Origin of the sequence: Pedobacter sp. B4-66, from assembly GCF_018492665.1 — a bacterium.
Classification (GTDB): Bacteria; Bacteroidota; Bacteroidia; order Sphingobacteriales; family Sphingobacteriaceae; genus Pedobacter.
The window spans coordinates 230,687-288,357 of the sequence record NZ_JAFVME010000005.1 but is presented as its reverse complement, the minus strand read 5'-3'; the positions used below and the strand labels follow the sequence as shown (position 1 = coordinate 288,357).

The following is a 57,671-nucleotide window of genomic DNA, read 5'->3' as shown; positions in this document are numbered from 1 at the left end:
TATGGGCTTTCAATCATTGTTATTTATGTTGCTTTTGGGTTGCTAATTACCGTAATATTTGGCTCTGCTGGTTTAAATGCGTTAAGTAGCAGCGGGTTGTTTAACTTCTTCTTCTTTATATTACTAGTGGTTTTTGCAATCTCCTTTTTTGGAGCTTTCGAGATCACATTACCAAGTTCTTTTGTTAATAAAATTGACAATAAGGCTGATAACAGCAAGGGTTTAGGGGGCATATTTTTTATGGCCGCTTCTCTGGCTTTAGTTTCATTTTCATGTACAGGGCCTATTATAGGAACATTACTTGTAGATGCGAGTTCAAAAGGGGAGCTACTTGCTCCGGCAGTTGGGATGTTTGGCTTTTCGTTAGCTTTAGCACTTCCATTTACATTGTCGGCAATATTCCCTGGCTTTTTAAGCAGCATGCCTAAATCAGGCGGATGGTTAAATAGTGTGAAAGTTTGTCTTGGTTTTCTTGAGCTTGCTTTAGCATTGAAGTTTCTTTCTGCTGCAGATTTAGTTTGGCATTGGGAATGGTTCGATCGCGAGGTGTTCCTTGTATTGTGGATCGTGATCTTCTTTTTAATGGGGCTTTATTTATTAGGAAAGCTTAAGTTTTCGCATGACAGTGATTTGCCATACGTTTCGGTACCAAGGTTGTTTCTTGCTATATTTTCATTTTCATTTGCCGTTTATATGGTGCCTGGTTTATGGGGTGCGCCGGTAAGTGTTTTAAGTGGTTTGGCACCACCAATGAATACTCAGGATTTTATTCTTAGTGGCAATGGATCGTCGGAAACAAAGGTGGATAATGAGTTTCCTTCTAAAGTGAAATATGATAATGTATTTAAAAAGCCAATAGGTTTTAATCCATTTTTCGATTTAGAAGAGGGATTGGCGTATGCTAAGAAGGTAAATAAACCGGTAATGATCGATTTTACGGGTTGGTCGTGTGTTAACTGCCGTAAAATGGAAGATAATGTATGGATAAACGCTGAGGTAAAACGTATAATTAATGAATACGTGTTGATACAGCTTTATGTAGATGAACGCAAAATTAAAATGCCTAAGGAAAAAGTTCACTATTCAGAAATTCTGAGAACAACTACAGATGATCTGGGTAAATGGAACGGTGATTTCCAGGCTACAAAATATGGATCTAACTCTCAGCCTTTCTATGTATTGGCGGGATATGATTTAAATCCCCTGGTTAAACCACAGGGAGCAATTTTTGATGCAAAAGAATATGCTGCATATTTACAAAGTGGTTTAGATAAATTCAAACAAGCTGAAAAACCAAATGAATAAGATTAAAAACATAGGTGTATTAACATCTGGAGGCGATGCTCCCGGAATGAACGCTGCAATAAGAGCAGTAGTAAGGGCAGCAGTTTACTACGATTTACAGGTTACTGGTATTTTAAGAGGCTACGAAGGACTGGTGAATGGTGACTTTATTGAGATGGACCGTAAGTCGGTAGCAAATATCATTCAACGTGGCGGAACTATTTTAAAGACGGCAAGGAGTGATTCATTCAGAACCAAGGAAGGAAGAGAGCAGGCTTACGACCAATTAAAGAAAAATAACATTGATGCATTAATTGTTATTGGTGGTGATGGTACTTTTACAGGAGCAGATTTGTTTACTCACGAATTTGATTTCCCTGTTATTGGTTTGCCTGGAACTATTGACAATGATCTTGAAGGAACCGATTTTACAATTGGTTATGATACTGCAATTAATACGGTTATTAATGCTGTAGATAAAATTAGAGATACAGCAGAGTCACATGACCGTTTATTTATTGTTGAAGTTATGGGCCGTGATTCTGGCCTTATTGCTTTAAGAAGTGGTATCGGTGTAGGCGCTGAGGCGATTATGATTCCTGAGGCAAATATGGGTATTGATGGTTTGATTACCAGACTTGAAACTGGCCGTAAGGATAAAGCTTCGAAAATAATTATTGTTGCTGAGGGTGATGAAATTGGTGGTGGTTTTAATGTTGGCGAGGCATTGAAAAAGAAATTCCCTACTTATGATATCAGAGTTTCTGTATTAGGCCATATTCAGCGTGGTGGTAAACCAAGTTGTATGGATAGGGTTTTGGCTAGCCGTTTAGGTGTGGTTGCTGTAGAGGGGCTCATAGCGGGCCAGACAGGTGTAATGGTTGGACAAAAGAATAAGGAAATTGTTTTTACTCCATTTAATCACGCCATAAAGCACATTGATGCAAAAGAGATTAGTCCTGCCTGGTTAAAACTGGTAGAGATATTATCATTATAACAAAGCAAAGGCCCTAAATTTTTAGGGCCTTTGCTTTGTTATTCTATTATTACTGCGGTTCCTGTTGCAGCTACCATTAGCATGCTGCCCCCACTACCCACTGTTTCATAATCTAAATCTACTCCAATAATTGCATTTGCGCCCATTGCGGCTGCATATTGCTGCATCTCATTGATTGCAGTATTTTTGCCTTCTCTTAATACTTGTTCATACGATCCTGATCTGCCTCCAACGATGTCTCGTATTCCGGCAAATAGATCTTTAAAAATATTGGCACCGATAATGGTTTCGCCACTTACAAGGCCTATGTATTTAACTACTTTTTTGCCTTCTACTGAATTGGTTGTTGTAATTAGCATTTTTTAATTGTTTTTTAGGTTTGATGATGACTTTATGAATTTGTTACAATAATTTTTCCAGTACCTGTTGCCATGTATCTACACGCTCATAGTCTGTTAACAATAAATTGTGTGGAGAGGAGAATAATAGTTTTCTGCCTTTAAAGCCAATAAAGTTTTTAGCTCTATCGTCAATCATTACATCTACATCAACAATTTTATCTCCGCAGAACATGATATTCCTCCAGGTAATAAAGGGGAAATGGTCTGAAAGCCAGTCAAGTTTGTCTTCGAGAGAGTTTCTGAATTCAGTTGCTGCAGAAACAATGTAAACATCATGATGCTCTTGGAGTTTCTTTACGGCTTCTACACTGCCTTCTATTAGTGGGAGGTCTCTGAAAAAACCTTTTTCATTAATATAGTCGAACCATTTTTGGTTGATGTGTTCGGGCATGTGGTGGTAAATTTCATTTCCTGGCTCGATAACTAAATCAAGTGGGATTCCGTGGTCGCGGTTATAAAGGTGTATAAATTTGTGTATTGGATCGGCTAAAACCTCGTCCATGTCTATGGCTATTCTCATTGTATGTCGTTTGTCCCAAATATCTTTAATTGGGGAGATAGTTATGTTAAATGAATTTAAAATTATTGCATCTTGTTAATCATTAGTATTTTACTTACTTTTGCAGCCCCGCAAGCATGAAGCTCCGGGAACTATGTTGAATACATAAACTTAAAGAGAAATGGCAACTAAAATCAGATTGCAAAGATTCGGTAAAAAAGGTAAACCTTTTTTCCACGTTGTGGTAGCGGATTCCCGTTCACCAAGAGATGGTAAATTCATTGAGCGTTTAGGTTCATACAACCCAAACACCAATCCAGCTACTATCGAGATTAACTTTGACAAAACTTTAGACTGGGTAAACAAAGGTGCTGAGCCTACGGATACTTGTCGTGCTATCCTTTCTTACAAAGGTGTTTTATACAAAAAACACTTAGAAGGTGGTGTTAAAAAAGGTGCGTTAACAGCAGAACAAGCAGAAGTTAAATTTGCTGAGTGGTTAAGCGCTAAAGACGGTAGAATTGAAGGTAAAAAAGATGGCTTAACTAAATCGAAAGATGAAGTTAGAAAAGCGGCTTTAGCTGCTGAAGCTAAGAAAAATGCTGACCGTGCTGCTGCCCTTGCAATTAAAAATGCACCGGTAGAAGAAGTTGTAGAAGAAGAAGTTGTTGAAGAGGCTCCAGTAGCTGAAGCTGCAACTGAAGAAGCTCCTGCTGCAGAAGGTACAGAAGAAAACAAAGAAGAAGCATAGTATTTTTGTTATTCTGAATAATAGCGAAGAATCTTTTAAATGATTTCTTCGCTATTTTTTTTATTTGGACTTTTGAGGTGGAAGTCTGTTCTCGTCATCCTGAGCGTTTGAGAGAACGTTTAATTAATATACCAATGAAAATAGAAGAAGCATTTTATATAGGATACATCACCAAAACAAAAGGATTGAAGGGTGAAGTTCAGTTATTTTTTGAATATGATGAGCCGGATCTGCTTGATCTAGATGTAGTTTTTGCAGATATAAATGGCAAAATGGTACCTTTCTTTGTATCTACCTATAAGCTTCAGACAAACAATACGGGTAATTTCTATTTTGACGATATTGATCATATTGATAAAGCCCAACCTCTTTTAAGAAAGAAAATCTATCTGCCTTTAACTAAGATGCCTGATCGTTCTGATGAAGATTTTCATTATAATGATTTAAAAGGTTTCGTTGTTTTTGATGAGACACATGGTGAGCTTGGTGAAATCATTGAAGTAAATGAGTACCCTCAGCAATTTGTTGCAACAGTATCTTATCAGAGTAAAGAGATCTTGTTTCCTTTAAATGATGACATGATTGTTGAGATTGATGAGGATGAAGGTACTATGCTTGTTGATTTGCCTGAGGGTTTATTGGACATATATATCAATGCTTAATTTTATCTTTGCATCATGCGTTTCGACATTATAACCGTTTTACCTGGGCTTTTAGATAGTCCTTTTGCTCATTCTATTTTGCAACGTGCTCAGAAGAAGGGGATTGCTGAAATAGTGGTGCATAACCTTAGGGACTATGCTACAAACAAGCAAAAAAGTGTAGATGATTATCCTTATGGTGGGGGCAGCGGAATGGTGATGTCTATTGAGCCTTTTGCCAGGTGCATTGAAGGGCTAAAAGCGGAACGCGATTACGATGAGGTAATTTTTATGAGTCCGGATGGTGTGACTTTTAACCAGACGATAGCGAATGAATTATCCGGAATGGGTAACATAATGATTCTGTGTGGTCACTATAAAGGTATAGATCAGCGTATACGCGATTTATTTGTTACACGCGAGATTTCTATCGGGGATTACGTTTTGTCTGGTGGAGAGCTCCCTGCGGCTGTTTTGGTTGATGCAATTGTAAGGCTTATTCCTGGGGTTCTGAATGATGAGACATCGGCATTGTCTGATAGCTTTCAGGGGGAGTTATTAGATGCTCCAGTTTATACCCGCCCGGCTGACTGGAATGGTTATAAGGTTCCGGATGTTCTGTTAAGCGGACATGAGGCCAAAATCAATGAATGGCGTCATGACCAGGCGCTTGCCAGAACGCAACAACGGCGCCCTGATTTGCTTGAAGATTAGTCTTCTTTACTTAGAAGCGAAATCATCTTATCTTTATATTTGATCTTTTAGCGTTGTAGGCATCTCTTTGCAAATTTTTAGGGTGTTCTTTAGATCAAAATATTCTCCTTTTTGGTTGCCCATGAGCCTTTGTGGTGTTTTATGTAGTTACTCCCGTTTGAAAGAAGGTGGTTGGATGCACTTCAAACTTTTTGAGTAGCTCGTCGACTATACTCTTTAGTGCCATAAAAAATTACCTATAAATTTGGCTATCACTTAAAAAATTATTGCGCGGAGCTTGCAATTGCTTCAGATACTTTTAATAATTACAGGAAGCTAAAAGTGACTGATAAGGCAGATATTCCTTACGAAATGGTGAGAAAACTTGAGGTTATGTTTAATATGGAGATAGGCGCATTGATAAATCAGGAAACTTATTTTGAAGATTTAAAGAATTTGATGATTAACATCATAACGCTGAGTGGATGTTATCGTTTAGTTATATAGGGCGCTTTAAAGCCGATTTCAGGGGCTTTGTTGGCAGCAGGTTGGCTTTTGATAATGTGGAAATAATAAAGAATGTGGAAAAAAATAAAAATCGCTTTTATTTTTAAAATAAAATTCCTAATATTGCAGTCCGATTTTAAACAACAAAAAATCGGCTTAATAGCTTAAAATCATGGATTTAGTAAAATTTGTTGAAGAGCAGGTAATCGCAAAAAATGAGTTTCCTGCATTCAAATCAGGAGATACAGTGAGTGTTCACTATAAAATTCGCGAAGGTAATAAAGAACGTATTCAAATTTACCAAGGCGTAGTATTACAACGTAATAGCGTTGGCGCTAACGAAACGTTTACCGTTCGTAAAATGTCTAATGGTGTTGGTGTGGAACGTATCTTCCCGATAAATTCTCCAAACATCGCTAAAGTTGAAGTTAACAGTCACGGTAAAGTTCGTAGATCGAAATTATTCTATCTACGTGAATTAACCGGTAAAGCAGCTCGTATCAAATCTAAAAGAGTTTAATTCTTTTAGGAAAAGCATAATGACCTTCCCGATTATATCGGGGAGGTTTTTTTGTTTGCGCTGGCACCACGCTTGGTTGTGTTAATTGATTCTTGTTTGTCGTTATTTTAAAACAATTGGTAAAATCTATGGATATTAATTTTTTCGATCAGGTATTTTGGGGTAATACAATAAAGCAATATTGCCTTTTTGTAGGATTCATATTGTTGGGCCTCATTTTTAAAAGACTAGTGTCTCGTTTGTTTAGCCTTTTAATTTTTACTGCATTTAAAAAATTTGCGGAAGATATTAAAGACAACACCTTTGTGGCTTTACTTTTAAAACCGATCGAATCTTTCATTACCTTTTGCACGCTTTATCTCGCCGTAAATCAATTAAAATATCCTCTTGATGTCATTATGTGGCATAGGTCGAAATCTAAGCTTGAGGTGAGTATAGGCGACTGTGTTGACAAGATTTTTTTATTCCTTATCATCCTTTCAATATTCTGGATCATTTTAAGAATTATTGACTTTATAGCTCACGTCTTAAAGTATAAGGCATCATTAACCAATAATAAGGCCGATGATCAGTTAATCCCATTCTTAAAAGAGCTAACGAAGACTTTAATTTGCTTTTTAGGATTCTTTGTGCTGCTTGGTTTTGTTTTCGAGGTTAATGTGTTGACGCTAATTACTGGTTTAGGTATTGGAGGTATAGCTATTGCTCTGGCAGCAAAAGAGAGTTTAGAGAACTTAATTGGGTCTTTCACTATATTTTTAGACAAGCCTTTTACCGTTGGTGACGTAGTTAAGGTTGATGGAATTGAAGGAACCATTCAGAAGGTTGGTTTTCGGAGCACCTGGCTAATAAGTCCGGACAAGACGACTATTGTTATCCCAAACAGGGCAATGATTGATGGGGTGCTGGAAAATGTTACTTTGAGGGATTACAGAAGAGTAAACTTTCAGATAGGGTTAACCTACGAAACAAAGAGTGAGGATGTAAAGAAAATAGTAGAAGCTATTAATGAATATCTAAAAAATAATATAAATACCAGAGATGGTTATGCCACCTTTGATAATTTTGGTGATTTTGCATTGCACGTGCAGGTTGTGTATCTGGTAATAAGTATGGAGCACAGCAAGTATGTTAAGGTAAAGGAAGATATTAATTTTAAGCTTATTGAAATCGTGGAAACCTATAAGTCTGAGTTTGCTTATCCAACGCAACGGTCGGTAAGTGATGCCCCGTCCGGAGAAAAACTGGCATAAAAAAGAGGCCTGATCATCATGTGATGATCAGGCCTCTTTTTGTGTGGAGAAAGTCCTCTAAGAAAGTTCGGCTAGAACAGTAATTCCTCCTTTTACAACTTGATCAAGTTCAAGGTTAACCTTTGTACCGATTGGTAAAAAGATATCTACTCTTGATCCAAATTTAATAAAGCCAAATTGTTCAGTTTGAGCAACATTATCACCTTCTTTAACATACCAAACAATACGTCTTGCAAGAGCTCCTGCAATTTGTCTGAATAATACCGGTGTGCCATTTTTATGTTCAACCACAACGGTGGTACGTTCGTTTTCTGTTGATGACTTTGGATTCCATGCAGCCAGATATTTACCTGGATGATATTTAAAGAACTTAACCACTCCGGAGATTGGGTTTCTATTGATGTGCACATTTACAGGTGACATAAATATAGATACCTGTAATCTTTTATCTTTAAAGTACTCGCCTTCCTCAGTTTCTTCTATAACAACAACTTTTCCATCAGCAGGGCAAATTACCAGGTTCTCGCCTGTAGTAAATGTGCGACTTGGGTTTCTGAAGAACTGTAGTACGATAACAAACAGTGCAAAAGAGAAAATATATATAAACCACCTTAACCAGGTAAGGTCTGCAAATTTATAGTCAACAACGGCATTAATAATAAATATGAAGAGCAATGATACTGCTATAGTGGTGTATCCTTCTTTGTGTATGGTCATTCTGTTTAGTAATATGTGTAGTGCAAAATTGGGAAAAAAATATCGGATTACGGTAAAAGAGGGGCAACAGATTTGGCTCTATAGATATCATTTAGGTTTCTTCCTAAGCCATTATAGTCTAATCCGTAGCCTACCACAAATTCATTAGCGATTTCAAAGCCTACATATTCTAACTCGTCTATTGGGATTTTTAGGGCTGTGGGTTTTAACAATAGGGAGCAAACTTTAACGGATGCTGGGTTCTGTTTGTATACTTCTGAAAGGATATAGCTTAAGGTAAATCCGGTGTCGACGATATCTTCTACAAGAATAACATCTCTATCCTTTAGGTCATTAGGCAAGCCAAGGGTTTCTCTAATGTTGCCGCTGCTTTCGGTGCCTTGATAAGAAGATACTTTGATGAACCCGATTTCACAGGAAATGTTGATCTCCTTTAATAGGTCAGCCATAAATAGAAAGCTGCCATTTAGTACCCCTATGAATATTGGGCAACGATCTTCATAATCTACATTTATTTGGATGCCGATTAAGCGGGTGCGTTTTGCAATGTTGTCATTTTGAATTAGGATTTCAAACTCTTTATCTTCTATCTGAATTTTATTCATATTTATGAGATTAACCAAGGACGGAGAGGCTATTGGTTTTCTTTTTTCTGCTTTTCAAGTTCGTTTTCTAGCTCTTTCTCTTTTCTGCGCTGTTCTCTCTTTTCTTCCCTTAGTTCTTTCCTGCTTTTCTTAACAGTATCAACCGGGATAGTAGGTTTTGAAATAGAATCTTTCTTCGCTTCTCCACCAAATAAACGATCAAAAAGGTTCTTTGATTCATCGTGGGTTTCAATGGCAGGCAGAGGGTCATCGCTGTCAAAAGCATTCGTGTCAATTGTAGTGGTGTCAGGTAATAGATATTGTCTTAATCCCTCTCTAAGACGTACGTTGTAAAAGCCATATCCGCTGGTATCAGGAGGAGTAAGGCCTCTTTTGGCCATAATATTGCCGATGTATTTAAAGTACGGATACATGTAGTCTTTAAGTCCGCCATCACCTCGGAATTTGTAGAGTGCTATTTTAGGACGAGGAACTATGTTTGCAAGAAATATACCTTCTCCAATATTTAAATCTGAGGGTTTTTTGCCGAAGTAGTGTCTTGTTGCTTCACCAATACCATAAACGTTTTGTCCCATTTCGATAATGTTAAAATAGACTTCAAGCATTCTGTTCTTGGTGGTAAGGTGGTTGTTTTCTATCAGCCACACAATTAATATTTCCTCTGCTTTGCGGGCAAGGGTTTTTTGTCGACTTAAGAAAACATTTTTAACCAATTGCATTGAAATTGTACTTCCTCCACGAACAAACTTTTTCTCTTTAAAATTTATGGCAAATGATTTACGAATTGATTCCTGAACAAAACCTTTGTGGGTAAAGAAGGAAGGATCTTCAGAGGTTAATATTGCGTTTTTAAAGTTACTTGAGACCTCTGAAAGCGGAGTGAAATTTGGATTGGAAGGTCCTATAAGGATATCTCGCATAGGTTTTCCATTCTCATAAGGAGTGTATATAAAGTCTTTATTGATTTTTTGCAGGTTGGTTTTACCCCATTTTAGTATTTTAAAGTTTGAAGGGGTTAAGCCTGATGAAAATTTAACACTATCAGGCAATGAGGAGTCAAGGTAAAAATCCAGATCATATTTGAGTTTTCCGCTAACTTTTAAGCCTTCCAGCGATTCGAATAGTCCCTGAGGAAAAGAATTGAAAAGGCCTTGTGCATCCTGTTCTGGAGCACGAACTTTCACCTCGTAGATTTTGCTCGGAGAAAGCGTATATTTTAAATATGGGTGTATTGAGGCATTTTTTAGAAATACGGTTGATGAGCTGTCCAGCGTAACGTAGTTTGGCCCAATAAGCATGTTGGCATCAATTTTAGCGTCGGGTACAATTACGTCGTTAGAAGCAATTTTAGGATGATTGATAAGTAGATTCTTTACGGACCAGGAGCCTTCAATTTTAAAATCATCACCACTATATTCCGCATTCTTCATCTCGGTTCGAACGGTGTCAAAACTTAATTTTGCTTGTAATTTCTTGTTAAGATATAGAAGTTGAACGGGGCCATTTTCAGCAAAAAGCATTACATCCAATTGTTTTTTGCCGGGTTTTAACTTTCCATTTATATGCCAGGTTGCATCTTTATCATTTACAAGTACGGTGGATGTTAAATCGCCATCGTCTATTGTTGCAGTAGTGGTTAAAAAGGATAAACGTGCAGTATCATTGTCATTAACCGCTAACATTAGGTTTTTAATCTCCATGTTATCCGGAATCTTATAAAGAAATTGATTCAATAGATTGTGCGCTAAATCACTCAGGTCTACTTTAGATTTTTTCTCTGTGGTATCTTTCTTTTTGCGTTTTAAAATGAAATCAAGATTACTTAGCAAATCTTTAAATACAATATTTATTTTGCCTGTATTAAGGATAACCTCAGATAGTTTTACATCACCAACAATTAGCGGGAATAACTTAACACCTACAGTTAGATCGTTTATGGTGGTTAATGTGTCTCTGTCTTTTGGTACAACAGAGATGTTGGTCATGTGAACAGTACTTAACCCACTAAAACCTGCTGATCCGATTTTAATATCCAGATTAAAGTCTTTATCCGCTTTGGCTATTGCTTTAGCCATTATTTTCTTTAATAAAGCTTCCCTTTTATTGTAAGCTATAGCACCTAGCGTAACACAAACCACAAGAAAACTACCTAAAACCCACGCGCCTATCTTTATGTATTTTTTAGGGATATTAATTTTTGGAAGATGCATGCTGTAGAATAAAATATTTATTGCTAAACGTTAAATACTAATGTTTATTTCGCGTTAAAATTACACTAAAAACCCAATATTGAATAGAATGGGCTAAAAATATTCACCCATTTGCAATAATGTAAAGAAGGGTCATGAATGCTTGGGGAGTTTTAGTTAAATTTGTAACAATGATTATTAGCCCAGAACAAGTCCTAGCAGCCTTGAGAAATGTTGAAGATCCTGATCTTAAAAAAGATCTGGTGACTTTGAACATGATCAAAGATTTAAAAATAGAAGATAAAAACGTAAGTTTTACTTTAGAGTTGACTACTCCTGCATGCCCTATGAAGGATATGCTTAAGAACGCTTGTCTTAATGCAGTAAAGCATTTTGTTAGTCAGGAAGCGGAGGTGAGTATCAATATTACCTCAAGAGTAACCAAGCCTATGGATACCACCCAGTTAAAAGATATCAGAAATATTATTTTGGTTTCATCTGGTAAAGGGGGGGTTGGAAAATCGACTGTTGCAAGTAATCTGGCCGTATCTTTAGCCGCTGATGGGGCAAAGGTTGGGTTAATAGATGCGGATATTTATGGACCCTCTGTGCCTACCATGTTTGATTTGGTGGGGGCAAAGCCTAGCGCAAGAGAAACAGAAGATGGTAAGACACTCATTTTACCGATTGAAAAATACGGCATAAAATTATTGTCACTGGGTTTCTTTGCTGATCCAGATCAGCCTGTGCCGTGGCGTGGACCAATGGCTTCAAATGCCGTTAAGCAATTATTTAATGATGCAGACTGGGGCGAACTTGATTATCTGATTGTGGACCTTCCTCCGGGTACCGGAGATATTCACATCACCATTACGCAGAGCTTCCCAATTACCGGAGCTGTTATTGTTACAACACCTCAACAGGTTGCTTTAGCAGATACCCGTAAAGGTTTGGCAATGTTTAAAATGCCGGGGATTAATATTCCGGTTCTAGGAGTTATCGAAAATATGGCTTATTTTACACCTGAAGAGTTGCCTGAGAATAAGTATTATATCTTTGGAAAAGACGGAGGAAAAGGGCTGGCACAATCTTTTGATGTTCCGTTTTTAGGTGAAATTCCAATTGTACAAAGCATTTCAGAAGCAGGAGATAATGGTGCGCCTATAGCCTTAAATACCGAAAGTAAGATTTCAGGGGCTTTTGCTGAAATTGCAGGGAAGGTTGCTCAGCAAGTGGCGATAAGCAATGCGCAAACTGTTAATTGCTAAAAATTTACTATTTTTATACTTTAATAAAATATAACCAATGAATTTAACAGAACAAGTAGAGCAGGCATTAGAGACCATTCGTCCGTATTTAATCGCGGATGGTGGAGATGTTGCTATTGAAGAGATTACGCCGGAGAATGTAGTTAAATTAAAATTATTAGGTAACTGCGGATCCTGCAAAATGAGCTTTATGACTATGAAAGCAGGCATTGAGCAAGCAATTATGAAGGCAGTACCTCAAATTACCTCAGTAGTCGCTATAAACTTAGCTGAGCCCGTATAAACGATTTAACACTATTTAACTAGCCGTTTTATTAAATACAGCTAATTTTGTAACATGAAGTATTCATTCACCTTAATCTTGCTTCTTTTCGTTTCTTCGGTATTTGCACAGCAAACTACTGCAGATAAGAAATTGATCCAATTTTCCGGAATTATAACCGATGTGGATAGCAATACTGTTGTGCCTTATGTAACTGTTACAAACTTATCAGACAAAGAGCAGCGATATGCGGCTAATTATAAGGGATTCTTCTCTTTTATAGCCCATCCTGGAGATACAATTTTGTATACTGCAGTTGGTTATAGGGACTTATTGTTACCTGTTCCAGCTGTAATTAATGATACGAAGTATACGGCAATGATTAAATTGAAGGCTGAGATCATTAATCTTCCTACTGTTAGGGTTTATCCCTGGGCAACAGTAGAGGAGTTCACCAGAGACTTTATGTCAATGAAAATAGCTGATGATGATTATGCTATAGCCTATAAAAACCTATCACAAGAAAGCCTGTCGGGATTAATGCAAACCCTTCCAAGGGATGGCGGTGAAATCCAAAGTTCGAATTTCAGAACAAATCACGACAGGTCTTTAAATAAGAATATGGTTCAGACTAATCCCCTGCTTAATCCATTTGCATGGGGTAAACTAATGCAGTCTATCTTTAAGGGGGATAAGAGCCGAAGCTCTGATAACTAGTGCCTTTTACCTTTACTTTGGTGAGGGAAGCGCATTTTATAATCCGCCTTTATATTACCTTTAGAAATCGCATCAAGCTTACTTTGAAGCATTCTTTTGCGTAATAATCCTAATTTATCAGTAAATAAAGTGCCTTCTATGTGATCATATTCGTGTTGAATAACACGTGCAGGCATGCCTGTGAATTCTTCTGTATGAAGCTCCCAGTTCTCATCGTAATACTCGATAAGGACATTAGGTTTACGCATTACATCCTCTCTAATGTCAGGAATACTTAAGCACCCTTCATTAAAAGCCCAGGCTTCTCCTGTTTCTTCAAGTATTTCAGCATTGATGAATACCTTTTTAAAACGGGTTTTATCTTTTTCATCAGCGCCTGTATCAACAATAAACAGACGTATTGGTAGTCCGATTTGAGGGGCTGCCAAGCCAACACCGCTTGCATTATACATGGTGTCGAACATATTGGTGATTAGCTGTGCCAGGTCCGGGTACGTCTCGTCAATTGGAGCGCATACTTTTTTCAAAACCGGATCTCCGTATGCTACAATGGGTAACTTCATGCTGCAAAAATACAAATATTACCCTAAAGGATAAAAAGTTAGGGCACTAAGATTACTTTCATCTAATATTTCATTGGTAATATTACCAATATCTGTTGTTGAGACGGCCTGTATTTTATTGAAAACAGTTTGCAGGTCATCTATTTTGTCATAATCAATAAGGCTTTTTGCCATTGAAATAATGAGTCCGATTCGATTTTCTTCACCAAGGGCTATCTGTCCGATGAATTTATTTTTAGCTTTTTGGAGTTGTACTTCGCTAAATGGGTTGTCACGGAGCTTTTTAAGCTCTTTAAAAATAAGAGAGCTGGCTTTGTTTACTTTTTCCTTATCAGTGCCAAAATAAAGCGTAAAAATGCCCGTATCACTTAAAGGGCTGTAGCCAGATTCAATGGTATAAGCAATTCCATACTTCTCTCTGATTTGTAGGTTTAATATAGAGCTCATTCCATTACCGCCCAGTAGATTATTTAGTAACAACAGGCCTGTTTTATAAGGATGGTGTAAGGAGTATGCCTGACTACCCAGCATTGTGTGAGCCTGCTGAATAGGCTTATTAAATGTTTTGCTAACCACAGGAGATTTTAAAGGAGCTTCTCTGGTTGATCTATATAGGTTTTCGGGAATATCTGAATAGTGTTTTGACCCAATTTTTACCACCTTATTTAGAGAATAATTGCCCAACACAGCAATCACCATTTTATCCGTATGGTAGTTTTCTTTTATAAACTGATGAATGTCTTTTTGAGTGATCTTGCTTACGCTGTCCGTTGTTCCAAGTATGTTGCGGCCAAGAGGATGTCCAGAAAATACGAGGTCCTCAAAATCATCATAAATGGCTTCTTCCGGTTGATCCAGGTAGGATGCAATCTCATCCAGTACGACGCTCTTTTCTTTATCCATTTCATCTTCAGGAAATGTAGAGTGAAAAACGATATCGTTAAAAAGCTCTAGGGTTCTGTCCAGATAAGGGTTTAAAAAAGAAGCATGAATGCAGGTGTATTCTTTAGTCGTATAAGCATTTAGGTCTGCGCCAACACTTTCAAGCCTGTTTAAAATCTGGTTTGTACTGCGCTTCTCTGTACGCTTAAAGATCAGGTGCTCAATAAAGTGAGCCAGACCTGCATTTTCGTCGCTCTCATCTCTCGATCCACTATTTATAATAATGCAGGCATGAGATATTGCAGATGCTGATGGGACATGAAGTATGCGGATGCCATTGGGCAAGGTGTGAACGTTGTATTCCATTAATCCTGCAAAGATACAGAGAAATATATCATGCGATTATAATTTTTCTGTATCAGGATAGCTCAAGTTCAACTCATCAATGATAGTCTGTTTTTTGGGCCTTATTGCCAATAAAAAAATAAAGAAAATCAGGCTTGCAATGAGAAAAATGATATTGCCGCTTACCAGAAAACCTACGATGTTTAATAGTGAAGGTAGCTCAAAAAGCGCTGTACGAATTATAAATGCGACTTGGTATTTATTGATTTTATCCTCTGCAGATAGATCCTGAAGATTTGATATTTGTTGTTTGTACAGGAATTGTCCGGCTATTAGGGAAACGATTCCAATTATTGGAAATAGGGGAAAGAACATCTCTGGTTGATTTAAACTTGTATCAATAGAAAGACGATCTTTAACTGTTAAGTACGATGTTGCGGCCATCGCAATTATGGCCAGACAGAATGCAAGATGTATAGTCTGCATTGCTTTTAATTTGGAAGAATTCATTATTAAGAGATTAAGTTAACTCAATATAATGAATTCTTTTAAAAATTACCACTGGCGCCACCGCCACCAAAATCGCCGCCACCAAATCTGGTCTGGTCATTTTGGGCTTGAGTGCCCGAGAATGTTTCTGAAACAATAAGTGATTCAACTTTTAGTTTATCCATTAAATTGTCTTCATTAAGGTCCTCATAAGTAAATCCATGTTTTGGTGTTTTTAAGTATTTGATTACGCTGTAAGAAATTCCTAAAAGTATAGCTCCGATAATGCAAAGCGCACCTTCTATTGGCATCACATTGTAATAGGTTCTAAAGGTAAATACTGCGATTGCAATTAGTAATAATCCGGATCTAAGCAAGATTACATCCTTCTTTCTTAGTCCTAAATACATATATACAAAAGGAATTGCAATGGTCCAGATCCAGAAAAAAGCGGCAAAGGGAACTTTTCCTTCCGTAGGCTCTCCCCAACCATAAGAGCCACCATAGGCCTCTGTAGTGCTAAGTGATTGAACAATAAGGTAATTTCCGGCGAAATATAATAGCAGTAGACTTATAATTTGTACGACACTCAAACAATTGGTGTAATAGATGGTAAGCTTTTTTCCGACGAGCCCTTTGGATAAAAGATAGAGGCCTGAACAAACTATCATTATCAGAAAAGGCATTGTTGACATTCCCCATGAAGAAAGGCCTTTCCAGACTGAAAATATCGTTGCAATAAGCGCAAGTAAACTTACTGCGGTCATTAGCATATCTGTAAAGCGCAGCGCATAATACAGGGCTAACAGAAATATAAAAAAGGAAATGCGAGAATAGGAGATTTCATTAGTTGTATTGAATTGTATTATCATGAATGCAGCTACAAATAAGCCTCCAGAAATCCACATCAGGGCATCATCGACACCTGATTTATAATGATTGTTACTCCGTACAATTAGTTCTAGGGCGATATATGTAATGACACCAAGAAATAAAGAATAACCCCAGGTATCAACAATATGCATATCGCTCACCATAAGGGTAATTAATCCACCTGAAAATAATACAATTATGCAGGTGAGGATAAAGAGACCCACCCTAATAAAAATATTAGGGGTATAAAAACCAACAGAGTATTTATCTTCTATTTTCTTTTGCTCATCGATGCTTATCGCATCAGCTTTACAGGCTTTTTCTGCTTCTTCCCTGATTAATAAATTAGCAAGCCAAAGGTTATTATAAATGATCATGCCGATTTAATTTTTTTGTTGAGGTTAATTAACAGAAAGATAATGCCTATTGCCGAGCCAATAAAATACATGAATGAAAGCGTGATTGAGGAGTCATCTCTCATTGAGAAAAGGCCTCTTAATACCAGGCTACTAAGTGCGATGTATGTATAAAGAACAACCAATAATAAGAAGTAAAAGGAGTTGTATTTAAATGAGTCAGTGTAAATGTAGTAGGCTAAAGCAAATAGCGTTAGCATAAACAAAAATGATACACCTGAGTCATAATAAAAGAAATAGCCGGCAAGTAGAGAGATAAAGGACAGATGTACTCCAAAATGCTGATAGGTAAATCTAAAGTGCTTCTTAAAACTAATGCGCGTGCTTAAGTACGCTGCCAGTAGGAGTAATAGTCCTAAAAAAATGTAAGTAAAAATAACAGTCTGACTATTAAAATCAGTGTTTAAAAGCAATTGTTTTGGGGTTACAGATATACCCATCCAGATGGCTAGATTGGTGATGCCCATTGCTAAAATGCCCAAATGATCAAACTCATAAGCAATATAAAACAATAGGATCATTGGAATGAAGGTTGCCATCCCATAGTTGGTTCCAAATACAGTATACTGAAACTGTAAATAGCCAACAAAAGATAAAAAGCTAAGGCAGGCTAATAGCAGGATATAGTCAAAAAAGGAATTAGGAGATTTTATCAGTTCTTTACTAAATGGCTTTTTGTGTTTAAAACAATAAAAAAAGCAACCAGCACTAATGGCGGCAATGATAAGTAAAATGACTTGATGGCCAATCGTATCTATATTTTTATAGATCAGAATACCTAGTCCGGTACTTAAGAGTACTACTCCCAGATAAAGCAAAGTTTTTAATTCCCAATGCAACGAAAATAATGGAGCATGAGAAGTGTTTTTTATTCTTTCGAAGGATTCTTCAGAAATGCAGTCTTCTTCAAATAGTTTTTTGAAAAGGTCTATGTTCATTATAAAGAGATGTTAATCAAAGGATAGTTCAAGTATACAAAAAAGATGTCGTGTAGCTGGTATTTCCTGTCAATTTGACAACAAAAGTGTTTTGGAACATCCCTTGATAGTGTGTCTATGTACTTAAAAATGAGTTAACATATGAGCATAGAAGAAAAAGGAACCATATCCATTCACACGGAGAATATTTTCCCAATCATCAAGAAATTCCTGTATTCCGATAATGAGATCTTTTTAAGAGAACTTGTTTCGAATGCCGTTGATGCGGTACAAAAAATTAAGCGCTTAGCCGCTCTTGGTCAGTACAGCGGAGAGCTTGGAAGCCCTTTAGTAGAGGTCGCTGTCGATAAAGAAAAGAAAACCATTACAATTACTGATAATGGTTTGGGCATGACTGCTGAAGAGATCAAAAAATATATTAATCAGGTAGCATTTTCTGGAGCAAGTGAGTTTGTAGAGAAATTTAAAGACGCCAAAGATGCGAATGAAATCATTGGTAAATTTGGTTTAGGCTTTTATTCGGCCTTTATGGTGGCTGATTTGGTAGAGATTCAAACCTTATCCTATCAGGAAGGTGCGGAGCCGGCTAAATGGGTTTGCGATGGTAGCACTGAGTTTGAAATTACTGCAGGTAGCAGAGCGACACGTGGTACTGAAATCATCCTACATATTAACGCAGAGTCTGAAGAGTTCTTAGATAACCATAAGATAGAGGAGATTCTTGATAAATACGGTAAGTTTTTACCTGTACCAATTAAGTTTGGAACAAAAACCGTTCAGGAACCTGATGGTGAAGATGAAGAAGGAAAACCGAAAACTATAGGTGTTGAGGTTGACAATATCATCAATACAACTAATCCAATCTGGACTAAGGCGCCTGCAGATTTGTCAGATGCGGATTACCTTGCATTTTACAAGCAATTATACCCATTCTCTGAAGATCCTTTATTCTGGATTCACCTGAATGTAGATTACCCTTTCAACTTAACAGGTGTATTATACTTCCCTAAAGTGAAAAATGATTTTGACATGCAACGCAACAAAATCAAATTGTTTTCACGCCAGGTATTTATTACGGATGAGGTAAAAGATATTGTACCTGAGTTTTTAATGTTATTACATGGTGTTATTGACTCTCCTGATATTCCACTAAACGTTTCAAGAAGCTTTTTACAGGCTGATAGTAATGTTAAAAAGATCAATAGTTACATCACTAAAAAGGTTGCTGATAAACTTCAGGAGCTATTTAACAAAGACCGTAAAGGATATGAAGAAAAGTGGGGAGATATTGGTCTTTTCGTAAAATACGGAATGGTTAGCGAAGAGAAATTTAATGATAAAGCAAAGGATTTCGCATTGCTAACAAACACCAAAAATGAGAACTTCACTTTTGATGAGTACCGCGAAAAGGTTAAAGATTTCCAGACGGATAAAAACGGACAGGTAGTTTATATCTATTCAAATGATCCTTCAAAACAAGATAGCTTTATCCAATCGGCGAATAAAAAGGATTATGATGTTTTGTTGATGAATTCTCCGATTGATAACCACTTTGTTAGTCACCTGGAGCAAAAACTAGAAAAAACTGCTTTAAAGCGTGTAGATTCAAGTGTAGCTGATAAGCTAGTTGAAAAGGATGAGGCTATAGAGTCTGTACTTACCGAGGAGCAAAGTAAAAAAGTATCTGGTATTTTTGAAAAGGCAATCACTAAGCCAGGTATGCACGTAGAGGTAGTTGGTTTAAATCCTGATGAATTGCCGGTTACTGTAACCATGGATGAGTTTATGCGTCGTATGAAAGACATGGCTCAAATGGGTGGCGGAATGGGCTTTTATGGCAATATGCCTGATAGTTATAAAGTAGCTATTAATGGAAACCACAAGCTGATTGGAAAGATCTTAAAAGCAGAAAATGAGGAAGAACAGAGTTTACTTGCTAAACAAGCGGTAGATCTTGCTTTGCTCGCTCAGGGGATGTTAACAGGAGCAGAATTAACGGCTTTTGTAAGCAGAAGCGTTGAGTTGATTTAAGTTTTAGAATAATATTATTTAAAAGAGTGTGTATCATAATTTTTGATACACACTCTTTTTTTTAATGTCGGTGTAGCGTTTTGATGACGGGATTCGTTTTAAGGTGAAAAAGACAAATGATTATGAAAATTTCAAACAAATTAAAGACGATATCGAAGACACTTCTTGCTGCTGTTACGGTATCTGCAGTGTTGGTTTCTTGTACAAAGGATAAGATAGATTATACCCCACAGCCTATATCAATCATGGGCGTGATCCATGCCTCACCAACTACAGAAAAATTGGATTTTTATGTTGGAGATACTAAAGCAAACAGAGATGATTTTGCTTACACCAATAAAATCAATTATTTGCAGATTTATTCGGGAGATAGAGATGTTAAAATCACTAAAAAAGGATCTACAGCTACAGTTTTAACTGAAAAATTAAAACTTGTTGATCAAATGGCGTATTCACTTTTTATCATTGATACGTTTGATAAAGCGAAGTTTTTGTTAGTTAAAGATTCTGTAACTATGGCTGGTGCAGGTAAAGCTAAATTACGTTTCATTAACCTTAGCCCTGATGCTCCAGCATTAAACCTTGGGATAGTTGGAAAAGATGTACCTGTTGTTACTAATAAGTTGTTTAAAGAATATAGTAACTTTGAAAGTATTGATGCTGGCGATAAAGTAACATTTAAAATCAAGAATAATGAAGGTGTTGAGGTTGCATCTCTAGTTGATCAAAAAATTGAGCAAGGAAAGATATATACAATTTGGGTAAAAGGCCTTAAATCAGCTACAACGGATGAGATGAAAGTTGGAGCTGTTATTTACAGTCACCAATATTAATTGATAATAAGCCGGCCTCTAATTTTTGGCCGGCTTAAAAAGGTTTATTTGAATTGCCGGACACTATAAAATATGATTATAAGAAGAATTCTTAATGGTGCAGAAACAGAATGCTCGGATTTGAGGATATCATAGCGGGGTGTTTGAAGAATGACAACAAGAGTAAAGAAATGATCTATAAATCATTTTACGGCTATCTTATGGGGGTTATTTTACGTTATGTAAATGATAGAAATGACTCAGAAGAGCTTGTTAATGATAGTTTTATAAAGATTTTTAAAGGGATAAATCAATTCAGTTTACCAAAAGATAATACCGAGACACAAAAAGCCTTTAAAGGTTGGATAGCCAGGATTTCATCGCGCACTGCGATAGATTTTTTGAGAACAAAGAAGACTCACTTGTATGTGGATGACATCAGCGAGGATCAGCAACCATTAACACAGGTGAATGCGGTTACTCAATTAAATGTACAAGATATTTTAAAGCTTCTTAGTCAATTGCCGGAAACACACCGGCTTATTTTTAATATGTATGAAATAGAAGGGTTCTCGCACGATGAGATATCGAAAATGCTGAACATTCCAGAGAGCTCAAGCAGAGTATATCTAACACGAGCCAAGAATAAGTTGAGGGAACTGTATTCAAAAACATTAATCAATTCATATGCAACCAACTGATCATATGAAAGAATCTGAAGATGAGTTAATTGCTCATATAAAGGAAAGCCTGACAGGCCATGAGGAAGAGTATGTTCCGGGGTCATGGGAAAACTTTAATATAAATGAGGGTAAAAAGACTGTGCCCGTAATATGGTTATGGCGTTTAAGTAGCGCAGCCGCAGTATTATTGGTTGTTGGTGCAGGCATTATGTTGTTTAAACAGAAAGCAACTGATCAAGTGCCAGTGCAAAATGTACAGTCTAAACCAAAAGAATCACCCAGGCCTTCTGCAGAAATAGAAACTGTAAAAGAAATGCCTGTTTTAATAGAACTTAAGCAGCCTAAGAATGCGGAGGCTAATGCCGTTCGTGTTCATGAGGCATCAAATATATTAGCAATAGCTTCTGATGAAACTATTATTGCTAAAGAAAGTACCGCTGTGACTTCCGCTCCAGCTGTTGAGCCTAAAATAGTTGAGCCTAAAACGGATGTCGCAAAAATACAAACTAACCCAGCACCTATAGAAAGTAAAGCTTCTGGTATTCAGGATTTCCTTAATAATGAAACGAAGAAAAATCAAGGGGAGGCTTTGGCAAAGGTCTCGACTAGCCAACATGAAGACAAGTGGGAAATGGGGCTGGTTGTTTCGCCTTCTTTTGGTAATACCAAAAAGCTTAATATGGGATATGGAATAAGCATGGGGTATGCTTTAACGGATAAGATTTCCTTAAACTCCGGTGTATCTTATAGTGAGATGGCAGCTACAAAAAACTTACCTGCTACGGTTAGCAGCAGTTTCATTGCAAATGGAAGTAAAAATCTGGAATCCATTGAGGCAAAAGTTTCAGGGATAGATATTCCACTTGAGATTAAGTATCATGTAAGTAAGAATCTTTATGCGAATGTTGGGGTTTCGGCATTTGCGGTGATCAATCAGAAACAAAGTAATAGTTATATTCAGGAAAAAGTAGTTGAACGCGCTGTAAATTCTGATGCTGGTCTGGATCAGCTAAAAACATTTGCCATTAATGAAAGAGTGGTAGAGCAAGCATCTGAGTCTGAATCTGAAATAAAAGATGGAAGATATATAGGCTTTTATAATTTTTCATTCGGATATAAACAAAAAATATCTAAAGGTAAAGCCGTCTCAATAGAGCCATTTATGAAAGTTCCAATGAAAGAGGTTTCTAAAGAGAACCTAAGGCTGATTGGTACTGGGGTAAGGTTAAAGCTGGATTTCTAGTCTTTATTTTTAAAGGTGTAACTTTGCCAGGCAATGAAAAAGATGATGACTAAAAAGAATATTGTGAATGCTATTTTTATAGCATTGTTCCTGGTGATTTTATTTGTCCCATCGGCAAAAGCATTCCTTATACAGGGACTAATGGAGATTGGTTTATTTAAACCTAAAACAGAGCCAATAGCAGCAGAAACGCCTTCGGCTGATTTATCAGGGATTAAATTTGAAGACAAAGCGGGAAAGGTTATAGATCTTGGCGCATTAAAAGGAAAGGTGATATTTATTAATTTCTGGGCCACCTGGTGTCCTCCTTGCCTGGCAGAGATGCCTTCCATTAATAAACTTTACGAGCAGTATAAAGATGATAAGGATGTAGTATTTATCATGGTAGATGCAGATAGTGATTTGGTTAAGTCGCAGAAATATATGGATGGCAGAAGCTATAAGATGCCGGTTTATTCGGTAGCCAGCAATATTCCTGAAACCCTTTTTAAAGGGACACTACCAACAACTATTGTTTTTGATAAACAAGGCAGACTTTCTTATAACGAGTCAGGTGCAGCTAATTATGCGAGCTCAAAATTTATAGAATTTATTGAGCAATTGAAAAGCCTTAAGATTTAACATTTTTTAACCTGATTATTGACACTCGGATTGTAAATCTATAGGGAAATCAATAAAAATATTAATTAATTTTGCTGTTAGTTAAACCTTTATACTATGAAAAGGACTTTGATGATTATTGCAGGCTTAATTGCCGGGGTTGCATTTGCAACCAATAGCTATGCACAGCAAGCTAGTTTGGTTCAAGACCAAAATCCAAGATATGAAATAGCACGAGCTAAATACATGAACATGTCTGATTCTTTAACTCGCGATCAGGGTACTACCGTTCAAAATACTTATAAAGCATACGATTGGTACAAAGCGAGAGAAGAGCGCCGTAAACTTCGCCGTGAGCGTAATTATGAGAGTAGCTTGTATAGCTATCCATATTACGGGAACTCTTACTTTTATCCGTCTTTAAATTTCGGTTGGGGACATCGCCATAACAACCACTGGGGATATTATGGAGTCGGTTTCGGCTGGTAAATAACCGGAACATAAAGTACACATTTACATATAATCATATTTAATAAAATGCAGTTTAAAAAAATATTAACCCTTGCTGCAATAGCAGTTTCTGGTCTAGTGATCTCGTCATGCTCCAGACAAGTAACAAGAATTAACACTACTGACACTGTTGATGTAAGTGGAAACTGGAATAATAGCGACTCTAGAATGGTAGCTCAGGAAATGACCCAAAGTGTTTTAGGGGCTAAGTGGTTGTCTACACACCTTGAATCTAAAGCAGGTAAAAAGCCGGTTGTGGTAGTAGGACTTGTTCAAAACAAAAGCCATGAACACATTGATGCCGAAACATTTGTTAAAGATGTTGAGCAGGCATTTGTTCAAAGTGAGCGTGTGCGTTTAGTTCAAGGTGGGAAGAAAAGAGAAGAACTGCGTGCAGAGAAAGCAGATCAACAAGATAATGCTTCTGTTTCTACCATGAAAAAGTTTGGTTTAGAGAATGGTGCCGACTATATTTTGCAAGGTTCAATCAACTCTATCGTTGATTCTCATAAACGAAAAAAAGTAGTTTATTATCAGGTGAACCTGGAGCTTACAGATATTCAAACCAATGAAGTTGTTTGGATTGGCGACAAGAAAATTGCTAAATACGTTAAGAACTAGTAGGATATTGATCCTGCTAAAATAACAGTATGACAAATAATAGTAAGAATAAGCTTAAGGCATCAGTTCTTTTAGGATTGATGCTTTTTCTTTTTAGCTGTGCCTCTTATAATGAGAAAATTGCTGTTTATTATAAACAAATAGCAACAGGGAATTATAATGAAGCAGTTAAGGAGCTTGATAAGAATCGCTTGCTTCAGAAACCACGCAATAAGCTGTTGTTTTTGATGGAGAAGGGAAAATCGAGCCACTTAATTGGTGACTATGAAAATAGTAATCGTTATTTTAATGAGGCCGACCAACTATTAGAAAATGGAATAGGGGGAGCGATGGATGCTGTTGTTGGAACTCTTGTAAATCCTATGACTCAAGCTTATAAGGGAGAAGACTTTGAAAAGTTTATGATCCATTACTATAAAGCACTTAATTATCTGTATCTCCATAAAACAGAAGATGCAATAGTTGAAGCCCGAAGGATTAGTTTACAATCGCAAGAGCAGGGAGATAAGTTTAATAACAAGGAAAACAGGTATTCTAAAGATGCATTTTCTTTGATGCTTCAAGGGCTTATTTATGAAAGTAATGGAGATGTAAATAATGCTTTTATAGCCTATAGGAACGCTGCGGAGGTATATTTAAACAGTTCAAACAAAACTTACTATGGAACAACACTTCCGAAAGATCTCGAGTTAGACGTACTTAGAATGGCAGATGCAAATGGTTTTAAGGAAGAACTTGTTCGCTTTGAACAGCTGTTTAACTTAAAGTACCAACCAGAAATTGCGCCTGAGGGCGGAACACTTATCCTTTTTTGGGAAAATGGATTGGCACCTGTTAAACAGCAGGAGGAGTTTATTTTTTCTCTTATTAGGGGCTCCAATGGAGATTTGGTGTTTACCAATGTAGCAGGCACATTGTTTATTCCTTATAATTCGGCTTATGGGAGCGGAGACATCGATTTAAACTCGGTGAATAGCCTAAGGGCCACCTATCCTAAATATGTCGCTCAGCAGCCTTATTTTACCAGCGCTACAATTACTAATGGCCAGTCTACTATAGGCTTTGAAAAGGCAGAAGATATTAATGAACTTGCTTTTAAAACACTTGACCAGCGGTTTGCTAAAGAGATGGGTAAAATACTTACACGTTTGGCGGTAAAGAAAAGTGCAGAATATGTGCTCAAAGCCAGCGCAAAGGGTAATGGAAAGGATGGGAAAGACAATACCTTGCTTGAAGGACTGGGCTTTGGAATGCAACTTTACAGCTTACTTTCTGAAAAGGCGGATACCCGAAACTGGCAAACTTTGCCGAGCGAGATTCGATATGCAAGAATCCCTTTACAAAAGGGAGAGAACACCATTACGCTTAATTTAACAGGCGCTAATGGCAATAATGAAACAAAAACAATAAACATTACGGGAACCGGAAAAATGCAGTTTTATAATTACTCAACATTGCGTTAATAATACGGCCCGATATAAAAAGAATAAAATTATGCAACACCCTTTCGACATTACAATTGGAAATATTGATTACGCCGTATTTCCAGAAGGAAATGATACTTATGTAATCTTTAAAGATGGCAAAGAGTATGCCCACATACAAAAAGACACAGACCTGCAATGGTTAAAGCTTGATCCTGAAACAGCTATTCCCGTTTTTGAAATAGATGAAGAGATCAACAGCATTGGCAGAGAGATCATGGCTTATGTTCCTGAAGAGGAAGACGAGGATGATCTGGAAGAAGAGCTGGATTAACCAGCCCAGCTGTCACGATCAAGGCTGCGGTAATGTATCGCCTCTGCCAGATGCTCAAGTTCAATATCAGGACTTCCATCAAGGTCGGCAATAGTTCTGGATACTTTTAAAATGCGGTCGTAAGCTCGGGCAGATAGCCCTAGTTTTTCCATAGCTTGCTTTATCAATACCTGTCCGGAATCATTGATCTTACAAATGTTGCGAACCATGTTAGGGCTCATCTGTGCATTATAATGCAAGGTAGTGATGGCGGCAAAACGATCGTCTTGGATAGCTCGGGCCCTAATAACCCTTTCCCGTATCTTTTCGCTCTTTTCAGCTTCAAAAGCAGAGGTGAGCTCGTTAAAATTTACGGGAGTAACTTCCACATGTAAATCTATACGATCTAAAAGTGGCCCTGATATTTTACTAAGGTATTTCTGGACAATGCCCGGACCGCAAGTACATTCTTTCTCAGGGTGGTTATAAAAACCGCACGGACAAGGATTCATTGAGGCAATAAGCATAAAACTTGCTGGGTACTCAACACTTAATTTCGAGCGAGATACTGTAACCTGTCTGTCTTCAAGCGGTTGGCGCATTACTTCTAGTACACTTCTTTTAAATTCCGGTAACTCATCTAAAAATAACACTCCGTTATGAGCCAGAGAGATTTCTCCGGGCTGTGGATTTGCTCCTCCACCAACTAATGCAATGTCCGAAATTGTATGATGTGGGCTTCGGTATGGCCTTTCTGTCATCAAGGTATCTGCTGCGCTTAGCTTGCCTGCAACGGAATGTATTTTTGTGGTTTCCAGTGCCTCTTGCAAATTTAAAGGAGGTAAGATGGTTGGCAGTCGCTTTGCCAGCATAGTTTTTCCGGCACCGGGAGGTCCAATTAGAATCAGGTTATGCCCACCTGCTGCGGCAATCTCTAATGCGCGCTTTATGTTCTCTTGTCCTTTTACATCAGAAAAGTCGTGAGGATAGCTGCTTACATTATTAAAGAACTCATTCCTCGTATTTACAACAACAGGTTCATGGCTTTCCGAACCATTAAAAAAAGAAGCAACCTCTGCCAGATTCTTCATTCCATATACTAGCAGATCACTTACTATTGCAGCTTCCCTTGAGTTATCCTTTGGGAGGATAAAACCTTTAAATCCGGCTTTTTTAGCCTGTATAGAGATAGGTAGTGCGCCTTTTATAGATTGGAGGCTGCCATCCAGAGATAACTCTCCCATGATGAAGTATTGGCCTATTTCTGGGATTTCTATTTGTCCCGAAGCAGCAAGAATCCCAATGGCAATTGGCAGGTCATAAGAAGACCCTTCTTTACGAATGTCTGCAGGAGCAAGATTGATGACAATCTTTTGGCGAGGCATTTTTAGCCCTGCCGACTGAATGGCGCTTTCAACTCTTCTTAAACTCTCCTTAATAGCATTGTCAGGAAGGCCAACAATATGATATCTGTTTCCGCCTCCAATACTTACCTCGATGGTAATTGTTAATGCGTTTACTCCGAAAACGGCACTTCCAAAAGTTTTGATGAGCATAGTTTATGAATACGTAAGTGTACTACTAAACTATGCTGATTTAGATCTTAAGTGGTTGGAATTTGTAAGATTTATTGCAAATTACATTCTGCCTTGTGGCATCTTTGGCATATTCTTCATCATTTTTGCAGCAGCAGCAGGATTAGAGAATTGCTTCATCACCTTACGCATGTCTTCAAATTGTTTGATGAGTTTGGTAACCTCTTCAATTTTTGTACCTGAACCTTTAGCGATACGTAAGCGTCTGCTTTGTTGAATACTATCAGGGTTTTCACGCTCAAACTTAGTCATCGACTGAATTACAGCCTCAACACTTTTGAATGCATCATCTTCAATCTCAACGTTCTTCATCATTTTTCCAACACCAGGTATCATGCCCATAAGGTCTTTCATGTTACCCATTTTCTTGATCTGTTGGATCTGATTGTAGAAGTCGTTAAAATCAAACTTGTTTTTGCGGATTTTCTTTTGAAGTTCAGCTGCTTCCTTTTCGTCAAACTGCTGTTGAGCACGTTCAACAAGGGAAACCACGTCACCCATCCCTAGAATCCTTGAGGCCATCCTTTCAGGATAGAACACATCAAGAGCTTCCATTTTCTCACCCGTACCAATAAACTTAATTGGTTTATTTACTACAGATTTAATTGATAAAGCAGCACCACCACGTGTATCACCATCTAATTTGGTTAATACAACACCGGTAAAGTCTAGCCTATCGTTAAATGCTTTTGCCGTGTTAACCGCATCCTGTCCGGTCATGGCATCAACAACAAACAGGATTTCGTGCGGTTTAGTACTGGCTTTTACGGCAGCGATCTCATCCATCATCTGCTCATCTATCGCTAAACGACCGGCCGTATCTATAATGATTACATTATTATTTTGTTTTTTACCTTCAGCAATACCTTCTAAGGCAATGCCAACGGGATCTTTAGAGGCTATGTTCGAATAAACAGGCACTCCAATTTGCTCACCTAAAATCTGTAACTGATCTACTGCCGCAGGGCGATATACGTCACCAGCAACTAATAAAGGTTTTTTGCCCTTACTTTTAAGGAAGTTAGCTAGCTTACCGGTAAATGTTGTTTTACCAGCACCGTTTAATCCGGCAATAAGGATAATAGTAGGATTGTTTTTTAAATCTAACTCTGTAACCTCACCACCCATTAAAGCGGTAAGCTCATCGTTCATTACCTTGGTAAGTAACTGACCTGGGGAAACAGATGTAAGAACATTTAAGCCTAGCGCTTTCTCTTTAACCTCATCGGTAAAGCTTTTGGCTGTTTTATAATTTACGTCGGCGTCTAATAAGGCCTTACGGATTTCTTTCATGGTCTCGGCCACGTTGATCTCTGTAATACTTCCTTGTCCTTTTAAAACCTTAAACGCACGGTCTAACTTATCCTGTAAATTTTCAAACATTTTCTTTAATGCTTAGTGTTCAATTTTTTGTGAATTGCAAAGTTATTAATTTTGCGGGATACAGATAACAATATCCGTAATCTTTATGTAGAATATTAACGAGGGAAGGTAAATGCGATGCCAATTGCCAGAGATTGACTGGCCTGTATTTCCTTGTCAGAATCTTTATCAAACAGGCCTACTCCCCGAAGTGTTACATTCATTAACCTGTTTATCTGAGACCTTAGTTCCACATCAAGGCGATGATCAATATGTTCTAATTTTCTGTCATAAGGAATGAACATTTGATACCTTGCCATTAGGTTTACATTCTTAAAGATCTGTTTGTCAAAATTACTTACGATCTGAAAAGCGAGCTCATTTTTGAATTTTTTGCCTCGCTCTACACCGAAGTTCCCCCCATTAAATTGTTGGTTGAAAGTAGTGTCTAGTTTAAAAGTCTGTCTTGCTGTACCGGTACCGATCCTAGTCGAAAAATAACCCACTGGCTTATACTCAAAACCAATTGATTCTGTTAAATAGCCTGGAGACATGAACTTAGAGACCAGTGTATCTCTTTCTTCATTCTTGCTGTTTCGGAAATAAGCATACCCATTGTCAAATTGAGATTCAAAGGTTACAGATCCAAAGAAATACCAGCTTTTGGATAAGCGTAAGTCGGCCTTGTTATCCCAAAAAATCCTATCCCTTGTTTTCTTTTGCAGCTGATCCTTATTTTTGATCTTACCATATTCAAGCATGACCTGACTGATATAACCATAGCCTTCTTTTCTATACTCAGCCCGGTAATCGATCGCTCCACCAAGAGCGAATGAATTTACTCCCCCAGCTTTCCAGTTATTTGAAAAGGTTCCCTGATTAATATTAATCCCAACGTTAGTCCTGGTTTTCCAGTAATTGATTTTCTCAGCTATAACAACCGGTGGGATTTTTATAGGCGTATAATTAAGTATTCCTGTCCGCGATGGCAAAGGGCTACGTTTTAATTTTATCTCCAGCCCTTTGGTTTCAATAGGCACAGTATCAATCTCCTGAGCGATCAGGCTTGATGAGGTGATAAACAATAACAAGAGGCAGATATTAAAACTCTTCATTACTACAAAGAAAAACAAAAATGTGACTTATTAAAAGTTTATTAATAAACTAATTATAAAATGGAGATTTATTTAAGCTTTTTTCTTGGCAAATCTAATCCATGCAAATGCCTTTCTGTGAGTTAAATAAGAAAGGTTGTCGTCAAAGTGATAGGCTTCTTTTTCAAAGAGGATATTAAAATAAGCCAGGTAATGATTCTTGTACCTAATCAGGTTGATCAGGTAATTCAATAAGTACAAAAAATAGAATGGTATAATTAGCAGTTCAAGCTGCTGCCTAAAGTGTATACGCTCATGGTTAATTAAGACCTTATCAACCTTTAGAGCCTTGTTTTTTAAAATAATAAAAGGGAAAATAGCCATTGCGTTGGCCGGTAGTTTAGATGATATGAGAAAGAATGGTCTCAAAATTCTTCTACTGTTATTTTCGGTAGTGGTTGTAGTCTAAAAGCTGCTGGATTCCGTTTATAGCTGGCATAGCTGTTCCTTAAATACACCACAAAAGCATAGTCAGAAGCCGTTAAAACGAATTGATAAGTAGGCCGGTATTGCTGCATAAAATCCTCAATTTCGTAGTCACCTATTTGCAACACCTTTTTTACATACTCGGGTGTAAATCTATAATCTATGATGGCTTCATGGTAATCACGCTCCAATATTTTCTGTAGATGTCGTGCATTTTTACCATCGCGACTTAATAAGTTGTAAATTGCATCAATACCTAAGCCTGCGCCACCTAATCCAAGATTTAACAAGTCTTTAGCTTTGCCCTTATCCAAAGCATATTTGTATTCTTTTAAGGTTTTTGCGTGCGATTCTTTTGGCGTGTATTTTCTTCCCGTAATTGATACTTCCCGTAAATTAATGCCAAGAGACTTTAACTGAAAGTACACCGCTTTTTGACCACTATGTATAAGTGTATCAACAGCATAACCTTGCAGCACGGCATATAGCGTATCTCCTACAGAAGCATTTATAGCAAATTCGCCCTTTGGGGTGTTGTATATTCCTTCATCCTTGCTGGCGTTGAAAATATAAACCTTAGCTAAGCGAAGCTTCGAATCTTTGTCAACAACAAAACCCTTAACCGTGCTGGTTTGAGCCATAGCAGTTAAAGCAGAGCAATAAAGGATTAATAACAGGCTGAAAAATCTCATTTGAGATACAAAACTACAAGATAACTATCTGCGCTTAATAAACATTAACATTATTTAACTAACACAAGCTTTTGGCCAATTTTAATGCCCGTGTCAGCAAGGTTGTTTATCGCTTTTATATCATCAACTGAGATGTTAAAGCGTTTAGAAATATTGTAAAGGGTATCACCTTGTTTCACCGTATATGGATTCTCTTTAGTTGCTGGTTTGGTATAGAGCGTGCTGTCATTTACAGCTGGTGTACTTATTTTTAAAGTATCAGGAGCTTTAACGACCTGTTTTGAAGGTGGAGTAGCCACGGGGGTGAATTTTTTCTTTTCCTGAGGGATGTTCGCATTAATTTCTGAGAATACACGGTCCTCACGTTTTAACTTCTCGTTTTCCGATTCAGGCATGTCATAAAAATACAACTGGTACTTTTCAATGATGTTGATTAATAGATCAGGATATTTAGGGTTTGTAGCATAACCAGCTTGTTTTAAACCAATAGCCCAGTTTTTATAATCGTTTTTGTCCAATTCAAAAAGGGCACTATAGCGCTTTCTCTTTAGAAACTCAGAGTGGTCTTTGTATGATTCACGAGCGTCTTTATAAACTCTAAAACAATCATCTACCTTATCATCTTCCTTGTAATACCCCTTCCCTTTCCACTCAGAGGTACATTTGATGCCAAAGTGGTTGTTCGCATATTTTGCAAGATCGCTATTTCCACTTCCCGACTCAATGATGCCCTGTGCAAGTGTAATACTTGCAGGAATACCATATTTATTCATCTCCTCTATTGCTACAGCTTTAAACTCATCAATATAAGTTACCGTAGTGCGCGACTTATAATCTGGATTTGCTTTGGTCGCTGCTTTTTCAATTTCTTTATTATTGCGACTTAATTTTCTTGATTTACAAGCAGAAAAAAATAGAATGGCTACTGCCAGGATGATTAATCTTTTGTTCATTATAGTTTAAGTTTTTGTCCGGGTTTAAGTGCAGCGCCTTTTAACCCATTTTTTTTCATTAGTGAAGTGGCGGTTGTTCCCTTCGATTTTGCTATTTTATTTAGGCTGTCGCCTTTTTTAACAGTGTATGTTGATCTTGATTTCTTTGCAGATCTATGGGTAGTACTTGCAACAGGAGTAGGTGGTTCCACATAATCATCAGGTCTTTCATCGTACTGCGACAGATTGTTTCTTTTGATGATTCCAATAATTTGCGAAGCCCAGGTTCTGCTTCTTGCATAACCACCGCGATGAATCCCTCTGGCCCAGTTTCTATAATCAAATTGATCATACTTGTCAAAAAGCGGGATAAGAGAAGAGCGGCTCTTTAAAAACTCCAAAAAACTATCATAAGATTCTTTTGGCGATGGATAGTCTCTATACGACGAACGGATTTCGGTATTGCTGTTTGGGCCTTTTATCCCAAAGTGATTGTTCAGGTATCTGGCAATTTTGCTTGTTCCGGATGCCGATTCGTGTATTGCAACGGCAAGAATAACACTGGCAGGAATTTTATGTTCCCGCATTAGCGTTTGTGCATATTCTACATTCTCCGCAATATATTCGGCTGTGGTTTGTGCCTTAGCACTAAATGTTAAGGTGATAGCGCAAAGCCAAACTAAGAGTAATGATTTGGTCATACTTATTTTTTTCTGATGATAAATAACCCATCTCTAACAGGTAGAATGAGCTTTTCTACACGGTCATCTGCCGCAATTTTGTCATTAAATGTAGTGATATTTTTAGTGTCCTTATCCTGATTGGTGTTCAGTACTTTTCCACTCCACAGCACATTGTCTACTATAATAAGCCCGCCAGGCCTGATTCTGTTGAAAACAAGATCATAATAAGTTCCATTGTTTTTCTTGTCAGCATCAATAAACACAAGGTCAAAAGTTTCGTCAAGTGTGTTTACTGTTTGAGTGGCATCGCCAAGAATGTATTTTATTTTGCTATTGTAGTCAGACTGCGCAAAGTTTCGGCGAACCATTTCTTCAAGTTCCTCATTTATATCTAAAGTATATAAGATCCCGTCTTCCGTTAGGCCTTCGGCGAGGCAAAGAGTAGCATAGCCTGTAAATGTTCCGATTTCCAAAATGCGCTTTGGGCTTACCATTTTACTTAAAAAACTAAGCACCCGGCCCTGATAATGACCAGAAAGCATACGCGGCATTAGCACTTTTAGATTGGTTTCTCTGTCTATTCTTTGTAGCAGTTCGCTTTCCGGTTCGCAGTAATTAAGCAAAAGCTGCTGCATGTCATCGCTGATAAGGCTCATATAATTTCTATAAATGCAATCTATAAACGGTGCTGTTCCATAAAATATTGCAAAATAATGGTGGCTGCAATAGTATCAACACGTTCTTTATTTTGTCTGTCGTGTTTTTTTAATCCGCTCTGCATAATTGTTTGATGTGCAAGTTTAGAGGTAAAACGCTCATCAATCCAGTATTGCGGAATATCAGGAAAGGTTCTTCTTAATGTTTTGGCAAACCCTTTTACATGCTGTGCAGAATCGGACGGTGTGCCATCCATTTGCTTTGGATCACCAAAAACAAAGGCCTCTACCTGTTCGGTTAGAAAGTATTTCTTTAAATATTCTATGGCATCTTTAGGATGTACGGTGTCCAATCCGGTTGCAATAATTTGCAAGGGGTCCGTAACGGCTAATCCGATACGTTTGGTTCCATAATCAAAAGCTAAAATTCTGGGCATATTGGCAAAGATAATAAATTCTAGGAGGTGCTTGGGCTCAAAGAAAAGCTAAACCAAGCCATTATCTGTTTACTGTTGGTTAACTTTAAGGGCAAATAATGGCAAGTCTTAAAATTTTGCTATTTTGCACCAAATGCAGTTTAAGAATATAATAGGACAGGAGAGCATAAAACAGCAATTGATACAAACAGTTGCTGAGAATAGGATTAGTCATGCGCAGTTGTTTCTTTCATCAGAAGGAAGTGGTGCCTTGCCTTTAGCCATTGCCTATGCCCAATATATTAACTGCCTTGATAAACAGGTTGATGATAGCTGTGGCGAATGTTCTTCATGCCGGAAATATGAAAGATATATTCACCCCGATTTGCATTTTTCTTATCCATTTTTTGCTTCTAAAGACGTAAAAACGGCTGTAGATGTTCTGGATGAATGGAGAAGTATGGTGTTGGCCGATCCTTATTTTGACATGGATATTTGGCGTTCTAAGCTAAGCGCCGAGAATAAACAGGCCAATATTAACATCGCCGAGTGTCATGATATCATCAAAAAATTAAGTTATAAAGCTTTTGAAGCAGAGACGAAAGTTCTGATCATGTGGCTGCCCGAATATCTGGATAAAGAGGGCAATTCACTCTTAAAAATTATTGAAGAACCGCCTCAAAATACCTTATTCATTCTAGTAGCCAACAATCAGGAGCAGATTCTTTCTACTTTGTTGTCGCGGACGCAAATTGTTAAGGTTCCTAAATTGCCTCATGCGACTGTCGAAAGTTATTTGATGGATGAGTTTGGCTTATCAGAAAATCAAGCTACTGAATATAGCTTTTTGGCTGATGGGAATTTGATAGAAGCCAAGCAATTGGTGGCCAATACGCAAAACGAAAATGCCGATAAATTTGCAGAGTGGTTGCGGATGGGATATGGCAACAGGGTTTTGGACTTAACCGCCTTTGTAGAGCAGATTGCTAGCTGGGGAAGAGAAAACCAAAAGAATTTCTTAAAGTACGGGATCAGTTTCTTAAGAGAATGTAGTTTGTTGTTAAGTGGTGCAGAAGACTTGGTTAAACTGCCAGTTTCGGCTATGGAAACAGCAAAGCGCTTATCAACCCATGTACTTAATCTTAGCATGGCGGATGCCATTATATCAGAATTGGAAAAGGCGCATTACCATATCGAAAGAAATGCAAATCCTAAAATTCTGTTTTTAGATGTATCTTTACAGTTAGTAAAAATAATTAAGTTTAAAACGCTCCCGAAAGGGACTCAATATATATACGGTTAATTATGGGATGTGGAAGTTGTTCTACAGGTGGCGGATGTGCCCCCTCGGGTTGCAAAAGTAACGGCTCTTGCCTTACTGGAGGATGCGGAAAAATGGAAGTTTACGACTGGCTGTCTAATCTTGACATGCCTTCAAATTATATACCTTTTCAAGTAATAGAAGTTAAATTTAAGGGCGCAAGGAAGGAGTTTTTCTTGAATACTGAGAATATTTACCTAGAAATAGGGGAGTTAATCGCGGTTGAAGGCCCTACGGGTGGATATGACATAGGCCATGTTTCCTTAACAGGAGAGCTGGTGCGTATGCAAATGAAACGCCGTAAAGCTACTATAGATCAGGTAACAAGAAAAGTTTACAGAAAAGCTACTGAAGCTGATGTAGAGAAATGGAAAATAGCTAAAGGTTTAGAATGGGAAACGATGCATAAAGCGCGTACTCTTGCTTTAGACTTACGCTTATCTATGAAAATCAGTGATGTTGATTATCAAGGTGATAAAACTAAGGCTACGTTTTTTTATACAGCAGAAGGTCGTGTCGACTTTAGAGAGCTGATCAAAAAGATGGCTGAAACCTTTAGAATCCGGATTGAAATGCGCCAGATTGGAATGCGTCAGGAGGCCGGAAGATTAGGTGGAATTGGGTCTTGCGGTCGCGAATTGTGCTGCTCTACCTGGTTAACTAACTTTAAAACGGTATCAACCGCTGCGGCAAGGTATCAGAATCTTTCTTTAAATACATTAAAGCTAGCAGGACAATGCGGGAAGCTAAAATGCTGTTTGAATTATGAGCTTGACACCTATTTAGATGCATTAAAGGACATTCCTGATCGTATTGAAAGTCTGCAAACGGAGATCGGTGTTGCTCGTCATCAAAAAACAGATATCTTTAAAAAGGTGATGTGGTTTAGCTATCCTAATACTGAGGATTGGATTCCATTAAAGGTAGATCGCGTTAAAGAGATCATGGCAATGAACAAGCGCGGACAAAAACCAGTTAACCTTAAAGAAGAGGCAATTGAGTTAACTCCGGTAACTGTAGTTGAGAAAATACCTGATTATGAAAACGTAGTTGGACAAGATAGCTTAACTCGTTTGGATGATAAGCCTAGAAATAAAGGCAATAAAAATAGCAAGAACAGAAGTAACGAGAATAGAGATCGTGGAAATAGGCCTGAAAAAGGCCCTAAGCCAGCTCAAAACGCGAACAAGCCTGTTCAAAATCCTAATAAATCCGCTCAAGGAGCAAAACCGGCTAACGTTCAAAATGCTAAACCTGCGCAAGGAGGCAAGCCAGCTCAAGGTGTTAAACCTCCGCCGGGATTAAAAGCTGGACAGGGAGATAAGCCTGTTCAAAACCCTAAGCAAGGACAACAACCTAAGGGTAATAATAAGCCTGATCAGAATAAAAGGGAGAATAATCCTGAGGTAGCTCAGCCTACTGACGGCGGTTCTGCACAAGCAGGTATTGAGGGTGGACAGCCATCGGCAAACAAGAATAGGAATAGAAATAATAACCGAAGGAAAAAACAAAAGGAAAAGCCTAAGGATGAATAATTTTAAAGTTTTACTGCTGTCTTCTGTTTTGATCGTTCTCTTTTTTGGTGGATGTGATACCAATACGCTTGTAGACAGCAATATGTCTATGCCTGCACGTAACTGGAGTTACCCTAATAAGGTTAAAACCTTGGTTGAAATTACGGATAGTAGTAAACCTTATAATATTTATTTTAAACTGCGCCATACCGCAGATTACAGGTACTCTAATATTTTTGTGTTGTTCCACATTAGTGGAGGAGGGCACAAAAAGCACACTCGCCGGTATGAATATAGGCTAGCACAGCCTGATGGACAGTGGAATGGTGCCGGATCAGGTAATCTGTTTACCTATAATTTGCCATTACTTACCAATTATAAGTTCCCTGCTGCAGGGAAGTATCTTCTGGAAATAGAGCAGAATATGCGTGATAACCCGCTTGCAGAGATTAGTGACGCAGGTATAAAAGTAGAAGTAAGAAGTAATAACTAGTATTTACTATAACAATGGTAGCAGCTGTTCCAGCGCCATACCTCTGGAGCCTTTTAAAAGTACCATATTATCCTTTATAGGGTTTTCTTTTAAAAAAGCATGTGCTTCTGAAGGTGTACTAAAGAAGTTCCCCTTATACTTGTCTTTTAGTGCGTAAAAGTATTTTCCAATAAAAACTAGCGTTTTCACATTAAGTTGCTCTGCTTGTTTGGCAATAAGATCATGCTGTTCAGCTGATTCGTCACCTAGTTCAAACATATCACCTATTATCACTGCTTTCTGCGAAGCAGACAGTAATGAGATGTTGTTTAAAGCGGCAGTCATGCTGCTAGGGTTGGCATTATAAAAATCACATATCACCGTATTGTTGTCTGTTTTTGTGATCTGTGAGCGATTGTTATTAGGGAAATATCCTGAAAGACCTTTGTTTATTTGTAAAGGGCTAACATCGAAAAACGCTCCGATACATATAGCCGCAAGTATGTTTTCAAAATTGTACGATCCTGTTAAATTAACAGATGTTTCATAACTAGTTGCTTTATCTGACCATGAAATTTCAATTAAAGGATCTGTTTCAACTAGCTTTCCAGATATTGTGTCTGTTGCTTCAGTGCCGTAATAAACTACTTTATCTAAGTCGGCAGCAGCGCTCATCTCAAGCAAGTAGGGATTGTTCCTGTTTATAAAGGCAGTACCATTGCTCTTCTTCAGATAGGCATAAAGCTCAGCCTTCCCTTTTTTAACCCCTTCAAATCCACCAAAACCATCAAGGTGTGCCATGCCAACATTAGTAATTAGGCCATGTGTTGGCTGGGCAATAGTACATAAAAACTCTATTTCTTTTTGATGATTGGCACCCATCTCTATTACGGCAATCTCGGTATCATTTGTCAATGATAAAATAGATAACGGAACACCAATATGATTATTTAAATTGCCTTTGGTAGCAAAGGTTTTATACTTTTCTGAAAGAACGGATTTTATGAGTTCTTTGGTTGTTGTTTTTCCGTTACTGCCAGTTAAACCTATGACAGGTATGTTTAACTGAGCACGGTGATGTTTAGCTAAATCCTGTAATGTGCTTAATACATCAGGCACCAAAATACATTGTTTACTCGTTTTGTAAGCCAGGTTATCTATAATCGCATAAGCGGCGCCATTAGTCAGCGCTTTTTCTGCAAAAGTGTTCGCGTCGAAATTATCTCCCCTTAAGGCGAAAAACAAGCATCCTGGAGTTATATTCCTTGTATCTGTACATATAACCGGATGTTTTAAGTAGTGCTGGTAAAGGGATTCGATAGCCGTCATAGATATATTGAATAATTAATATGGTAAAATTAGTATTTTGGAGTCTTAATTCGTCGATATGAAATATTTTCTACTTCCTTTTTTGTTTTTATTAACTGGTTTGAGTGTTGTTGATGCTCAAACAAAATCTCCTGATGAATTTTTAGGTTATGCTCTTGGGAGCAAATTCACTGCCCATGATAAGGTGGTCGACTACTTTAAATACATTGCCGGTAAAGAAAAGAATATAAAACTTGTAAACTATGGCAAAACTTACGAAGGAAGAGAATTGTTGGTCGCTGTAATCTCTGCAAAAGAGAATATCGATGACTTAGAGCAAATCAGAAAGTATAATCTGAGTCTGAGTAAAGCGCAATCATCAAACGAGCAAAAAGGAAAACAACCGGCAATACTATGGCTAAGCTATAATGTACATGGAAATGAAGCTAGTTCTACAGAAACTGCAATGAAAACAATATTTACATTGGCTGAGGCCAAGACAAATGAAATTCAGGATTGGCTAAAAAATACAGTTATCATTATAGATCCATGTCTTAATCCGGATGGCAGAGAAAGGTATGTGAATTATTTTAATTCGGTGAGTGGTCATAAGCCAAATCCTAATCCGATGGCTAGAGAACATTCTGAGCCTTGGCCAGGGGGCAGATCTAACCACTATTACTTTGATTTAAATAGAGATTGGGCATGGCAAACACAAGTAGAAACACAGCAACGATTAAAGCTATATCATGAATGGATGCCGGAAGTTCATGTGGATTTTCATGAGCAAAGCTATAATGAACCATATTATTTTGCTCCGGCCGCTGAGCCAATTCATCAAGACATTACCCCTTGGCAACGAGAGTTTCAGGTTACTGTAGGGAAAAATAATGCAAAATATTTTGATGAAAACGGATGGCAGTATTTCACTAAAGAACGATTCGATTTGTTATATCCATCTTATGGCGATACCTATCCTTTATATAATGGTGCTGTGGGGATGACTTATGAGCAAGGGGGTATCGGTGCCGGACTAGCCGTAGTCACTTTAGATGGAGACACGCTAACGCTTAAAGATAGAATAAGCCACCACTATACTACCAGTATGGCAACAATTGAAGCTGTTTCAAAAAATGGGGATAAGCTTGTTCATGAGTTTAAGCTCTATTTTGAAAAGGCGGTCTCAAATCCTCCAGGTATTTATAAATCGTATATAGTAAAGGCAGAGAATTTAAGTAGAATTAAAAAGCTGGCGAATCTCTTAAAGAAAAATGGTATTGAGTATGGCTTTGGGTCAGATAAAAACTTGCGTGGGTATAATTATGAAACAAAAAAGGTAGAAGGATTTAAAGTAGATAGGAACGACTTAATTGTAAACCTGCTACAGCCTAAAGCTGTTTTAGCTAATGTGTTGTTTGAGCCTCAAACAGCTGTTAGCGATTCCAATACTTACGATATTACTGCATGGGCGCTGCCTTACGCTTTCGGTTTAAAATCCTATGCTACCAAAGAATCTGTAAAAGGAAGTTACCCTGCTGTAGAGGAGAGCAAAGAACAGTCGGATGTGGCGGAGAAACCTTATGCTTGGATTTTTAGATGGAATTCAATAGAGGATGCTCAGGTTCTCATCGCCTTGCAAAAGGCAAATATTAAAGTTAGGTCGGCAGAGCAGGAATTTACTATTGGTAATAAAGTGTTCCCTTCGGGATCTCTATTGGTATACAGAACTGAGAATGAGCGTCAGGTTAGAAACCTTGCGGCCAAGATCGCTCGCATCCAGAAGGATTTAAATACCGTAGTTTATACTTCGGCGAGTGGTTATGTAGATAAAGGAAAGGATTTCGGGTCGTCTGTTTATCCAATTTTAGGTGTTCCTAAGGTAGCGATAGTCACTGGTACAGGTATTTCTACTCAAGGCGTTGGAGAGGCTTGGCATTTCTTTGAGCAAGAGTTGAACTATCCTGTAACGATGATTGCTGCGCATAACATTGATAATCTGGATATAAACAAAATTAATACCCTGATTATGACTGATGGAAATTATGCAGAAGATATTAATGATAAATTAGAGAGTTGGATAGAGAACGGAGGCAAAGTAATTCTGTTTGAGGATGCAATTTCTAGCGCTGCGGGGAAAAAACCTTTTAACATTAAGTTAAGAGAAAGTGCAAAAAATGAATCAAAAGTTAATGGCGTAAAAAAGTACGGAGAACGCAATCTTGATGATTTATCGGAAGCTATACCGGGAGCAATTTTTAAGGTTGATTTAGATAAGAGCCATCCTATTGCGGCTGGATTGGGGAGGTATTATTACGCATTAAAAACAGACGATAAAATTTATGAGCTTTTAAATAAAGATTGGAATGTAGGGGTTTTAAAGCCAAATAGTTATGTAGCAGGTGTTGTTGGAGCAGGTGTTTTGAGGAAGTTAAATAGCGGTTTGTTGTTTGGGATTCAATCCGTTTCAAAAGGAACTGTAATCTATTTCGGTAGTGACGTGCTGTTCAGATCATTTTGGGAAAATGGAAAGCAGATGTTTACCAATGCAGTCTTCCTAGTCAATTAATTTTGAAATCTTAGAAGCTGTTAGTTAAATATTGTGCTGTAAAGTGTTAAAAAGTGTTAAATATTTTGAGTTAGACTAGATGAGCATTGTTTTTTAAAGGTTTGGAGTGCGTTTAAGTTAATGTTCGATATTAAATTCTGCAAAACATCATTCTTGCAGAATGGAATGTCTTTTAATTGTGTCATATTTTTGTCATTTAAATTTGTGGAGTTCTGAATTACTTATGCTTGCATACCAATTTCGTATATTTAAGTATTATTAACTAACCTAAATTTAAACTTTTTATGAAAAAACTTTTACAAAGTTTGTTCATTTTGGTGTTCCTTGCAGGCTCTGCAATGGCTCAAGATCGAACAATTACTGGTACGGTTACGGATAAGGAAGATGGCAAACCGCTTCCGGGAGTAACCGTTGTTGTTAAGGGTACTAAAAATGGTACTCAAACAGGAGGAGATGGTAAATATGCATTGAATGTACCTTCTGGCTCCGCAGAACTTGTCTTCTCTTATTTGGGCTACGTTACTCAAACAGTGCCCACTTCTGGAAACACAGTTAATGTAATTCTACAATCAGACTCTAAATCTTTAACGGAAGTTGTTGTAACGGCTTTAGGTATTAGTAAAACCAAGAAAACTATTGGTTATTCTGAAACTACGGTTAAGTCTGAAGACATAAACAAATCGGCTCCTGTAAGTATGCTGGGTGGTTTGCAGGGTAAGGTTGCAGGTGTAACCATATCTAATACTTCAGGTTCTCCAGGTGGTTCAACCAAAGTTATCTTAAGAGGTTATACTTCAATTAGCGGAGGTAACCAACCGCTATATGTCATTGATGGTGTTCCTTTAGATAATTCGAACATTGGATCCGACGAGAGTTATGACTTTGGTAATAATTCTAACGACATCAACCCGAATTCCATAGAGAGTATGAGTATTCTTAAAGGATCTGCCGCTACAGCATTGTATGGATCAAGGGGATCAAACGGTGTAATTTTAATTACAACCAAAAAAGGAACCGCAGGTAAAATGGTAGTCGATTTTTCACATGCTACCACAATTACTCAAGTGGCGTCTGTATTTAAACCACAATCTACATTTGGTCAGGGTTGGGATGGTACATTTATTGAATCTGAAAACGGTAACTGGGGCCCTAAGTATGATGGGCAAATGAGGCCTTGGGGAGCTGTAATCGACAACTCTCAGTTAATTAAGCCTTACTCTTTTATAAAAGATAATGTAAGAAATGCTTTAACAAACGGAACAGAGTTCAATAATAACATTTCCCTTAGTGGTGGGAGTGAAAAAACTACCTACTACTTTTCTTATGGAAATGTTTTTAGTGATGGTTATCTTCCTTCCGATAATGATTCTTACAAGAGAAATAACTTTACTGTTAAGGCTGCAACTACAATAGGCGACTTTAACATTGATGGATCGGTTAACTACGTTTCTAAAACGCAAAGATTTGTGGCTCAAGGACAAAGTATATCAGGAATCGGTTCTTCTTTCTACGAAGATATTATTCAAATTCCGCAGGATATTCCTATTAAAGACCTAAGAGATTATAAAAATCAATTCTTTAATGTAGATAACTATTTCACTCCTTATGCAGAAAACCCATATTATTCTATATATGAAAATGGAAGTCGATATAGGAGTGACCGGATTTACGGTAACATTAATTTTGGATATACAGTAAATGACTGGCTGAAATTGCAATTCCAGCAAGGTGCTGATGTTGATAACGCCGGAGATAAGCAATGGCATAATAAAAATGCACCTAGTTTAGGTAGTTATAACGATGGTGGAAATGTTGAAGGCTCAAAACGAGCTGCGGATGTTGGTCGGGTTGTTGAAGAGTCAATCAAAACGTTTGAATATGACTCTAAGCTTAATGCCATATTCAAAAAGACTTTTACAGATTTCGATATAGACGGGGTAGTTGGGGTTAACTATAATGACAGGGGCTCGCGCTTTCTTACTACCCAGGTTGAAGATTTGGCAATCCCAGGATTCTTTAGCTTGGGCAACTCTGCAAATAAACCAACAAGTACGGAGACCGAAAGACATAGACGTTTATTTGGAGCCTATGCTTCCGCAACGTTAGGATATAAGAATAACCTGTTCTTAACAGTAGCAGGAAGGAATGACTGGTCTTCGACATTAGCAACGGGCAACAATAGCTACTTTTATCCAGCAGCCAGTTTGGCCTATGTTGTTTCTGAAGCGTTTGATATGAAGAACACGCCAATAAGCTTTTTTAAACTAAGAGCAAGTTATGGAGAAACAGGTAGTGATACTGATCCATACAGGATCTTTGACGTATTAAATGCAACAAACGTTACATTGGGTTTTGGTAATATTAGATTCCCTGTGGCTGGTGTAGCTGGTTATTCTATTGCAAATACATTGAACAATAAAGATCTTAGACCTGAGCGTGTCAAAGAGTATGAGTTTGGTGGTGATATCAGGTTTTTATCAGATAGAATCGGGTTAGATGTGGCTTACTTCAACCGATTAAGGGTTGATCAAATTTTACCTGTTCCAATTGATCCGGCCTCCGGTTATTTATTCCAAATCTTAAACTTTGGTAAAGTAAGAGTTAGGGGGATTGAGGCTGCATTAAACGTTAAGCCGGTAAAAACAACTGATTTTAATTGGGATCTGACTTACACCTTTAGCAGACAACGTAATATGGTTATGGAATTGCCGGCAGGGTTAGATAAGGTTATTATCAATAACGCATATGATGCAGATCTGGTTGCAATTAAAGGACAACCTCTAGGTGTGTTTCAAGCTCCAGGACCAGAATATTCTCCTGAGGGAAAGATTGTAGTAGATGCAACAGGTTTCCCGGTAGTAGCTCCAACCAATCAAAATTATGGTAATATTCAAAGAGATTTCTCTATGGGATTAACCAATATGTTCACCTACAAATCGTTCAGCTTAGGCTTTACCCTTGATTATCAGAAAGGTGGTGTATTCTATTCAGGAACCGCAGATTTGTTAAATTTCGTTGGAGCAGATGTTAAATCAACGTTTAATGATCGTCGCCCTTTCATAGTTCCTAACTCAGTACAAAAAATCACTGATGCCAATGGAAACTTCATAAGATATGAAGAAAACACAACTCAAATTACCGAAGGTTTAGTTGATGATTACTATTATCCAACAACTAATAAAGCAATGGTGTATAGTAATCGGATTCTGGATAAAACATTCCTGAAATTAAGAGAAGCCTCACTGAGCTATACCCTACCAAAATCTATTGCTACCAAAATTGCTGCAAATAGAGCTGTACTTACTGTTTTTGGTAGAAACCTACTTACCTGGCTACCTGAATCAAACAGGACCATTGATCCAGAGGTTTCTAATCAAGGTGTTGACTTGGCAAGTGAGTTTGGTGAATTCAGAACGGCTCCCCCAGTGAGGTTTTTTGGAGCGTCCTTAAGAGTTACATTTTAATATTTGAGCGATGAAAAAAATTAATATAGAATATAAACCGCTGATACTTTCAGCTTTGTTTTTCTTAACGTTTGGATGTAAGAAAACATTAGATATAAATAATGATCCTAATAATCCACCAATTGAGCAGGCCTCTCCAGAAGTTTTATTCCCTTCGGCTGTAATGGGTACTGCTGGTAGTGTGGGAGGGGAGCTAACAATACTAGGAGGTATCTGGTCTCAGTACTGGACTCAGTCAAATGCCTCCAATCAGTATAAAACGATAGATACTTATAACTTAACCCGGGTAGATTTTAATGGGCCATATGACAATTTGTTTGCAGGCGCACTTGCTGATTACAACTTGACTATAAAGTTGGCTCAGGCTAAGAGTGATTGGAGATATAATTTAATGGGAACCGTTATGAAAGCTTACACATATCAGGTACTTGTTGATCTTTATGATCAGGTTCCGTATACAGAGGCTTTTAATGGTGCTGCAAATCTGCAACCAAAATTCGATGATGGGTACTCAATCTATGTCGGCTTGCTTGCAGAAATTGATGCAGCCTTAGCAAAGGATTTTACAAGTCCGTTAACTGCAGACCAGGCTAAGGGTGACTTTGTTTTTAACGGAGATATGGATCTTTGGGTTCAATTTGCAAATACATTAAAATTGAAGATGTATTTGAGGATGGTGAACACAAAATCGGCGGAGGCGCAGACAGGAATTGCTAAGTTGTATGCCGACGGTGCGAACTTTTTAACTACCAGTGCAGGAATTGAGGAGTTTGAGGGAACTCCAGACAATAGTAATCCTTTCTATGAATATAACATTAGGCGCTTAAATACAACGACTAATGTCAGGGCCAGTAAGACGCTAACTACCTGGTTGGAAGAAAATGAAGATCCAAGAACCGAGACTTACTTCGGCGAAGAGAGTCCAGTGGCAATGCACCAAGGTGATTTTGCTGCAACGGCTCAGGATCAACCGACTTACGCAAATGCAACTGTGGCTCTTCAAAAAGCAACGGATCCAGTGTGGTTTATATCTGAATCTGAATCTTATTTTATGCAGGCCGAGGCATTAGAACGTTATTTTGGCGGTGCAGGAGCAAAAGCCAAATATGATGCTGGAGTAACTGCTGCTTTTGCTGATGCGGCTCAGGATGGAGCAGGATTTATTGCTGCAGGAGGAGCCTATGAATATAAAACCGGCGGATCATTTGAAGCGAAACTAGAGCAGATCATCGTTCAAAAATGGGCTTCATTACCTGCTTCAGGTCATACAATAGAAGCATTTTTTGAGCAGGAGAGAACTGGCTATCCAAAAACTAGTGCGGTATATTCAACTTCTGATGCTTATATTCCAGGTGAATGGGTCTATGCTAAAAATGGGGTTACTGCAAATCGGTTCCCTAAACGCTTAGTGTTTCCTGCCTCATCTAGAGATAGAAATAAAAACACACCTGCAGAAGTTCCTATTTATACTAAAGTTTGGTGGGGTAAATAAGAGATTTGATTAAAAAATTAAAATGAAATCATGAAAAAATATTTAAATATAATTGCGATAGGGATTTTGTGCATGACTTTATTTTCATGCAAAAAGGAATCCTTTAATTATCCCGAGGGTACTGTCGGGTCTTCGAAGATTACGGTGTACCCAATATTGACTTTAAAGTCAGATAGGTTTGTGGCTGTTCCGGTTGGAGGAACTTATACTGAAGCCGGTGCGGATGCAACTATTGCAGACGCTCCTGTAGAAGTTAAAATTGGAGGTACTGTTAATGCTGCAGCTGCCGGGGTGTATTTGCTGACATATACGGCTACAAATTCTGATGGGTTTTCAGCAACATTATTGAGAACCGTTGTGGTTTATGATACTAAGGCGGATGCTGTAGGAAATGATTTTTCCGGCTCATATCTTAGAGAAGCCACTGGAGAGATTTCTGAATGGACAAAAATAGCGCCTGGTGTTTACGTAGTCTCAAATCCGGGTGGAGCGGCTGGAGCTGGAGGTATAGAAGTTGCCGTAATTAATCCAACTGGCTTTACTATATCAATGCCAGACCAGAAAAATGAAACAGGTTCATGGGGAGCAAACAGTGAAAGTTACAGAAGTGATGGTAAACAGTATTCTTGGGCGGTAGAAAATGCAACTTATGGAAAGCAACTAAGGACATTTGTTAAACAATAACTTAAATTAAAGAACATGAAAAAACATATATATATATTGGCCCTTCTTTTAATCACCCTATCTGCGTGTAAAAAGGATGAAGTTGTTGGCGGTACGGCAGTTCAGGATGTGTCTGGTGAGTGGTGGTTGCAAGTTCAAGTTGTTGATCAGGAGGGAGAGATAATAGAAGATTATAGTGATGAGGCGTATACTGGGTGGTCTACCTATAATACTGCAGATAATTCAAACACACAAATGTGGTTCGATGATGGAGGGAACTACTGGGTTGTTAAAGGGAAAGTTAATATTAACCTAGCAAACAAAACTTTTTCAGGTGAGAATATCCAAAATGAGAGTTATGATAGTAAGTTTACTATTACCAATGGTAAGATTTTGGTAGGAGCAGCAATAGGCCCCGTTTCAAAAGCTGTTACTGATTCGATTTCGTACACTGCTACCTTTGATGATGATGATAATAACTTTATTTATCATTTCAAGGGTTATCGCAGAACCAAGTTTTCTGGAGACGACCATTAATCGATATTATACAACTAAAAACCAGCCTGAAAAGGGCTGGTTTTTTTATGCTATATGGGCTTGCAGCGTGTTCATATTCAGACTCATTGAGCTGCCTGATATTTCTTAAGCATTAAGAAATCCTCTTCTTTTAGAGTGCTTTAAAATCGGACATAGCATAAAACGAGCCAAAATAATTTAGGACATCTTATTTAAAGCCCTTGCAATATTTGCAACAACTTATTGTTTGTTAAAAGTCTGATTTTTTTGATAAATTCGGAATGAAATCAATTTTTATGACTATTATTCGAAATTTAGTTCTACTCGAAGGTCTTTTTTTGAGTTTTTAGCAATAGGCGATAGTGTCATTTTATCGTCATTTGTTGAGTAAGCCATTTGAAAAATATGCTTGCATATCAAATTCAGTTATATATTAGACCATTATTAACTAACCTAAATTTTATTCTTCATGAAAAAACTTCTACAAAGTTTGTTCGTGGCCATGCTTTTTGCCTTCTCGGCAATGGCACAGCAACGGACGATTACTGGTACGGTTACAGGTCAACAAGATGGTAAGCCACTACCTGGTGTAACAGTAAAAATTTCGGGAACCAAACAAGGAACCCAAACAAATGCTAGTGGTAAATACTCAATTAGTGTTGAGTCTTCTGCAACCTCACTTGAATTCAGTTATTTAGGATTCATTTCACAAACCAAATTAATATCATCAGATGTAATTAACATTGCATTGGTTGAGGATTCAAAAATTCTATCAGAAATCGTAGTAACTTCAAACTCAATTAAAAGAGATAAAAGAACAATCGGTTATTCTGCGCCAACTATAAATAGCGAAGAGTTAGTGCAAGGTGGAAGTCCAAGCCCAATCAGCTCATTAGCAGGAAAAGTTGCCGGTGTAAACATTTCATCATCGTCAGCGACACCTGGTAGTTCGTCAAGAGTAGTTTTGCGTGGTGGATCATCAATTACCGGATCTAACCAGGCTCTGATTGTTGTTGATGGTGTGCCAATTGACAACTCAAGTACTATTGGTGGTGCAAGTGTATTATCAAGTGTTGATTTTGGTAACAGAGGAAATGATTTAGCGCCAAATGATATCGCTTCAGTTACTGTTTTGAAAGGCCCCGCTGCTGCGGCACTTTATGGTGCGCGCGCATCTAACGGTGCATTGATCATCACTACTAAAGCCGGATCTAAAGGTGAAAAGACTTCAATTACTTTTAATACAGGAAATACATTTTCTTCTATTTTGAAATTGCCTGATTTTCAAAATGAGTACGGACAAGGATATTATGATCAAGTAGCTGCTGATGGAAAGTCAGCAACTTATACTCATGATTTAAAAGAAAATACAAGTTGGGGTGCTCCTTTTACAGGCGAAGTAATAGGATGGGGACAAGAAATTGACGGTGTTCGTCTAACTAAACCATATTCAGCAGTTAAAAACAATGTACGGGATTTTTTCACTACAGGTTTTGCAACTGACAACAGCTTAAGTTTTTCTGGAGGTGGTGAAAAAAGTACATTTTATATGGCTTTAAATGCCTTAAATTCTGACGGTATCTGGCCAGGAAGCAAATCTGATAGCTACAACAAATATGGCGTTAGATTTAACGGAACAAGCGAGCTAAGCAGTAAATTTACTGCGGGTGTGAATTTCAATTACAACAGAATTGATGCTAGTGACATTGGTAACGGACAAGGCGGAGCTGCTGTTTACAATAACGTACTTCAAACTCCAAGAGATATTCCATTGAATACTTTAGGTGATTTGACTAATAAATACAATGCATATGGTTATGTAGACGGAAACGGTGTTAAGCAACCAAATAAATTTGGTTACTATAACGGCTATACAATGAACCCTTATTTCATCATTGAGAATTATGGGAATTATAATGATGTAAGCCGCGTAACAGGTAATTTTAATCTTGCCTATAAGCCTTACGCATGGTTGGATTTTAAAGAGAGAGTTGGTATTGATACTTATTCGGACAGACGCAGAAGAACTGTACCAAAGTATAGCTACTCAGTAACTGATAAAACTCCGGAATACGCTGGAACAAGTGCAAAAACAAGTAATGGTCTTTATGAAATTGACCAGATCAATATTACTGAGTTGGTACATGATTTCATGGTTACTGCAACACATAAATTCAATAGTGATTTTGAAGGGTCATTGATGGTGGGTAACAACATTCGTCAAAGACAAACCAACAGACTTACATCAGGAACAAACGCTTCGGGTGGTTTAGTTGTACCAGGATGGTATAATCTATCGAACAGTAATGGTCCTGTTAATATCTCTCTAGATGAGATGACCAAAAGAAGATTGTTTGGTCTTTATGCAGATTTGAACTTATCTTATAAAACCTTCTTATTCCTTGAGGCTACAGCAAGAAACGATTGGTCGTCTACCTTGCCTGCTCAAAACAATTCATTCTTCTATCCAAGTGTTAGTGGATCATTTGTTTTCAGTGAACTGTTAAAAGAATCTTCAGTAGGACAATGGTTAAACTATGGTAAATTAAGAGCTAGCTGGGCTCAGGTAGGTAATGATACCGATCCTTATCAGTTATTGTCAATTTACAATAAAGCATTAGTTAACGCTAACTTCGGTAGTACTGTGTTTCCTTTCGGTAATGTTGCTGGTTTATCAGCCGGTACAACTATTGGTAATATTAACCTTAAGCCAGAAAGAACTACTGCATTCGAGGTGGGAACTGAGCTAGGTTTATTTAACAACAGATTCTCAGTAGATTTCTCTTATTACAAAAGCAACTCAAAAGATCAGATCCTTGCTATTCCTATAGCGAACTCAACTGGTTATGGATTTAGCTTGGTAAATGCTGGTGAAATTCAAAATAAAGGTGTTGAGTTAACATTAAGAGGAACTGCTGTTAAAACGGAAGATTTTAATTTAGATTTCTTTGCTACTTATACTAAGAATGAGAACCTGGTTGTTTCATTACTTCCTGGTGTTGATCAGATTTCAATTGGTGGTGGATTCTCTGGCTTATCTATTGTTGCTGCTAAAGGCAGACCATACGGGGAGTTCTATGGTGTTAATCTTGCAAAAGATAACCAAGGAAGAGTAATTGTAGATAAAGAAACAGGTATTCCGGTTAACGGAGCCAAAGCAGAATATCTTGGTTCATACAATCCAAAATATCAAGGGTCATTTGGTACCAACGTTAGATTTAAACAATTATCGTTAGCCGTATTGTTTGATACTAAACAAGGTGGTAAAATGTATTCTAAAACTAAAAACACAACAGGTTTTGCCGGTATTGCAGAAGTTACAGGAGGTGACAGATTTGGATCTATCTGGCCAAATTCAGTTTATTTAGATGATGCTGGAAATAGTGTAGTAAATACTACTGTTGGTTACATTAAGCAAGATTTTTATACAGGTAGTGTTCCTGCAGGATTTGATGTAATTGATGCTTCTTACGTGAAATTGCGTTCTGCAAGTCTTGCTTATACTTTCTCTAAAGCTCAGTTGAAAAAATTACCGTTTGGATCACTTGCTATCGGTTTATTTGGTAACAACCTATTTTTATGGGCATCTAAAGAAAACAAATATGTTGATCCTGAGATCAATGCAACAGGAGCAGGAAATGCTCAAGGTTTTGACTTTGGTGCGTTGCCATCGGTACGTAACTATGGCTTTAACGTAAAGGTTTCATTTTAATTAATAACTCAACTCATATGAGAACTAAAAATATTTTTAACCCAAAAGGAATTCTTCTTTTAATTCTTGTTGGAACAATTGGGATGACAGGATGTAAGAAATTCCTGGACATTAACCAAAACCCTAATAACCCGGATTCTGCTGATCCAACTTTACTTTTGCCTACAGTACAGGCTGCTGTTGGTCAAATTATAGGTAATGGTTTCCAAACTTATGGCGGAATGTATGCTCAGTATTGGACGCAAAGCCCTAATAGCTCACAGTATAAAACTATCGATCAATATAATGCGGCAAATAGTGCGTTTGATCGTCCTTGGTTAACTTTGTACAGGAATGCGTTAATCAATGCACAATTAATCATTGAGAATAAAGGTGCAAGTTTAGATGCAATGAAAGGAATGGCTTACATCATGAAAGCTTATGCGTTTCAAGTGACAACTGATGCCTTTGGTGATATTCCATTGTCTGAATCCTTGAAAGGAACTCAATTTGGAAGTCCTCATTATGATGCTCAGGAATTGGTTTATGATAGCATTTTTACTTTTATTGATAAAGGAAAGGCATTACTTGCAGTACCATCGGCTTCTCCAGGAGCTCAAGATATTATTTTTCAAGGTGATATCCCTAGTTGGAAAGCATTTGCAAATACTTTAAAACTTAGAGCTTATTTAAGAATTGTTAAAGTAAATCCAGCTAAAGCAGAGGCCGGTATTAAAGCCTTATATGCTGAAGGTGCTACTTTCTTAACTAAAGATGCAGCTATCAAATACAATACTATTGGAGGTAACGAAAATCCATTATATAATGAAATGGTTAGTCCTACTTTGAATAAAGTACAGAATCTTGTTGCAAGTTCTACTGCTTTTAATAAGTTTAAAGCAAACGGCGATTTAAGGGTTAATAAGTTTTATGATCTTGAAACAGGTCAAACTGACTTAAACGCAATTAAGCAAGGAACATTTGCTGCTTCTGGTGTAGAAAAAGTAGTATCAAAACCTTCATCTTTAGTTGGTGGTAATGCTACAAACAGCTCATCTGCGACAGCTCCGGTAAAACTAATGTCTTTATCTGAGAGTAATTTCTTACAAGCTGAAGCTGCTGTTAGAGGTTATGCTACAGGTGTTGATGCTGAGGCTTTATTGAAATTGGGTATCCAAAACAGTTTTGTTGCTACAGGATTAACTTCAGGTGATGGAACTACATATTATACAGCTGCTGCTGATGGTGCCGCCGCCTGGACTGCTGCAACAACTGAAGAGGCTAAAGTAAAGGTTGTCATCGTTCAGAAGTACTATGCATTATGTGGATTCCAAGGTTTTGAGGCTTGGACAGAATATAGAAGAACTGGTTATCCAAACTTCTTAATTCAATCTGCAGCTTCAACAATTGGTGTTGGTAGATTACCACTAAGGTTTGTTTATCCTAACTCTGAGGCTATTACCAACCTTAACTTCCCTGGTAATATTACTGTATATACACCAGTATGGTGGGGTAAAAATACAACTATAACTCCTGCTCCATAAACAAAAGGAGTTCGATAATAAAAGCAAAAGGCCTGGTGATCATTTATCACCAGGCCTTTTGCTTTTATAGCCGTTTGTAACCTGTTTATTATCTTTAAAAGGTGTGTGGTATTGTTTTTAATAAATCTGTATATTGTAAAACACATAAATTAACCACAAATGAAAAACGTATTTATCTTAGGTAGTTTGATCTGCCTGCTATCTGCTTGCTCTAAGTATCAGATTCACACACTGAGTAGTTTAAAAACACCAAAGGACGAACAAACAGGGGATTTTATCATTAAGAATGATACACTAGAAATGGTTTATAAATTTAAGGGTGAAAATGGGCCATTAGAAGTTCAGATCAAAAATAAACTAAATGAGCCATTATATGTGAATTGGAAGAAGTCTGCTTTAATTATAGGAGATAAAGCATTTAGTTATTCTGGCAATAAAATAGGTTTAAATGCCGATTATAATGGGGCAAGTGGAACGGGTCTGTATCCTTCCGATTTACAGATCCAGTCGGGGAAAATAACCGGGACAGCTACCCTTCCTGATGAAATCGCATTTATTCCACCTCATGCCAAAATAGAAAAGAAACTTTTAAGTGTGACGACTGGATTGATACCTTTTGTTAGTGATTCTTTGAAAAAAATACGGGTTTCTCAAGCTAATGGAGAGACCTCATATGTTGTAAAAGCCTCACGATTTTCAAGGGAGAACTCTCCTCTAGTTTTTAAAAGTTATATCACTCTTTATTTAGAAAAGGATAAAAATCTGCAATTACTTCCTCGTGAGGACGAATTCTATATCTCACAATCTGTGATAACAGGAAGGAAACCTAAAAGCACAGAGTTTTATAATGCGAGCCGCTCTGATGTCTTCTATAATTATAAACCAACAGGTTATGGAAAAACAATGGCTGTTGCTGGTGGTGTTGCTATATTAGGGGTATTGGGCGCTGTGACAGATGAGTCTGCTTCAGGAAAAACTAAATAACAAAAGCACAGATTTCTGCAAAATTTTAAGAGCAATGATGAGGCCTAGAGTATTATCATTGTTCTTAAATTATAGATATTAAGGTCGCCTCCTTATCTTTTATAGCTAAATTGAATTCCTTTCCCACTACCATTGCCCTATTGTCATCAACGTGGCCTGTCGGGAAGTTAAAGCAAACCGGGTAATCATAATAGGGTTTATGGAACATCGCCGGCAAGGCACGGTATAATTCTAGTAACTGGATTTTAGTTTTTTGTAATAGTTTTATTCTGACTTAAGAACAATATGGCAATCAAAGTTCTACCAACATCCATTTATATTGGTTTGTTTGATTGGCAAGTTAACAAAAAGCCCCTCATTTCTGAAGGGCTATAATTATTCTAGGGAATTAATATTAATGTACTGGGAATACCTTTATAAATTTAGATAGAAAAACTGGAGCACCATCAACTTTGAAATTCACCTCCAAAAAGCCTCCAAGAGCGCCAGATTGGGGCATTAATTCAATGTATTCATTATTAGAATACCATATATCCCAATCTTCAGGAACGGTCCATTGTGTATTGGTGATTGTTTTTCCTGCTAGTGGACCAGAAAGTACTATTGAAAATCGAACAGGATCTGTTATATCCGAGTTTACTTGTCCCAATCCCGAAAGCGAAGTGTAATTCGCAGCCAATGAAGGTAGGACCTTGTATGCAATCATTTGACAGCCATTATAATCAATAATTATCCTTCCTCCAGAAAAATTTATCGCCTTAATTACTGCAGAAGTACCTGTGCTGGCGCCGACAATTTGCAATCCTCCCTCTACTTTCCAAGTAAATGCTGAACCAATTGGAAACCCATTATAGCCTACACTAAAAGTGCCTTGTTCATTGTTCGTTAGAGTATTCGGCCCTAAAATTTCAATTCCATCAATTTGAGTAATCGATAATGCTGAAATCAATACCCATCCCTTAGACTTTCCGGTCATATTTGGAATTCCACTCAGCCTAAGGAAATTATAACACTGTGAAGGCGTAAACGTAATTGTTCTCTTACCCTCGAATTCTTCAGAATCAGTTTGAGGGGGCACTGTTTGCACAGGATCAGATCCTCCCAATATAATGGGTGGGGTTACCACTGAACAATTGTTAATTGAGGCTAATACATTATTTGTTAACTGGGCCTGTAAACTTGGTCTTCTTTTCTTTGACGCGACTTCATTATCTACCTCCTCCGCATAATTAGATAAAGTTATAGTTATTGTATAATTTTTCCCATGTTTGAATGGGAAATTTACAGCGATACCTGCTCCTTGAACATCAGCGCCGACATTTTTGGTATCCAGACTTATGCTATTCCCGCTATGGTATGCTTTGCCATTAGTACTGAATACAATTCCAGAAGTTGTAGTATTAGTATTTTGTACACAATATCCCTGACCAGTGAGCGCAATATTTGTTGAGGTAGTTTGTAGGCTCTGTAAGCTAGGTTGCAAACTACTGCTGCTTGCTCTAACCATGTTAACTGCCTGTTCAAAACTAATTGCATCTTTACCCGAATTGGAAGATGATTTGGAATCTGTCTCTTTGAGTTCTTTTCTACAAGAAAACATCAATAGCAATAGTGATAACGTTAAATATTTTTTCATTTTTAAATTTTTCTCAAATATATTAAATTTTATCTACGGCCAATAAAAAGAAGCCTATTTGTTGGCTTCTTTAGAGTAATCGTATTTTAGTTTAATCCTTGGAAACAGGACATTTAGTTATTTTGGTAATAAAATAGGTTTAAATGACGAGTATAATGGAAAGGGGATATATCTTTCCGCTTTGCAGATTCAATAGGAGAAAATAACAGGCAAAACACCACTATCAGAGGAAATCGAATTTATTCCACATCATGCAAAAATTGAAAAGAAGCTTTTAAATGTGACTACCGGATTGATGCCTTTTATTAAGAGGAATTCTATATGTCACAATCTGTATTCACCGGAAGTAAGCCTAAAAGCACAGAATTTTATAAGAGAATCGTTCTGATGTTCTCTATAATTATAGACCAACAGGTTATGGAAAAATGAAGGCTGTTGCTGGTAGTGTTGCTATATTGGGTGTGGTAACAGATGAGTCTGCCTCAGGAAAAGCTAAATAATAATAGCACAGATTTCTGCAAAATTTTAAGAACAATGATGATGCCTAGAGTATTATCATTGTTCTTAAATTATCGATTTTAAAATCACTTTGTGCTCTTTTATAGTTAAATTAAACTCTTTCCCCACCACCATTGCTCTATTGTCGTCAATATGGCCAGTAGGAAAATTAAAGCAAACCGGATAATCATATTCCTTTACAATATCCCAAATCACTTCTTCCGGAGTAGAGCCAAATGGAATAGCCTCTGCTTCAACCTCGTTAAAAGCACCAACAATTAATCCTTTTAACCTAGCCAGTTTACCACTGCGTTTAAGCATGCGCATCATCCGGTCGATAGAATATTCGTGTTCTCCAACATCCTCTAAGAACAAGATTTTATCGGTGTAGTCCATTTCTGATACCGAACCCTGAGTCATTACCAAAAGCGTTAAATTACCACCAATTAACACCCCTTCGGCCTTGCCTGCCCTATTTGGGAAACCAGCAGAATTACATTCATAACTGATGCTATCGCCAAACAACGCCTGCCTTAGCGACTCCAAAGATTCGGGAGTGGCAGTATCAAAAGTATAAGGCATTTGGGCGTGGATGCTTTGTATATTAAACTGAGCAAGCAAGTGAGAAAGTAGAATAGTAAGGTCGCTAAAGCCAATAATCCATTTTGGATGAGCCAGAAATGTAGTAAAGTCCAGATCATCGATAATTCGAACTGTTCCATAGCCGCCCCTGCCTGCTATAATTGCTTTAATCTCCGGATCGTCTAAAAAAGTTTGCAAATCCTGAGCCCTTAAAGCATCGTCGCCAGCAAATTGATGATAACCTGCATGAACCGTTTTGCCAATTACAACTTCCAGCCCCCAAGTCTCAAAAACGCTGATTGCATAAGCAATGCTGCGGGGTAATTTCTTGGCTGGACAAACTATTGCAATTTTGTCACCTTTTTTTAAATATGCTGGCTGTTTAATCATTAGTAAAACACTTATCTTTGACAAAATAATAAAAATAGTTTTGGATAACAGTAAAATAAAGAGATATACAGTTACGGCTGCATTGCCATATACTAACGGACCGGTACACATTGGACACCTGGCTGGCGTTTATTTGCCTGCCGATACCTATGTAAGGTACCTTCGCTCTAATAAAAGAGATGTAAAGTTTATTTGTGGATCTGATGAAAATGGAGTTCCCATTACGCTGAAGGCCAAAAAAGAAGGGACTACACCTCAGGCGATAGTAGATAAATACCATAAAATTATTGGAGATTCTTTTAAAGAACTTGGTGTTTCATTTGATATTTATCACCGTACATCTTCGCTAATGCATCACCAAACTGCGTCTGACTTTTTTGAAACACTTTATAATAAAGGTGTTTTTACAGAAGAAGTAACCGAGCAGTATTATGATGAAAAAGCACAGACTTTCTTAGCTGATAGATACATTACCGGTACTTGTCCTAAGTGTGGTAATGAGAATGCATATGGCGATCAGTGCGAAAACTGCGGAAGTACTTTAAATGCAACTGATCTTATCAATCCTAAATCTACCTTATCTGGCGAAAAACCGGTAAGGAAAGAAACCAAAAACTGGTTTTTACCACTTGACAAATATGAAGATCAATTAAGAACATATATTGAAAGCCACAAAGAGTGGAGACCAAATGTTTACGGTCAGTGCCAAAGTTGGTTAAACGCGGGTTTACAGCCTCGTGCGATGACCAGAGATCTTGATTGGGGAATTAAAGTTCCTGTTAAAGGTGCAGATGGTAAAGTTCTATATGTATGGTTTGATGCACCTATTGGTTATATCTCGGCAACAAAAGAACTTTTCGAATATGCTCGTTTAGGTATTTGGAACCCTAAAGCCGAAGAATATTACATCAACCAAAATGGTGTTGAAACCGGCAATTGGGAACAATATTGGAAGGATGATGAAACCAAACTGGTTCACTTTATTGGTAAAGACAATATCGTATTCCACTGTGTTATTTTCCCGGCAATGTTAATGGCTCATGGCGATTATATATTGGCTGATAATG

Annotated in this window: 54 protein-coding genes (2 of these 54 running past the window's edge); 32 read left to right on the top strand and 22 right to left on the bottom strand. The window is 37.6% G+C overall.

Translation table 11 applies throughout. The annotated features are described in order from the left end of the window. A protein-coding gene (locus J1905_RS10660; protein ID WP_214227247.1) for a protein-disulfide reductase DsbD family protein crosses the window boundary here: on the top strand, nucleotides 1-1,305 show its 3' portion. Its footprint begins 414 nt before the window's first position; 1,305 of the gene's 1,719 nt are visible here — the last part of the coding sequence; its start codon lies off the left edge, out of view; its stop codon occupies nucleotides 1,303-1,305. Continuing rightward, a complete protein-coding gene (pfkA, locus tag J1905_RS10655; RefSeq protein ID WP_214227246.1) occupies nucleotides 1,298-2,281 on the top strand; it encodes a 6-phosphofructokinase in 984 nt (327 codons plus the stop codon). Before J1905_RS10660 ends, pfkA begins: the two co-directional genes overlap by 8 nt. A 38-nt stretch (nucleotides 2,282-2,319) precedes the next feature. On the opposite strand, the gene J1905_RS10650 is transcribed toward pfkA, so the two are convergent. Both J1905_RS10650 and J1905_RS10645 read right to left on the bottom strand, forming a co-directional pair. Further along, entirely contained in the window at nucleotides 2,320-2,640 is a 321-nt protein-coding gene (locus tag J1905_RS10650) for a YbjQ family protein (RefSeq protein ID WP_173089651.1), read from the bottom strand. Between the two features lie 43 nt (nucleotides 2,641-2,683). Next, the gene (locus tag J1905_RS10645; protein ID WP_250318072.1) at nucleotides 2,684-3,202 is read right to left on the bottom strand and encodes a 5' nucleotidase, NT5C type; all 519 of its coding nucleotides are present in this window, start codon (nucleotides 3,200-3,202) and stop codon (nucleotides 2,684-2,686) included. A gap of 160 nt (nucleotides 3,203-3,362) precedes the next feature. Here J1905_RS10645 and J1905_RS10640 point away from each other — a divergent pair, with 160 nt between their 5' ends. The 6 genes from J1905_RS10640 (at nucleotide 3,363) to J1905_RS10615 (ending at nucleotide 7,546) form a co-directional block, all read left to right on the top strand. Continuing rightward, nucleotides 3,363-3,932 (top strand): 30S ribosomal protein S16, encoded by a 570-nt coding sequence (locus J1905_RS10640; protein ID WP_173089652.1) that lies wholly within the window; start codon nucleotides 3,363-3,365, stop codon nucleotides 3,930-3,932. A gap of 134 nt (nucleotides 3,933-4,066) precedes the next feature. Further along, nucleotides 4,067-4,594, top strand: a complete 528-nt coding sequence (rimM, locus tag J1905_RS10635; protein WP_173089653.1) for a ribosome maturation factor RimM — start codon at nucleotides 4,067-4,069, stop codon at nucleotides 4,592-4,594. 15 nt (nucleotides 4,595-4,609) lie between these two features. Then, complete coding sequence (gene trmD / locus J1905_RS10630) at nucleotides 4,610-5,287, top strand: tRNA (guanosine(37)-N1)-methyltransferase TrmD (RefSeq protein WP_214227245.1); 678 nt, start codon at nucleotides 4,610-4,612, stop codon at nucleotides 5,285-5,287. A gap of 321 nt (nucleotides 5,288-5,608) precedes the next feature. Further along, entirely contained in the window at nucleotides 5,609-5,773 is a 165-nt protein-coding gene (locus tag J1905_RS10625) for a hypothetical protein (protein WP_214227244.1), read from the top strand. Between the two features lie 172 nt (nucleotides 5,774-5,945). Continuing rightward, a complete protein-coding gene (rplS, locus tag J1905_RS10620; protein ID WP_048908108.1) occupies nucleotides 5,946-6,293 on the top strand; it encodes a 50S ribosomal protein L19 in 348 nt (115 codons plus the stop codon). 128 nt (nucleotides 6,294-6,421) lie between these two features. Then, nucleotides 6,422-7,546 carry a mechanosensitive ion channel family protein gene (locus tag J1905_RS10615; protein ID WP_214227243.1) on the top strand — a complete coding sequence of 375 codons (1,125 nt, stop codon included), beginning with the start codon at nucleotides 6,422-6,424 and terminating at the stop codon, nucleotides 7,544-7,546. 57 nt (nucleotides 7,547-7,603) lie between these two features. Here the strand turns inward: J1905_RS10615 and J1905_RS10610 are convergent, their stop codons facing one another. Genes J1905_RS10610 through J1905_RS10600 form a run of 3 tightly spaced genes read right to left on the bottom strand, consistent with a single transcriptional unit; the run spans nucleotide 7,604 to nucleotide 11,078 of the window. Next, complete coding sequence (locus J1905_RS10610; RefSeq protein ID WP_214227242.1) at nucleotides 7,604-8,263, bottom strand: phosphatidylserine decarboxylase family protein; 660 nt, start codon at nucleotides 8,261-8,263, stop codon at nucleotides 7,604-7,606. A 47-nt stretch (nucleotides 8,264-8,310) separates the two neighbouring features. Next, entirely contained in the window at nucleotides 8,311-8,868 is a 558-nt protein-coding gene (gene hpt / locus J1905_RS10605) for a hypoxanthine phosphoribosyltransferase (protein ID WP_214227241.1), read from the bottom strand. A gap of 29 nt (nucleotides 8,869-8,897) precedes the next feature. Next, on the bottom strand, nucleotides 8,898-11,078 hold the full coding sequence (locus J1905_RS10600) for a transglycosylase domain-containing protein (RefSeq protein ID WP_214227240.1): 2,181 nt from the start codon (nucleotides 11,076-11,078) through the stop codon (nucleotides 8,898-8,900). A 170-nt stretch (nucleotides 11,079-11,248) separates the two neighbouring features. Here J1905_RS10600 and J1905_RS10595 point away from each other — a divergent pair, with 170 nt between their 5' ends. The 3 genes from J1905_RS10595 to J1905_RS10585 are packed head-to-tail and all read left to right on the top strand — an operon-like array spanning nucleotide 11,249 to nucleotide 13,304. Continuing rightward, nucleotides 11,249-12,325 (top strand): Mrp/NBP35 family ATP-binding protein, encoded by a 1,077-nt coding sequence (locus tag J1905_RS10595; RefSeq protein WP_214227239.1) that lies wholly within the window; start codon nucleotides 11,249-11,251, stop codon nucleotides 12,323-12,325. A gap of 37 nt (nucleotides 12,326-12,362) precedes the next feature. Further along, on the top strand, nucleotides 12,363-12,608 hold the full coding sequence (locus J1905_RS10590) for a NifU family protein (RefSeq protein WP_048908103.1): 246 nt from the start codon (nucleotides 12,363-12,365) through the stop codon (nucleotides 12,606-12,608). Nucleotides 12,609-12,662: 54 nt separating this feature from the next. Continuing rightward, nucleotides 12,663-13,304: a hypothetical protein gene (locus tag J1905_RS10585; RefSeq protein WP_214227238.1), complete on the top strand. Its 642-nt coding sequence runs from the start codon at nucleotides 12,663-12,665 to the stop codon at nucleotides 13,302-13,304. Here the strand turns inward: J1905_RS10585 and def are convergent. The 5 genes from def to J1905_RS10560 are packed head-to-tail and all read right to left on the bottom strand — an operon-like array spanning nucleotide 13,301 to nucleotide 17,810. Then, nucleotides 13,301-13,867: a peptide deformylase gene (gene def, locus J1905_RS10580; protein WP_173089665.1), complete on the bottom strand. Its 567-nt coding sequence runs from the start codon at nucleotides 13,865-13,867 to the stop codon at nucleotides 13,301-13,303. The two genes, J1905_RS10585 and def, sit on opposite strands and share 4 nt — an antisense overlap. Before the next feature lie 18 nt (nucleotides 13,868-13,885). Continuing rightward, on the bottom strand, nucleotides 13,886-15,115 hold the full coding sequence (locus J1905_RS10575; RefSeq protein ID WP_214227237.1) for a M16 family metallopeptidase: 1,230 nt from the start codon (nucleotides 15,113-15,115) through the stop codon (nucleotides 13,886-13,888). Nucleotides 15,116-15,151: 36 nt separating this feature from the next. Further along, nucleotides 15,152-15,604, bottom strand: coding sequence for a hypothetical protein (locus tag J1905_RS10570; RefSeq protein WP_214227236.1), 453 nt, complete (start codon nucleotides 15,602-15,604; stop codon nucleotides 15,152-15,154). A 38-nt stretch (nucleotides 15,605-15,642) separates the two neighbouring features. After that, a complete protein-coding gene (locus tag J1905_RS10565; RefSeq protein WP_214227235.1) occupies nucleotides 15,643-16,833 on the bottom strand; it encodes a hypothetical protein in 1,191 nt (396 codons plus the stop codon). Beyond that, entirely contained in the window at nucleotides 16,830-17,810 is a 981-nt protein-coding gene (locus J1905_RS10560; RefSeq protein ID WP_214227234.1) for a DUF2157 domain-containing protein, read from the bottom strand. The genes J1905_RS10565 and J1905_RS10560 overlap by 4 nt, the downstream gene beginning before the upstream one ends. Nucleotides 17,811-17,951: 141 nt before the next feature. Here J1905_RS10560 and htpG point away from each other — a divergent pair, with 141 nt between their 5' ends. The 9 genes from htpG to J1905_RS10515 all read left to right on the top strand — a co-directional run bounded on the left by htpG (nucleotide 17,952) and on the right by J1905_RS10515 (nucleotide 26,068). Then, a complete protein-coding gene (gene htpG / locus J1905_RS10555) occupies nucleotides 17,952-19,841 on the top strand; it encodes a molecular chaperone HtpG (RefSeq protein ID WP_214227233.1) in 1,890 nt (629 codons plus the stop codon). Between the two features lie 122 nt (nucleotides 19,842-19,963). Next, entirely contained in the window at nucleotides 19,964-20,674 is a 711-nt protein-coding gene (locus J1905_RS10550; RefSeq protein WP_214227232.1) for a DUF4397 domain-containing protein, read from the top strand. A 110-nt stretch (nucleotides 20,675-20,784) separates the two neighbouring features. After that, a complete protein-coding gene (locus J1905_RS10545; RefSeq protein ID WP_214227231.1) occupies nucleotides 20,785-21,354 on the top strand; it encodes an RNA polymerase sigma factor in 570 nt (189 codons plus the stop codon). Further along, entirely contained in the window at nucleotides 21,341-22,579 is a 1,239-nt protein-coding gene (locus tag J1905_RS10540) for an outer membrane beta-barrel protein (RefSeq protein WP_214227230.1), read from the top strand. Before J1905_RS10545 ends, J1905_RS10540 begins: the two co-directional genes overlap by 14 nt. Before the next feature lie 33 nt (nucleotides 22,580-22,612). After that, nucleotides 22,613-23,200 (top strand): TlpA family protein disulfide reductase, encoded by a 588-nt coding sequence (locus J1905_RS10535; RefSeq protein ID WP_214227229.1) that lies wholly within the window; start codon nucleotides 22,613-22,615, stop codon nucleotides 23,198-23,200. 96 nt (nucleotides 23,201-23,296) lie between these two features. Then, a complete protein-coding gene (locus tag J1905_RS10530) occupies nucleotides 23,297-23,668 on the top strand; it encodes a hypothetical protein (protein ID WP_214227228.1) in 372 nt (123 codons plus the stop codon). A gap of 48 nt (nucleotides 23,669-23,716) precedes the next feature. Then, nucleotides 23,717-24,310 (top strand): penicillin-binding protein activator LpoB, encoded by a 594-nt coding sequence (locus tag J1905_RS10525; protein ID WP_173089675.1) that lies wholly within the window; start codon nucleotides 23,717-23,719, stop codon nucleotides 24,308-24,310. 29 nt (nucleotides 24,311-24,339) lie between these two features. Next, nucleotides 24,340-25,773: a COG3014 family protein gene (locus J1905_RS10520; RefSeq protein WP_214227227.1), complete on the top strand. Its 1,434-nt coding sequence runs from the start codon at nucleotides 24,340-24,342 to the stop codon at nucleotides 25,771-25,773. Between the two features lie 31 nt (nucleotides 25,774-25,804). Next, entirely contained in the window at nucleotides 25,805-26,068 is a 264-nt protein-coding gene (locus J1905_RS10515; protein ID WP_214227226.1) for a hypothetical protein, read from the top strand. Here J1905_RS10515 and J1905_RS10510 read toward each other — a convergent pair. The 9 genes from J1905_RS10510 to ruvX all read right to left on the bottom strand — a co-directional run bounded on the left by J1905_RS10510 (nucleotide 26,065) and on the right by ruvX (nucleotide 33,984). Next, a complete protein-coding gene (locus J1905_RS10510; RefSeq protein WP_214227225.1) occupies nucleotides 26,065-27,603 on the bottom strand; it encodes a YifB family Mg chelatase-like AAA ATPase in 1,539 nt (512 codons plus the stop codon). The two genes, J1905_RS10515 and J1905_RS10510, sit on opposite strands and share 4 nt — an antisense overlap. Before the next feature lie 81 nt (nucleotides 27,604-27,684). Next, nucleotides 27,685-29,025, bottom strand: coding sequence for a signal recognition particle protein (gene ffh, locus J1905_RS10505; RefSeq protein ID WP_173089679.1), 1,341 nt, complete (start codon nucleotides 29,023-29,025; stop codon nucleotides 27,685-27,687). Between the two features lie 95 nt (nucleotides 29,026-29,120). Continuing rightward, nucleotides 29,121-30,119, bottom strand: coding sequence for a DUF3078 domain-containing protein (locus J1905_RS10500; protein ID WP_214227224.1), 999 nt, complete (start codon nucleotides 30,117-30,119; stop codon nucleotides 29,121-29,123). Nucleotides 30,120-30,191: 72 nt separating this feature from the next. Next, nucleotides 30,192-30,527: a hypothetical protein gene (locus J1905_RS10495; RefSeq protein ID WP_214227223.1), complete on the bottom strand. Its 336-nt coding sequence runs from the start codon at nucleotides 30,525-30,527 to the stop codon at nucleotides 30,192-30,194. Continuing rightward, a complete protein-coding gene (locus tag J1905_RS10490; RefSeq protein ID WP_214227222.1) occupies nucleotides 30,524-31,276 on the bottom strand; it encodes a hypothetical protein in 753 nt (250 codons plus the stop codon). The genes J1905_RS10495 and J1905_RS10490 overlap by 4 nt, the downstream gene beginning before the upstream one ends. 50 nt (nucleotides 31,277-31,326) lie before the next feature. Further along, the gene (locus J1905_RS10485) at nucleotides 31,327-32,229 is read right to left on the bottom strand and encodes a glucosaminidase domain-containing protein (RefSeq protein WP_214227221.1); all 903 of its coding nucleotides are present in this window, start codon (nucleotides 32,227-32,229) and stop codon (nucleotides 31,327-31,329) included. Then, nucleotides 32,229-32,909, bottom strand: coding sequence for a glucosaminidase domain-containing protein (locus J1905_RS10480; protein WP_214227220.1), 681 nt, complete (start codon nucleotides 32,907-32,909; stop codon nucleotides 32,229-32,231). The genes J1905_RS10485 and J1905_RS10480 overlap by 1 nt, the downstream gene beginning before the upstream one ends. Nucleotides 32,910-32,911: 2 nt before the next feature. Then, on the bottom strand, nucleotides 32,912-33,547 hold the full coding sequence (locus J1905_RS10475) for an O-methyltransferase (protein WP_214227219.1): 636 nt from the start codon (nucleotides 33,545-33,547) through the stop codon (nucleotides 32,912-32,914). 20 nt (nucleotides 33,548-33,567) lie between these two features. Continuing rightward, nucleotides 33,568-33,984 carry a Holliday junction resolvase RuvX gene (gene ruvX / locus J1905_RS10470; RefSeq protein ID WP_214227218.1) on the bottom strand — a complete coding sequence of 139 codons (417 nt, stop codon included), beginning with the start codon at nucleotides 33,982-33,984 and terminating at the stop codon, nucleotides 33,568-33,570. A 133-nt stretch (nucleotides 33,985-34,117) separates the two neighbouring features. On the opposite strand from ruvX, the gene J1905_RS10465 reads away from it, so the two are divergent. From J1905_RS10465 to J1905_RS10455, 3 genes are read left to right on the top strand one after another with little or no spacing between them, the layout of a single operon-like run. Continuing rightward, nucleotides 34,118-35,266: a DNA polymerase III subunit gene (locus J1905_RS10465; protein WP_214227217.1), complete on the top strand. Its 1,149-nt coding sequence runs from the start codon at nucleotides 34,118-34,120 to the stop codon at nucleotides 35,264-35,266. 2 nt (nucleotides 35,267-35,268) lie between these two features. Further along, nucleotides 35,269-36,819: a regulatory iron-sulfur-containing complex subunit RicT gene (gene ricT, locus J1905_RS10460; protein ID WP_214227216.1), complete on the top strand. Its 1,551-nt coding sequence runs from the start codon at nucleotides 35,269-35,271 to the stop codon at nucleotides 36,817-36,819. Next, a complete protein-coding gene (locus J1905_RS10455; RefSeq protein WP_214227215.1) occupies nucleotides 36,812-37,291 on the top strand; it encodes a gliding motility lipoprotein GldH in 480 nt (159 codons plus the stop codon). Before ricT ends, J1905_RS10455 begins: the two co-directional genes overlap by 8 nt. Before the next feature lie 6 nt (nucleotides 37,292-37,297). On the opposite strand, the gene J1905_RS10450 is transcribed toward J1905_RS10455, so the two are convergent. Further along, nucleotides 37,298-38,599, bottom strand: coding sequence for a UDP-N-acetylmuramoyl-tripeptide--D-alanyl-D-alanine ligase (locus J1905_RS10450; RefSeq protein WP_214227214.1), 1,302 nt, complete (start codon nucleotides 38,597-38,599; stop codon nucleotides 37,298-37,300). A gap of 58 nt (nucleotides 38,600-38,657) precedes the next feature. Between J1905_RS10450 and J1905_RS10445 the strand changes: the two genes are divergently transcribed. From J1905_RS10445 to J1905_RS10410, 8 genes are all read left to right on the top strand, one after another. After that, the gene (locus tag J1905_RS10445; protein WP_214227213.1) at nucleotides 38,658-41,144 is read left to right on the top strand and encodes a M14 metallopeptidase family protein; all 2,487 of its coding nucleotides are present in this window, start codon (nucleotides 38,658-38,660) and stop codon (nucleotides 41,142-41,144) included. Nucleotides 41,145-41,428: 284 nt separating this feature from the next. Next, nucleotides 41,429-44,608, top strand: coding sequence for a SusC/RagA family TonB-linked outer membrane protein (locus J1905_RS10440; RefSeq protein WP_214227212.1), 3,180 nt, complete (start codon nucleotides 41,429-41,431; stop codon nucleotides 44,606-44,608). 10 nt (nucleotides 44,609-44,618) lie between these two features. Beyond that, nucleotides 44,619-46,100 carry a SusD/RagB family nutrient-binding outer membrane lipoprotein gene (locus J1905_RS10435; RefSeq protein WP_214227211.1) on the top strand — a complete coding sequence of 494 codons (1,482 nt, stop codon included), beginning with the start codon at nucleotides 44,619-44,621 and terminating at the stop codon, nucleotides 46,098-46,100. Nucleotides 46,101-46,130: 30 nt separating this feature from the next. After that, the gene (locus J1905_RS10430) at nucleotides 46,131-46,784 is read left to right on the top strand and encodes a DUF5011 domain-containing protein (protein WP_214227210.1); all 654 of its coding nucleotides are present in this window, start codon (nucleotides 46,131-46,133) and stop codon (nucleotides 46,782-46,784) included. Between the two features lie 15 nt (nucleotides 46,785-46,799). Continuing rightward, on the top strand, nucleotides 46,800-47,300 hold the full coding sequence (locus J1905_RS10425; protein WP_214227209.1) for a lipid-binding protein: 501 nt from the start codon (nucleotides 46,800-46,802) through the stop codon (nucleotides 47,298-47,300). A 448-nt stretch (nucleotides 47,301-47,748) separates the two neighbouring features. Beyond that, nucleotides 47,749-50,991, top strand: coding sequence for a SusC/RagA family TonB-linked outer membrane protein (locus J1905_RS10420; protein ID WP_214227208.1), 3,243 nt, complete (start codon nucleotides 47,749-47,751; stop codon nucleotides 50,989-50,991). Between the two features lie 17 nt (nucleotides 50,992-51,008). Next, nucleotides 51,009-52,514 carry a SusD/RagB family nutrient-binding outer membrane lipoprotein gene (locus J1905_RS10415; protein ID WP_214227207.1) on the top strand — a complete coding sequence of 502 codons (1,506 nt, stop codon included), beginning with the start codon at nucleotides 51,009-51,011 and terminating at the stop codon, nucleotides 52,512-52,514. Between the two features lie 159 nt (nucleotides 52,515-52,673). Continuing rightward, complete coding sequence (locus tag J1905_RS10410; protein ID WP_214227206.1) at nucleotides 52,674-53,498, top strand: hypothetical protein; 825 nt, start codon at nucleotides 52,674-52,676, stop codon at nucleotides 53,496-53,498. A 394-nt stretch (nucleotides 53,499-53,892) separates the two neighbouring features. Here J1905_RS10410 and J1905_RS10405 read toward each other — a convergent pair whose 3' ends face one another. Continuing rightward, on the bottom strand, nucleotides 53,893-55,134 hold the full coding sequence (locus J1905_RS10405; RefSeq protein ID WP_214227205.1) for a hypothetical protein: 1,242 nt from the start codon (nucleotides 55,132-55,134) through the stop codon (nucleotides 53,893-53,895). Nucleotides 55,135-55,698: 564 nt separating this feature from the next. Next, nucleotides 55,699-56,604 (bottom strand): S66 peptidase family protein, encoded by a 906-nt coding sequence (locus tag J1905_RS10400; protein WP_214227204.1) that lies wholly within the window; start codon nucleotides 56,602-56,604, stop codon nucleotides 55,699-55,701. 40 nt (nucleotides 56,605-56,644) lie between these two features. Between J1905_RS10400 and metG the strand changes: the two genes are divergently transcribed. Next, nucleotides 56,645-57,671, top strand: partial view of a methionine--tRNA ligase gene (gene metG / locus J1905_RS10395; RefSeq protein ID WP_214227203.1) — the start only. It continues 1,082 nt past the right edge of the window; 1,027 of the gene's 2,109 nt are visible here — the first part of the coding sequence; the start codon lies at nucleotides 56,645-56,647; the stop codon falls past the right edge of the window.

What these genes read in the sequence shown, in the direction of transcription:
- pfkA (WP_214227246.1), top strand. Translation starts at nt 1,298, where the DNA reads ATGAATAAGATTAAAAACATAGGTGTATTAACATCTGGAGGCGATGCT.
- J1905_RS10650 (WP_173089651.1), bottom strand. Translation starts at nt 2,640, where the DNA reads ATGCTAATTACAACAACCAATTCAGTAGAAGGCAAAAAAGTAGTTAAA.
- J1905_RS10645 (WP_250318072.1), bottom strand. Translation starts at nt 3,202, where the DNA reads ATGAGAATAGCCATAGACATGGACGAGGTTTTAGCCGATCCAATACAC.
- J1905_RS10640 (WP_173089652.1), top strand. Translation starts at nt 3,363, where the DNA reads ATGGCAACTAAAATCAGATTGCAAAGATTCGGTAAAAAAGGTAAACCT.
- rimM (WP_173089653.1), top strand. Translation starts at nt 4,067, where the DNA reads ATGAAAATAGAAGAAGCATTTTATATAGGATACATCACCAAAACAAAA.
- trmD (WP_214227245.1), top strand. Translation starts at nt 4,610, where the DNA reads ATGCGTTTCGACATTATAACCGTTTTACCTGGGCTTTTAGATAGTCCT.
- rplS (WP_048908108.1), top strand. Translation starts at nt 5,946, where the DNA reads ATGGATTTAGTAAAATTTGTTGAAGAGCAGGTAATCGCAAAAAATGAG.
- J1905_RS10615 (WP_214227243.1), top strand. Translation starts at nt 6,422, where the DNA reads ATGGATATTAATTTTTTCGATCAGGTATTTTGGGGTAATACAATAAAG.
- J1905_RS10610 (WP_214227242.1), bottom strand. Translation starts at nt 8,263, where the DNA reads ATGACCATACACAAAGAAGGATACACCACTATAGCAGTATCATTGCTC.
- hpt (WP_214227241.1), bottom strand. Translation starts at nt 8,868, where the DNA reads ATGAATAAAATTCAGATAGAAGATAAAGAGTTTGAAATCCTAATTCAA.
- J1905_RS10600 (WP_214227240.1), bottom strand. Translation starts at nt 11,078, where the DNA reads ATGCATCTTCCAAAAATTAATATCCCTAAAAAATACATAAAGATAGGC.
- J1905_RS10595 (WP_214227239.1), top strand. Translation starts at nt 11,249, where the DNA reads ATGATTATTAGCCCAGAACAAGTCCTAGCAGCCTTGAGAAATGTTGAA.
- J1905_RS10590 (WP_048908103.1), top strand. Translation starts at nt 12,363, where the DNA reads ATGAATTTAACAGAACAAGTAGAGCAGGCATTAGAGACCATTCGTCCG.
- J1905_RS10585 (WP_214227238.1), top strand. Translation starts at nt 12,663, where the DNA reads ATGAAGTATTCATTCACCTTAATCTTGCTTCTTTTCGTTTCTTCGGTA.
- def (WP_173089665.1), bottom strand. Translation starts at nt 13,867, where the DNA reads ATGAAGTTACCCATTGTAGCATACGGAGATCCGGTTTTGAAAAAAGTA.
- J1905_RS10575 (WP_214227237.1), bottom strand. Translation starts at nt 15,115, where the DNA reads ATGGAATACAACGTTCACACCTTGCCCAATGGCATCCGCATACTTCAT.
- J1905_RS10570 (WP_214227236.1), bottom strand. Translation starts at nt 15,604, where the DNA reads ATGAATTCTTCCAAATTAAAAGCAATGCAGACTATACATCTTGCATTC.
- J1905_RS10565 (WP_214227235.1), bottom strand. Translation starts at nt 16,833, where the DNA reads ATGATCATTTATAATAACCTTTGGCTTGCTAATTTATTAATCAGGGAA.
- J1905_RS10560 (WP_214227234.1), bottom strand. Translation starts at nt 17,810, where the DNA reads ATGAACATAGACCTTTTCAAAAAACTATTTGAAGAAGACTGCATTTCT.
- htpG (WP_214227233.1), top strand. Translation starts at nt 17,952, where the DNA reads ATGAGCATAGAAGAAAAAGGAACCATATCCATTCACACGGAGAATATT.
- J1905_RS10550 (WP_214227232.1), top strand. Translation starts at nt 19,964, where the DNA reads ATGAAAATTTCAAACAAATTAAAGACGATATCGAAGACACTTCTTGCT.
- J1905_RS10545 (WP_214227231.1), top strand. Translation starts at nt 20,785, where the DNA reads ATGCTCGGATTTGAGGATATCATAGCGGGGTGTTTGAAGAATGACAAC.
- J1905_RS10540 (WP_214227230.1), top strand. Translation starts at nt 21,341, where the DNA reads ATGCAACCAACTGATCATATGAAAGAATCTGAAGATGAGTTAATTGCT.
- J1905_RS10535 (WP_214227229.1), top strand. Translation starts at nt 22,613, where the DNA reads ATGAAAAAGATGATGACTAAAAAGAATATTGTGAATGCTATTTTTATA.
- J1905_RS10530 (WP_214227228.1), top strand. Translation starts at nt 23,297, where the DNA reads ATGAAAAGGACTTTGATGATTATTGCAGGCTTAATTGCCGGGGTTGCA.
- J1905_RS10525 (WP_173089675.1), top strand. Translation starts at nt 23,717, where the DNA reads ATGCAGTTTAAAAAAATATTAACCCTTGCTGCAATAGCAGTTTCTGGT.
- J1905_RS10520 (WP_214227227.1), top strand. Translation starts at nt 24,340, where the DNA reads ATGACAAATAATAGTAAGAATAAGCTTAAGGCATCAGTTCTTTTAGGA.
- J1905_RS10515 (WP_214227226.1), top strand. Translation starts at nt 25,805, where the DNA reads ATGCAACACCCTTTCGACATTACAATTGGAAATATTGATTACGCCGTA.
- J1905_RS10510 (WP_214227225.1), bottom strand. Translation starts at nt 27,603, where the DNA reads ATGCTCATCAAAACTTTTGGAAGTGCCGTTTTCGGAGTAAACGCATTA.
- ffh (WP_173089679.1), bottom strand. Translation starts at nt 29,025, where the DNA reads ATGTTTGAAAATTTACAGGATAAGTTAGACCGTGCGTTTAAGGTTTTA.
- J1905_RS10500 (WP_214227224.1), bottom strand. Translation starts at nt 30,119, where the DNA reads ATGAAGAGTTTTAATATCTGCCTCTTGTTATTGTTTATCACCTCATCA.
- J1905_RS10490 (WP_214227222.1), bottom strand. Translation starts at nt 31,276, where the DNA reads ATGAGATTTTTCAGCCTGTTATTAATCCTTTATTGCTCTGCTTTAACT.
- J1905_RS10485 (WP_214227221.1), bottom strand. Translation starts at nt 32,229, where the DNA reads ATGAACAAAAGATTAATCATCCTGGCAGTAGCCATTCTATTTTTTTCT.
- J1905_RS10480 (WP_214227220.1), bottom strand. Translation starts at nt 32,909, where the DNA reads ATGACCAAATCATTACTCTTAGTTTGGCTTTGCGCTATCACCTTAACA.
- J1905_RS10475 (WP_214227219.1), bottom strand. Translation starts at nt 33,547, where the DNA reads ATGAGCCTTATCAGCGATGACATGCAGCAGCTTTTGCTTAATTACTGC.
- ruvX (WP_214227218.1), bottom strand. Translation starts at nt 33,984, where the DNA reads ATGCCCAGAATTTTAGCTTTTGATTATGGAACCAAACGTATCGGATTA.
- J1905_RS10465 (WP_214227217.1), top strand. Translation starts at nt 34,118, where the DNA reads ATGCAGTTTAAGAATATAATAGGACAGGAGAGCATAAAACAGCAATTG.
- ricT (WP_214227216.1), top strand. Translation starts at nt 35,269, where the DNA reads ATGGGATGTGGAAGTTGTTCTACAGGTGGCGGATGTGCCCCCTCGGGT.
- J1905_RS10455 (WP_214227215.1), top strand. Translation starts at nt 36,812, where the DNA reads ATGAATAATTTTAAAGTTTTACTGCTGTCTTCTGTTTTGATCGTTCTC.
- J1905_RS10450 (WP_214227214.1), bottom strand. Translation starts at nt 38,599, where the DNA reads ATGACGGCTATCGAATCCCTTTACCAGCACTACTTAAAACATCCGGTT.
- J1905_RS10445 (WP_214227213.1), top strand. Translation starts at nt 38,658, where the DNA reads ATGAAATATTTTCTACTTCCTTTTTTGTTTTTATTAACTGGTTTGAGT.
- J1905_RS10440 (WP_214227212.1), top strand. Translation starts at nt 41,429, where the DNA reads ATGAAAAAACTTTTACAAAGTTTGTTCATTTTGGTGTTCCTTGCAGGC.
- J1905_RS10435 (WP_214227211.1), top strand. Translation starts at nt 44,619, where the DNA reads ATGAAAAAAATTAATATAGAATATAAACCGCTGATACTTTCAGCTTTG.
- J1905_RS10430 (WP_214227210.1), top strand. Translation starts at nt 46,131, where the DNA reads ATGAAAAAATATTTAAATATAATTGCGATAGGGATTTTGTGCATGACT.
- J1905_RS10425 (WP_214227209.1), top strand. Translation starts at nt 46,800, where the DNA reads ATGAAAAAACATATATATATATTGGCCCTTCTTTTAATCACCCTATCT.
- J1905_RS10420 (WP_214227208.1), top strand. Translation starts at nt 47,749, where the DNA reads ATGAAAAAACTTCTACAAAGTTTGTTCGTGGCCATGCTTTTTGCCTTC.
- J1905_RS10415 (WP_214227207.1), top strand. Translation starts at nt 51,009, where the DNA reads ATGAGAACTAAAAATATTTTTAACCCAAAAGGAATTCTTCTTTTAATT.
- J1905_RS10410 (WP_214227206.1), top strand. Translation starts at nt 52,674, where the DNA reads ATGAAAAACGTATTTATCTTAGGTAGTTTGATCTGCCTGCTATCTGCT.
- J1905_RS10405 (WP_214227205.1), bottom strand. Translation starts at nt 55,134, where the DNA reads ATGAAAAAATATTTAACGTTATCACTATTGCTATTGATGTTTTCTTGT.
- J1905_RS10400 (WP_214227204.1), bottom strand. Translation starts at nt 56,604, where the DNA reads ATGATTAAACAGCCAGCATATTTAAAAAAAGGTGACAAAATTGCAATA.